This window comes from Micromonospora sp. C31 (assembly GCF_018070575.1).
Lineage (GTDB): Bacteria > Actinomycetota > Actinomycetes > Mycobacteriales > Micromonosporaceae > Micromonospora.
Genome location: NZ_JAGPXN010000005.1, coordinates 230247 through 283726, shown reverse-complemented (window position 1 = coordinate 283726; position 53480 = coordinate 230247). Strand labels below are relative to the sequence as shown.

General features: G+C 72.2%; 46 protein-coding genes, 1 tRNA gene and 3 pseudogenes (1 of these 50 only partly in view). 29 read left to right on the top strand and 21 right to left on the bottom strand.

Annotated elements, in window-relative coordinates; genetic code table 11:
• On the top strand, positions 1-1830 hold a 1830-nt coding region (locus tag KBX06_RS10095; RefSeq protein WP_305798282.1), incomplete at its 5' end, for a rhamnogalacturonan lyase.
• Positions 1831-2117: 287 nt separating this feature from the next.
• Here the strand turns inward: KBX06_RS10095 and KBX06_RS10090 are convergent.
• Both KBX06_RS10090 and KBX06_RS10085 read right to left on the bottom strand, forming a co-directional pair.
• Complete coding sequence (locus KBX06_RS10090) at positions 2118-3128, bottom strand: LLM class flavin-dependent oxidoreductase (protein ID WP_374225606.1); 1011 nt, start codon at positions 3126-3128, stop codon at positions 2118-2120.
• A 79-nt stretch (positions 3129-3207) separates the two neighbouring features.
• Positions 3208-3687, bottom strand: a complete 480-nt coding sequence (locus KBX06_RS10085; RefSeq protein ID WP_210834184.1) for an Lrp/AsnC family transcriptional regulator — start codon at positions 3685-3687, stop codon at positions 3208-3210.
• An 82-nt stretch (positions 3688-3769) separates the two neighbouring features.
• On the opposite strand from KBX06_RS10085, the gene KBX06_RS10080 reads away from it, so the two are divergent.
• Positions 3770-4948: a PLP-dependent aspartate aminotransferase family protein gene (locus KBX06_RS10080; protein ID WP_210834183.1), complete on the top strand. Its 1179-nt coding sequence runs from the start codon at positions 3770-3772 to the stop codon at positions 4946-4948.
• A gap of 37 nt (positions 4949-4985) precedes the next feature.
• Here the strand turns inward: KBX06_RS10080 and KBX06_RS28445 are convergent, their stop codons facing one another.
• From KBX06_RS28445 to KBX06_RS10070, 3 genes and pseudogenes are all read right to left on the bottom strand, one after another.
• Positions 4986-5615: a transcriptional regulator gene (locus tag KBX06_RS28445; protein WP_307854547.1), complete on the bottom strand. Its 630-nt coding sequence runs from the start codon at positions 5613-5615 to the stop codon at positions 4986-4988.
• A gap of 46 nt (positions 5616-5661) precedes the next feature.
• Positions 5662-5748: pseudogene (locus tag KBX06_RS28440) on the bottom strand (hypothetical protein); the annotation flags it as partial.
• A gap of 15 nt (positions 5749-5763) precedes the next feature.
• A tRNA-Leu gene (locus tag KBX06_RS10070) sits at positions 5764-5841 on the bottom strand.
• Positions 5842-5935: 94 nt separating this feature from the next.
• Between KBX06_RS10070 and KBX06_RS10065 the strand changes: the two genes are divergently transcribed.
• From KBX06_RS10065 to polA, 11 genes are all read left to right on the top strand, one after another.
• On the top strand, positions 5936-6556 hold the full coding sequence (locus tag KBX06_RS10065) for an ANTAR domain-containing response regulator (protein WP_210834182.1): 621 nt from the start codon (positions 5936-5938) through the stop codon (positions 6554-6556).
• 82 nt (positions 6557-6638) lie between these two features.
• Positions 6639-7805 (top strand): hypothetical protein, encoded by a 1167-nt coding sequence (locus KBX06_RS10060; protein WP_210834181.1) that lies wholly within the window; start codon positions 6639-6641, stop codon positions 7803-7805.
• Positions 7806-8064: 259 nt separating this feature from the next.
• Entirely contained in the window at positions 8065-9225 is a 1161-nt protein-coding gene (locus KBX06_RS10055) for a branched-chain amino acid ABC transporter substrate-binding protein (protein WP_210834180.1), read from the top strand.
• A 107-nt stretch (positions 9226-9332) separates the two neighbouring features.
• Positions 9333-10283: a branched-chain amino acid ABC transporter permease gene (locus KBX06_RS10050; RefSeq protein WP_210834179.1), complete on the top strand. Its 951-nt coding sequence runs from the start codon at positions 9333-9335 to the stop codon at positions 10281-10283.
• On the top strand, positions 10280-11389 hold the full coding sequence (locus tag KBX06_RS10045) for a branched-chain amino acid ABC transporter permease (RefSeq protein WP_210834178.1): 1110 nt from the start codon (positions 10280-10282) through the stop codon (positions 11387-11389). Before KBX06_RS10050 ends, KBX06_RS10045 begins: the two co-directional genes overlap by 4 nt.
• Positions 11382-12227 carry an ABC transporter ATP-binding protein gene (locus KBX06_RS10040; RefSeq protein ID WP_374225604.1) on the top strand — a complete coding sequence of 282 codons (846 nt, stop codon included), beginning with the start codon at positions 11382-11384 and terminating at the stop codon, positions 12225-12227. Before KBX06_RS10045 ends, KBX06_RS10040 begins: the two co-directional genes overlap by 8 nt.
• Positions 12217-12927 (top strand): ABC transporter ATP-binding protein, encoded by a 711-nt coding sequence (locus KBX06_RS10035; protein ID WP_101411744.1) that lies wholly within the window; start codon positions 12217-12219, stop codon positions 12925-12927. The genes KBX06_RS10040 and KBX06_RS10035 overlap by 11 nt, the downstream gene beginning before the upstream one ends.
• Before the next feature lie 33 nt (positions 12928-12960).
• Positions 12961-13872, top strand: coding sequence for an ABC transporter substrate-binding protein (locus tag KBX06_RS10030; RefSeq protein ID WP_210834177.1), 912 nt, complete (start codon positions 12961-12963; stop codon positions 13870-13872).
• A gap of 2 nt (positions 13873-13874) precedes the next feature.
• The gene (locus KBX06_RS10025) at positions 13875-14855 is read left to right on the top strand and encodes an amino acid ABC transporter permease (protein WP_210834176.1); all 981 of its coding nucleotides are present in this window, start codon (positions 13875-13877) and stop codon (positions 14853-14855) included.
• On the top strand, positions 14852-15661 hold the full coding sequence (locus KBX06_RS10020; protein WP_305798281.1) for an amino acid ABC transporter ATP-binding protein: 810 nt from the start codon (positions 14852-14854) through the stop codon (positions 15659-15661). Before KBX06_RS10025 ends, KBX06_RS10020 begins: the two co-directional genes overlap by 4 nt.
• An 88-nt stretch (positions 15662-15749) precedes the next feature.
• Positions 15750-18449, top strand: coding sequence for a DNA polymerase I (gene polA / locus KBX06_RS10015; protein WP_210834175.1), 2700 nt, complete (start codon positions 15750-15752; stop codon positions 18447-18449).
• Between the two features lie 186 nt (positions 18450-18635).
• Here the strand turns inward: polA and KBX06_RS10010 are convergent.
• From KBX06_RS10010 to KBX06_RS10000, 3 genes and pseudogenes are all read right to left on the bottom strand, one after another.
• Positions 18636-18980: pseudogene (locus tag KBX06_RS10010) on the bottom strand (DUF3140 domain-containing protein); the annotation flags it as partial.
• Complete coding sequence (locus tag KBX06_RS10005) at positions 18967-19188, bottom strand: DUF2945 domain-containing protein (protein ID WP_210834173.1); 222 nt, start codon at positions 19186-19188, stop codon at positions 18967-18969. The pseudogene KBX06_RS10010 and the gene KBX06_RS10005, both read right to left, overlap by 14 nt.
• Before the next feature lie 481 nt (positions 19189-19669).
• Complete coding sequence (locus tag KBX06_RS10000; RefSeq protein WP_210834172.1) at positions 19670-20533, bottom strand: class I SAM-dependent methyltransferase; 864 nt, start codon at positions 20531-20533, stop codon at positions 19670-19672.
• 296 nt (positions 20534-20829) lie between these two features.
• Here KBX06_RS10000 and rpsA point away from each other — a divergent pair, with 296 nt between their 5' ends.
• Entirely contained in the window at positions 20830-22425 is a 1596-nt protein-coding gene (gene rpsA / locus KBX06_RS09995) for a 30S ribosomal protein S1 (RefSeq protein WP_210834171.1), read from the top strand.
• A gap of 69 nt (positions 22426-22494) precedes the next feature.
• Here rpsA and KBX06_RS09990 read toward each other — a convergent pair whose 3' ends face one another.
• A complete protein-coding gene (locus KBX06_RS09990; RefSeq protein ID WP_210834170.1) occupies positions 22495-23127 on the bottom strand; it encodes a GyrI-like domain-containing protein in 633 nt (210 codons plus the stop codon).
• Positions 23111-23644 (bottom strand): PadR family transcriptional regulator, encoded by a 534-nt coding sequence (locus KBX06_RS09985; protein WP_210834169.1) that lies wholly within the window; start codon positions 23642-23644, stop codon positions 23111-23113. Before KBX06_RS09985 ends, KBX06_RS09990 begins: the two co-directional genes overlap by 17 nt.
• Before the next feature lie 118 nt (positions 23645-23762).
• Here KBX06_RS09985 and coaE point away from each other — a divergent pair, with 118 nt between their 5' ends.
• A complete protein-coding gene (gene coaE, locus KBX06_RS09980; protein WP_210834211.1) occupies positions 23763-24944 on the top strand; it encodes a dephospho-CoA kinase in 1182 nt (393 codons plus the stop codon).
• Positions 24945-24948: 4 nt separating this feature from the next.
• Here the strand turns inward: coaE and KBX06_RS09975 are convergent, their stop codons facing one another.
• Positions 24949-26319 carry a hypothetical protein gene (locus KBX06_RS09975; protein WP_247685555.1) on the bottom strand — a complete coding sequence of 457 codons (1371 nt, stop codon included), beginning with the start codon at positions 26317-26319 and terminating at the stop codon, positions 24949-24951.
• Between the two features lie 389 nt (positions 26320-26708).
• Here KBX06_RS09975 and uvrB point away from each other — a divergent pair, with 389 nt between their 5' ends.
• From uvrB to KBX06_RS09960, 3 genes are all read left to right on the top strand, one after another.
• On the top strand, positions 26709-28817 hold the full coding sequence (uvrB, locus tag KBX06_RS09970; RefSeq protein WP_210834168.1) for an excinuclease ABC subunit UvrB: 2109 nt from the start codon (positions 26709-26711) through the stop codon (positions 28815-28817).
• A gap of 117 nt (positions 28818-28934) precedes the next feature.
• Positions 28935-29846: a helix-turn-helix transcriptional regulator gene (locus KBX06_RS09965; RefSeq protein ID WP_210834167.1), complete on the top strand. Its 912-nt coding sequence runs from the start codon at positions 28935-28937 to the stop codon at positions 29844-29846.
• Positions 29847-30279: 433 nt separating this feature from the next.
• Positions 30280-30618 (top strand): SH3 domain-containing protein, encoded by a 339-nt coding sequence (locus tag KBX06_RS09960; protein WP_210834166.1) that lies wholly within the window; start codon positions 30280-30282, stop codon positions 30616-30618.
• A 196-nt stretch (positions 30619-30814) separates the two neighbouring features.
• On the opposite strand, the gene KBX06_RS09955 is transcribed toward KBX06_RS09960, so the two are convergent.
• Positions 30815-31075 carry a hypothetical protein gene (locus KBX06_RS09955; RefSeq protein WP_210834165.1) on the bottom strand — a complete coding sequence of 87 codons (261 nt, stop codon included), beginning with the start codon at positions 31073-31075 and terminating at the stop codon, positions 30815-30817.
• Between the two features lie 165 nt (positions 31076-31240).
• A complete protein-coding gene (locus KBX06_RS09950; protein WP_210834158.1) occupies positions 31241-31534 on the bottom strand; it encodes an antibiotic biosynthesis monooxygenase in 294 nt (97 codons plus the stop codon).
• A gap of 411 nt (positions 31535-31945) precedes the next feature.
• Here KBX06_RS09950 and KBX06_RS09945 point away from each other — a divergent pair, with 411 nt between their 5' ends.
• Positions 31946-32947: a TerC family protein gene (locus KBX06_RS09945; protein WP_210834156.1), complete on the top strand. Its 1002-nt coding sequence runs from the start codon at positions 31946-31948 to the stop codon at positions 32945-32947.
• A 101-nt stretch (positions 32948-33048) separates the two neighbouring features.
• Here the strand turns inward: KBX06_RS09945 and KBX06_RS09940 are convergent, their stop codons facing one another.
• Both KBX06_RS09940 and KBX06_RS09935 read right to left on the bottom strand, forming a co-directional pair.
• Complete coding sequence (locus tag KBX06_RS09940) at positions 33049-33966, bottom strand: NlpC/P60 family protein (protein ID WP_210834154.1); 918 nt, start codon at positions 33964-33966, stop codon at positions 33049-33051.
• Between the two features lie 58 nt (positions 33967-34024).
• The gene (locus tag KBX06_RS09935; RefSeq protein WP_210834152.1) at positions 34025-35122 is read right to left on the bottom strand and encodes a mandelate racemase/muconate lactonizing enzyme family protein; all 1098 of its coding nucleotides are present in this window, start codon (positions 35120-35122) and stop codon (positions 34025-34027) included.
• 124 nt (positions 35123-35246) lie between these two features.
• Between KBX06_RS09935 and KBX06_RS09930 the strand changes: the two genes are divergently transcribed.
• On the top strand, positions 35247-36053 hold the full coding sequence (locus KBX06_RS09930) for a tyrosine-protein phosphatase (protein WP_210834150.1): 807 nt from the start codon (positions 35247-35249) through the stop codon (positions 36051-36053).
• Between the two features lie 9 nt (positions 36054-36062).
• Here KBX06_RS09930 and KBX06_RS09925 read toward each other — a convergent pair whose 3' ends face one another.
• A complete protein-coding gene (locus KBX06_RS09925) occupies positions 36063-36920 on the bottom strand; it encodes a serine hydrolase (protein WP_210834148.1) in 858 nt (285 codons plus the stop codon).
• Positions 36921-36985: 65 nt separating this feature from the next.
• Here KBX06_RS09925 and KBX06_RS09920 point away from each other — a divergent pair, with 65 nt between their 5' ends.
• Positions 36986-37651 (top strand): class I SAM-dependent methyltransferase, encoded by a 666-nt coding sequence (locus tag KBX06_RS09920; protein ID WP_210834146.1) that lies wholly within the window; start codon positions 36986-36988, stop codon positions 37649-37651.
• Between the two features lie 172 nt (positions 37652-37823).
• Here the strand turns inward: KBX06_RS09920 and typA are convergent, their stop codons facing one another.
• Positions 37824-39692, bottom strand: coding sequence for a translational GTPase TypA (gene typA, locus KBX06_RS09915; protein WP_210834144.1), 1869 nt, complete (start codon positions 39690-39692; stop codon positions 37824-37826).
• A 134-nt stretch (positions 39693-39826) separates the two neighbouring features.
• Here typA and KBX06_RS09910 point away from each other — a divergent pair.
• A pseudogene (locus tag KBX06_RS09910) lies at positions 39827-40075 on the top strand (DedA family protein); the annotation flags it as partial.
• Positions 40076-40127: 52 nt separating this feature from the next.
• Here KBX06_RS09910 and KBX06_RS09905 read toward each other — a convergent pair.
• Complete coding sequence (locus KBX06_RS09905; protein WP_210834136.1) at positions 40128-42266, bottom strand: efflux RND transporter permease subunit; 2139 nt, start codon at positions 42264-42266, stop codon at positions 40128-40130.
• Positions 42267-42435: 169 nt separating this feature from the next.
• Here KBX06_RS09905 and KBX06_RS09900 point away from each other — a divergent pair, with 169 nt between their 5' ends.
• From KBX06_RS09900 to KBX06_RS09890, 3 genes are all read left to right on the top strand, one after another.
• Positions 42436-42951: a MarR family winged helix-turn-helix transcriptional regulator gene (locus KBX06_RS09900; RefSeq protein ID WP_210834209.1), complete on the top strand. Its 516-nt coding sequence runs from the start codon at positions 42436-42438 to the stop codon at positions 42949-42951.
• Between the two features lie 4 nt (positions 42952-42955).
• Positions 42956-44635: a CocE/NonD family hydrolase gene (locus tag KBX06_RS09895; protein ID WP_210834210.1), complete on the top strand. Its 1680-nt coding sequence runs from the start codon at positions 42956-42958 to the stop codon at positions 44633-44635.
• A gap of 162 nt (positions 44636-44797) precedes the next feature.
• The gene (locus KBX06_RS09890; protein ID WP_210834134.1) at positions 44798-45706 is read left to right on the top strand and encodes a hypothetical protein; all 909 of its coding nucleotides are present in this window, start codon (positions 44798-44800) and stop codon (positions 45704-45706) included.
• Positions 45707-46049: 343 nt separating this feature from the next.
• On the opposite strand, the gene KBX06_RS09885 is transcribed toward KBX06_RS09890, so the two are convergent.
• The gene (locus KBX06_RS09885) at positions 46050-46253 is read right to left on the bottom strand and encodes a cold-shock protein (RefSeq protein ID WP_088961229.1); all 204 of its coding nucleotides are present in this window, start codon (positions 46251-46253) and stop codon (positions 46050-46052) included.
• 185 nt (positions 46254-46438) lie between these two features.
• Between KBX06_RS09885 and KBX06_RS09880 the strand changes: the two genes are divergently transcribed.
• Positions 46439-47122, top strand: coding sequence for a methyltransferase (locus KBX06_RS09880; protein WP_374225600.1), 684 nt, complete (start codon positions 46439-46441; stop codon positions 47120-47122).
• A 96-nt stretch (positions 47123-47218) separates the two neighbouring features.
• Entirely contained in the window at positions 47219-47830 is a 612-nt protein-coding gene (locus KBX06_RS09875; protein ID WP_210834130.1) for a DedA family protein, read from the top strand.
• 124 nt (positions 47831-47954) lie between these two features.
• On the opposite strand, the gene KBX06_RS09870 is transcribed toward KBX06_RS09875, so the two are convergent.
• Together KBX06_RS09870 and KBX06_RS09865 are read right to left on the bottom strand one after the other, a co-directional pair.
• On the bottom strand, positions 47955-48608 hold the full coding sequence (locus KBX06_RS09870) for an MBL fold metallo-hydrolase (protein ID WP_210834128.1): 654 nt from the start codon (positions 48606-48608) through the stop codon (positions 47955-47957).
• Positions 48609-48616: 8 nt separating this feature from the next.
• Positions 48617-49333, bottom strand: a complete 717-nt coding sequence (locus tag KBX06_RS09865) for a maleylpyruvate isomerase family mycothiol-dependent enzyme (protein ID WP_210834126.1) — start codon at positions 49331-49333, stop codon at positions 48617-48619.
• 171 nt (positions 49334-49504) lie between these two features.
• On the opposite strand from KBX06_RS09865, the gene rsgA reads away from it, so the two are divergent.
• Positions 49505-50557, top strand: coding sequence for a ribosome small subunit-dependent GTPase A (gene rsgA / locus KBX06_RS09860; protein ID WP_210834124.1), 1053 nt, complete (start codon positions 49505-49507; stop codon positions 50555-50557).
• 278 nt (positions 50558-50835) lie between these two features.
• A protein-coding gene (gene uvrA, locus KBX06_RS09855) for an excinuclease ABC subunit UvrA (RefSeq protein WP_210834116.1) crosses the window boundary here: on the top strand, positions 50836-53480 show its 5' portion. The gene runs 295 nt beyond the window's last position; the window shows 2645 of its 2940 coding nt (coding positions 1-2645); the start codon lies at positions 50836-50838; its stop codon lies off the right edge, out of view.

Sequence of the window (53480 nt, the reverse complement as noted above, 5' to 3'; positions counted from 1 at the left end):
CCCACCACCCCGCCGCCGACCACCGCCCCGCCCCCCACCCCGCCGCCGACCACCGAACCCCCACCCGGGGCGGTGCAGATGGAGGACCTCGACCGGGGCCTGGTCAGCGTCCGCTCCGGCACCGGCAACCTGGTCTCCTGGCGGCTGCTCGGCACCGAGACCACCGGGGTGGCCTTCAACCTCTACCGCGGCGCGACCAGGGTCAACGGCAGCCCGATCACCGGGGCCACCAACTACCTCGACAGCGGCGCGGCGGCCGGCGCGACCTACACGGTGCGCGCCGTGGTCGGTGGTGTGGAACAGGCCGCCTCCGCGGTCGCGCTCCAGTTCCCCGCCGGGTACCTCGACGTGCCGTTGCAGGTGCCGCCGGGCGCGAGCACGCCGAGCGGCGAGAGCTACACGTACTCCGCCAACGACGCCTCCGTCGGCGACCTCGACGGCGACGGCGACTACGAGTTCGTGGTCAAGTGGGAGCCGTCCAACGCCAAGGACAACTCCCAGTCCGGCTACACCGGCAACGTGTACGTCGACGCGTACACCCTCACCGGCACCCGGCTGTGGCGCGTCGACCTGGGCCGCAACATCCGCGCCGGTGCCCACTACACCCAGTTCCAGGTGTACGACTACGACGGCGACGGCCGCGCCGAGGTGGCCATGAAGACGGCCGACGGCACCCGCTCCGGCACCGGCCAGGTGATCGGCTCCGCCACCGCCGACCACCGTAACTCCAGCGGGTACGTCCTCGCCGGCCCCGAGTACCTGACCATGTTCGACGGCCACACCGGCGCGGTCCTGTCCACCGTCAACTACGACCCGCCGCGCGGCACGGTCTCCTCCTGGGGTGACAACTACGGCAACCGGGTCGACCGGTTCCTCGCCGCCACCGCCTACCTCGACGGGCGACGGCCCTCACTGGTGATGGCCCGGGGCTACTACACCCGCGCGGTCGTGGCAGCCTGGGACTTCCGCGACGGCACCCTGCGCAAGCGGTGGACCTTCGACTCCAACGTCTCGGGCAACGGCGCCGCCCACGGCCAGGGCAACCACAACCTGTCCGTCGCCGACGTCGACGCCGACGGCCGGCAGGAGATCGTGTACGGGTCGGCCACCATCGACGACGACGGCCGTCTCATGTACGCCACCCGCTTCGGCCACGGCGACGCCCTGCACGTCGGCGACCTCGTCCCCGCCCGCGCCGGCCTGGAGGTCTTCACGATCCACGAGTCCGGCAACCAGCCGGCGGCCGACCTGCACGACGCCCGCACCGGTCAGGTCGTCTGGCAACGGCCGGACAACGGCGGAGCCGAGGGCCCGGGCCGGGGCGTCGCCGCCGACATCCACGCCGGCAACCCCGGCGCCGAGTTCTGGGGCGCCGGCACCCACATGGGTGACCTGTACGGCGCCAACGGTGCCGTGGTCGGACGCCGGCCGTCCTCGGCGAACTTCCTCGCCTGGTGGGACGGCGACCCCGTCAGGGAACTGCTCGACGGCACCCGGATCGACAAGTACGGCACCGGCGGCGACACCCGTCTGCTGACCGCCAGCGGCGTGGCGACGAACAACGGCACCAAGTCCAACCCGGCGCTCTCCGCCGACCTGTTCGGCGACTGGCGCGAGGAGGTCGTCTGGCGCACCACCGACAGCCGGGCCCTACGGATCTACAGCACGCCCTCGCCCACCGGCACCCGCATCCACACCCTCATGCACGACCCGCAGTACCGGGTCGCGGTCGCCTGGCAGAACACCGCCTACAACCAGCCCCCGCACCCGGGCTTCTTCATCGGCGACCGGATGGCCGCCCCGCCCAGGCCCGACATCCACCTCCGCTGAGCCGGTGCTCGGCCGGCGGCGGCGCCTCGCGGCGCTCCGTCGGCCGGCGACCGGTCACGGGGCCGAACGGGCGCCGGGCCACGGTCGCGAGGCAGATCGGGCGCCGGGCCACGGTCGCGAGGCAGATCGGGCACCGGACCGCAGCCGCGGAATCCGCACAGCTCCGGCCCGGTGCCCCACACCGCGGCACCCCCGACCCGTCCCGACCGGGAATGCCGTACCACCACCGAGGACAAAGCTAGACGGGCCACGCGTCGCCCCGGTGACGCCGACGTGAAGATCGTGTTTCAGCCCTCGCGGCGCAGGCCACCGGCCACCTGCCCGGCGATCAGCTCGTACGAGCGCACCCGGTCGGCCACGTCGTACACCAGCGTGGTCAGCATCAGCTCGTCGGCGCCGGTACGCGCCAGCAGCGCACCGAGCTGCCGCCGTACCGTCTCCGGGGAGCCCGTCGCCTGACTCTCCCGGCGCTGGCGCATGAACTCGCGCTCGGCCTCCGTGTACGGGTGGGCCGCCGCCTCGTCCGGCGTCGACAGGGGCTCCAGGCGACCCGAGCGCAGCCGCAGGAACGACAGCAACGCCGGCCCCGCCAGCCACTCCGCCCGCTCGTCGGTGTCCGCGCACACCGCGTTGACGGCCACCATCGCGTACGGCGCGTCCAGCCACTTCGACGGTCGGAAGTGCTGCCGGTACAGCGCCAGCGCCGGCACCGTGTGCTGCGCGCTGAAGTGGTGCGCGAAGGAGAACGGCAGGCCCAGCAGCCCGGCGAGCTGGGCGCTGAACCCGCTGGAGCCGAGCAGCCAGACCGCCGGCTGCTCGCCGAGGCCGGGGGTGGCCGTGATCGGCCCCGGCCGCTCGCCGCTGAAGTAGTTCATCAGGTCCGCCAGCTCCCGGGGGAAGCCCTCCGCCGACAGCCCGTCCGTCGTCCGGCGCAGCGCCAGCGCGGTCACCTGGTCGGTGCCCGGGGCGCGGCCGATGCCCAGGTCGATGCGGCCCGGGTGCAGCGCCTCCAGTGTGCCGAACTGCTCGGCCACGACCAGCGGCGCGTGGTTGGGCAGCATCACCCCGCCCGAGCCCAGCCGGATCGTCGACGTGTGCGCCGCCAGGTGTGCGAGCAGCACCGCCGGGGCGGAACTCGCGATCGCCGGCATGTTGTGATGCTCGGCCACCCAGAACCGGCGGTACCCGAGTTCCTCCGTGCGCCGGGCCAGCTCGGTGGTGTGCCGCAGCGCCGCGCCGGCGGTGGCGCCGGCCGCGACGGGAGCGAGATCGAGAACAGACAGCGGTACGTTGATCACACGCTTGGCCAACCCCGCCGACCTCGGGTTTATTCCCCGGAGCAACCGGGCTGATGGTGCCCGACGCGCCGACCGGGGCTCACCCCATGCCGCGCGCCTGCTCGAAGATCAGACTCGTCTGGGTGTGCAGCACCGCCGGGTCGACGGCCAGATGGTCCAGCACGAAGTCCCGCAGCGCGTCCGCCGAGGCCGCCCGCACGTGCAGCACGTAGTCCTCCGCGCCCGCCACGTGGAACACCGCCACCACCCCCGGCAGCCGTACGGACCGGGCCCGGAACGCGTCCACCGCCGCCCGCTCGTGCGCGGTCAGCCGCACCGACACCAGCGCCTGCAACGGCAGCCCCACCGCCGCCGGATCCACCTCCGCGTGGAACCCGCGGATCGCCCCGCACTCGCGCAGGGCCCGGGTGCGGGTCAGACACGTCGACGGGGCCACCCCGACCCGCTCGGCGAGGGCGTTGTTCGGCAGCCGGCCGTCGGCGGTCAGCTCCGACAGGATCGCCCGGTCGGTGTCGTCCAGGTCGGCGAACCGCCGCACATCATTCGTCGCAAGGGGCATGCGATCATCATCCATCGAATCCGCCCCGGTATCCAAGGCAATTACCGAATCATGTTCGGAACTATTGCCCTTGGTTGACGGCATGTTCGATCCTTCCGACATGACGACCGTGGACACCAGAGCCGTGCACGCCGGCCGCGACGACCTCGCCGCCCTCGGCGTCCACGTGCCGCCCATCGACTTCTCCACCACCAACCCGCTGCCGTCGGTCGACGCCGGCGGCGACGCGTACGAGACCCTCGCCACCGGAGGCACCCTCCCCGTCGGCGGCAGCGCCGTCTACCAGCGGCTGTGGAACCCCACCGTGGCCCGCTTCGAGACCGCCCTCGCCGACCTCGAGGGCACCACCGACGCCGTCGCCTTCGCCAGCGGCATGGCCGCCCTCACCGCCGCCCTGCTCGCCGCCACCAGGGACGGCAAGCGGCACCTCGTCGCCGTCCGCCCCCTCTACGGCGGCACCGACCACGTCCTCGCCACCGGCCTGCTCGGCACCACCGTCACCTGGGCCCGCCCCGACGAGGTCGCCGCCGCAGTCGGACCCGACACCGCCCTGGTGATCGCCGAGACCCCGGCCAACCCCACCCTCGACCTGGTCGACATCGCCGCCCTCGCCCGGGCCGCCGGCGACGTGCCGCTGCTCGTCGACAACACCGTCGCCACCCCCGTGCTCCAGCAACCCACCCGGCACGGCGCCACGCTCGTGCTGCACAGCGCCACCAAGAGCATCGGCGGGCACGGCGACGTCCTCGCCGGCGTGGTCGCCTGCGACGCCGACTGGGCCGCCCGGCTGCGCCAGGTCCGCGCGCTCACCGGCGCGATCCTGCACCCGCTCGGCGCGTACCTGCTGCACCGCGGCCTGCAGACCCTGCCGCTGCGGGTCCGCGCCCAGCAGGCCGGCGCCGAGAAGCTCGCCGCCTGGCTCGCCACCCACCCCGCCGTCGCGCAGGTGCACCACCCGTCGCTGCACGACCCCGCCGGGCTCGTCGGACGGCAGCTGAGCGGCCCCGGCAGCCTGCTCGCCTTCGAGGTACGCGGCGGCGCGTCCGCCGCGTCCGCCGTGGCGAACGCCTGCCGGCTGATCACCCACGCGGTGTCGCTGGGCGGCGTCGACACCCTCATCCAGCACCCGGCCTCGCTGACCCACCGACCCGTCGAGGGGGAGGCCAAGCCCTGCGGGGGCCTGCTGCGCATCTCGGTGGGCCTGGAGGACCCGGAGGACCTGCGCGCCGACCTGTCCCAGGCCCTCGCCGAACTCGGCTGATGCTCGGCCGTCGGCCGGGTGACGCTCGGCCGTCGGGTCAGGACTTCGGACCCACGTGGCGGTCGAGGGCGGCGACGGCCTCCCGGCGCGCAACGGAGAGGGAATTGCGGCGGTTCATCCGCCAGGCGATGCCGAGCAGGTCCAACGCCCACTGGCAGAGGCCCATGATGTCGGTCGACTCGTTGGTGAACATGTAGCGGGGGTAGACGTACTCTTTGCCCCGGACGGAGACCCGGTTGGCGAAGCGGCATCCGTCGGAGTGGAACAGGCCGCGCACGAAGTCACCCACGAACCTGGTGACGATCTCCTTCTGCCAGTCGACGAGGACGATCGGCCGTTCGTGCTTCTTGCCGGGCCCGTGCTGGGGCAGCAGACACAGCCAGTGTCGGCCGTAACTCTGTACGTCTACGCAGCCCTGCTTCTGCACCCGCTGCACGGCACCAGCCAGCACGTCTCGCGGGGCCTGCTCGCAGCGGGTGATCAGGTCGGGCCAGGCGTCCGAGCAGTAGATGCGTAGCACCGGGACGCGTGCGGTCGTGACGAGGTGGCCGTCGCCGAGGTAGAGGCCCAGGAGGTAGGCGTAGGCGGCCAGGTCTGTCGGATTGTCGGGGATCGGTCGGCAGCGGAAGCAGCGCAGTCGGCCGCATGAGCGGTTCTGGCCGCTCACGACACCAGTGCCACACGGTGCGGTAGGAGAGGCCGACACTGCGGGCGGTGTCGGCGATGCTCGCTCCGGAGAGGTACAACCGCCGGGCGCGAGCGCGGATCTCGGGTGGATGCACCTCACCACTGTCGAACATGCGTACGACAATTTCTGGTGCCCTCGGTGGGATTCGAACCCACACTGTATGGATTTTGAGTCCATTGCCTGCTGCCGGTTGGGCTACGAGGGCGTTCCACGATTCGGCCCTGACAGACTACCCACTACGCTAAGGGCGGCGACACCCGGCACCGCGGGTGTCGAGCACAGACTTGTGGGAGTTGCTCGTGGCCGAGACGCAGACGGACGTCGAGCGCAGGCGCGTTCTGATCGCCGAGGACGAGGCGCTGATCCGGCTGGACCTCGCCGAGATGCTGGTCGAGGAGGGGTACGAGGTCGTCGGTGAGGCCGGCGACGGGGAGACCGCCGTGCGGCTCGCCGAGGAGTTGAAGCCGGACCTGGTCATCCTCGACATCAAGATGCCGATCATGGACGGGCTGGCCGCCGCCGAGCGGATCGCGGGCGCGCGGATCGCCCCGGTGATCATCCTGACCGCGTTCAGCCAGCGTGACCTGGTGGAGCGGGCCCGGGCGGCCGGCGCGATGGCGTACCTCGTGAAGCCCTTTCAGAAGAGCGACCTGGTGCCGGCGGTGGAGATCGCGCTGTCGCGCTACTCGGAGATCGCCGCCCTGGAGGCGGAGGTCGCGGGCCTGACCGACCGGCTGGAGATCCGCAAGACGGTCGAGCGCGCCAAGGGCGCGCTCATGACGGCGTACGGGATGACCGAGCCGCAGGCGTTCAAGTGGATCCAGCGCACGGCGATGGACCACCGGATGACCATGAAGGAGGTCGCCGAGCGGATCCTCGCCGAGACCGCCGGCGGCGAGGTCGCCCAGCCCGCCTCCTGACCCGCCCTCCGGGGCGACGCGACACGCCGCAGAGCGCTCCGGGGACTCCTCGCGGGGCCGGTTGATCGATAGCATCTGATCCATGTGGACCCGGCGACTGGTGGCGGTGCTCGGTGTCCTCGCGTTGCTCCTGGTCGGCTGCGACCGGGCCCCGGCGGAGCCCGCCGACGAACCGCTGCGCCCGCGCTGGCAGCCCCTGACCCTGCCGGCGCCGCCGGGCGCTCCCGGCCGGCCGTTGCTGCGTGACGCCGTGGCCTGCGCCGGCCGGTGGTACGTGGTGGGCGGGTTGGCCGATGCGGCGGGGGAGACCCGGCCGGCGGCCTGGAGCAGCGCCGACGGCGTGTCGTGGACGCCGCTGTCGTTGTCGCCGTCGAGCCACTACGGCCGCCAGCACGTGCTCTACGCGGCGGCGTGCCGCGCGGGCCGGCTGGCGGCGCTCGGGGCCAAGAACGGCGGCGCGCACGGCAACCCGCGCACGGGCACCTGGTCGCAGTCGTCGGGCGGGCGGCTGCGGGAGGTGCCGGCGCCGTTCGAGCTGTACGCCGGCCCGCGCGCGGTGAGCGTGGCGCGGCTGGCGGCGGGCCCGGGCGGTTGGCTGATCGCGGGGGCGCGGGTCGACGGGGCGGCGGTCTGGACGTCGCCGGACGGCGAGCGGTTCACGATCCGGGAGGGCGTCGCGGAACTCGCCGGCGACGGGCGCGGCCGGACGGTCGCGTACGACGCGGTGGCCGTGCCGTCGGGTTGGTGGGTGGTGGGCGCGGTGCTGCCGTCCGGCGCGACGGCGCAGGCGCCCCTGGCCTGGAGTTCGGCCGACGGGCGGGCCTGGCGGCGGGTGGCGCTGCCGGTGCCGGACGGGCGTGGCCAGGCGCAGCGGGTGGCGTCGGTCGACGGCGCGGTGGTGGCCCTCGGCCCGGTACGCGACGGGTTCGGCGTGTGGCGGCTGGCGGGCGCCGAGTGGCGTCGGGTCGGCGGGTTCGGCGCGGCCGGCCCGGGGGTGTCCTCGGTCGACGCCCTGGTGCCGGCCGGGCGTGAGTTGGTCGCGGTGACCGGGGACGGCGGTGATCGCGGACTGTGGCTCTCCGTCGATATGGGCGACTCGTGGCGGGTGATGGCGATGCCTGTCGTGGTGTCGGATGGTGGGAACACTGCCGTCGCGGTGGCGTCGCAGGGCGATCGACTGCTGTTGGTGACCGATGACGGTGAGGGATCCCGTGCCTGGTCAGCGGGGTTGCCAGTCATCGATCGGTAGGGGGCGGAGGAAGGCTGGCCCGTTACCGACGAAACGAAGGTGAGAGCCTTTCGCGACCGACGGTTCTTACAGCGAACGCTTCGAATCCGCCACGCCGTGTAACGGTTCGGTCAACCCCCTCCCCTGGGGCTTTCGTCACAGCTGAAAGGTGGGATAGCGTCCGGCCCCAGACCGGCGACGACGGTCTGGTTCGTCCGCCCCCGCAAGGGCCAATCGGCAGCGGGTGGTTCGGACCATTGGACGGAGGAGGGTTCGGGCCTTGAGGCAGAAGCTCGCGCGCGTTATCGGTGGGGCCGCCATGCTGGCGCTCGTCGCCGGCGGCACCGCATGCTCCAGCGGTAGCGACGACACGGCGTCCGGTGGGGACGCCTGCGGCAACAAGATCGCGTTCTTCGGTGCACTGACCGGCCCCTCGGCCGCGCTGGGCATCAACGAGAACAACGGCGTCAAGCTGGCGGTCGACAAGTACAACAAGGAAAACGCCGACTGCAAGGTCGAGCTGGTCCCGCTGGACTCGCAGGGCAGCCCGGACCAGGCGCCGCAGTTGGCGCAGAAGGCCATCGACGACACCAAGATCCTTGGCATCGTCGGCCCGGCCTACTCGGGTGAGTCCGAGGCCGCCGGCCCGCTCTTCAACGAGGCCGGTCTGGTGACCATCACCCCGTCCGCGACGAACCCGACGCTGGCGAAGCAGGGCTGGAAGACCTTCTTCCGCGCGGTCGGCAACGACCTGAGCCAGGGCCCGGGGGCCGGCAACTACATCAAGAACGTGCTGAAGGCCGAGAAGGTCTACGTCATCGACGACCAGTCCGCGTACGGCGCCGGCCTGGCCGACGAGGTCAAGAAGCTGCTCGGCCCGGCGGTCGTCGGCTCGGACAAGGTCCAGGGCGACGGCAAGCAGGTCGAGTTCTCGGCCGTGGTCACCAAGGTCAAGGCCGCCAACGTCGACGCGGTCTTCTACGGCGGCTACTACCAGGAGGCCGGCCTGATCCGTAAGCAGCTCACCGCTGCCGGGATCACCGCCCCGATGGTCGCCGGCGACGGCGTGAACGACGCCGCGTACATCACCTCCGCTGGCGCGGCGGCGGCCGAGGGCACCATCCTCACCTGCCCGTGCCAGCCGGCCGCCGAGGCGCGTGGCACCTTCAAGGAGGAGTTCAAGGCGCTCAACGGCACCGAGCCGGGCACCTACAGCGACACGGCCTACGACGCGGCGAACATCCTGCTCGCCGGCATCAAGGCGGGCAAGACCACCCGCGAGGGCCTGCTGGAGTTCGTGAAGGGCTACAGCGGCGAGGGCGTCGCGGCGACCTACAAGTTCGTCGAGGGCGGCGAGCTCGACCCCGCGCAGGTGAAGGTCTGGGCCTTCAAGGTCGTCGGTGGCAAGGTCGTTCCGGACCAGGAGATCCCGAAGTCCTGATGCCGGTCGCTGCTACGGCGATTGAGTTGTGATCGCGGGTGCGGCCGGGAGCTCGCTCCCGGCCGCACCCCATTTTTCTCTCCAGACACTGATGGAGCGTCCCTCCCTTGAACTTCGACGGACTGTTCTCCAACTTCGGAGAACTCACCACGACCGGCCTGACGCAGGGCGCGATCTACGCCCTGGTCGCGCTGGGCTACACGCTGGTCTACGGCGTGTTGAAACTCATCAACTTCGCCCACTCCGAGGTCTTCATCGCCGGCGCGTTCTTCGCGATCTGGACCTGGAACTGGTTCGGCCTCGACCAGAACTCGCAGGTGAGCGGGGCCGGCTCGATCATCTTCTATCTTCTCGTGGCGATGGTTGTCGCGGCGATCGCCTCGGCGACCACCGCAACGGTCATCGAACGGGTGGCGTACCGGCCGCTGCGTAAGCGCAACGCCCCGCCACTGGCCTTCCTCATCACCGCGATCGGCGCGTCCATCGCCATCGCCGAGGCGTTCGGCATCTGGACCCGACGCCGTCCGGAGGGTGCCCCGATCCTGGTCGGCCAGGAACCGCTGTTCCGCATCTTCGGCGTGCCCATCGACGCCGTCCAACTGCTCACCATCGGCGCCGCGCTGGTGATGATGATCGCGCTGGACATGTTCATCAACCGCAGCCGGGTCGGTCGCGGCATCCGGGCGGTCGCCCAGGACGCCAACACCGCCGCGCTGATGGGCGTGAACAAGGACCGGATCATCATGATCGTCTTCATCGCCGGCGGCAGCATGGCCGGCGTCGCCGGCCTGCTCTACGACGTGCGGATCCAGACCCTCACCTACAGCGTCGGCTTCCTGCTCGGCCTCAAGGCGTTCACCGCGGCGGTGCTCGGCGGTATCGGCAACCTGCGCGGTGCGCTCGTCGGCGGTCTGCTGCTGGGCGTGGTGGAGAACTACGCCTCCGGCCTGTTCGGCACGCAGTGGAAGGACTTCGCCGCCTTCGCGCTGCTGGTGGTGCTGCTGATGTTCCGGCCGACCGGCCTGCTGGGTGAGTCGCTGGGGAGGGCACGGGCATGACGACCGTCTTGGACAAGGTGCGCTCCGGCCGCGAGGCGGTCGGCGACCGGTGGCACCACGCACCGCGCTGGGTGCGCTGGGCGCTGCTGGCCGCGGTGATCGCGTTCTTCTACGCGCTGCCGAACAGGGAGTTCTACCAGTACCTGGGGCCGATCCCGACCCCCGGCGCGAACTTCACCCAGGTGATGTTCACCGTCTCGATCTACGTGCTGCTGGCCGTCGGTCTGAACATCGTGGTCGGCTTCGCCGGCCTGCTCGACCTCGGCTACTTCGGGTTCTTCGCCGTCGGCGCGTACACCGTGGCGGTGCTGACCTCGCCGAGCAGCGACCTCAAGGCGATGTGGCCCTGGCTGCTGGCGGTGCCGGTGGCGATCGCCCTGACGATGGTCTCCGGCGTGATGCTCGGTACGCCGACCCTGCGACTGCGCGGCGACTACCTGGCGCTGGTGACGCTCGGCTTCGCCGAGATGATCCGGATCGGTGCGGTCAGCTCGGAGTTCCTCAAGGGCCAGCGCGGCTTCAACCAGATCCCGCACCCGCCGGGCGAGTTCGCCGACGGCAAGCCGGTCTTCGGCGTGCTCGACGCCCGGCCGTACTACTGGCTGGTGCTCACGCTGATCATCCTGGTGGTCATCGGGGTGCGGAACCTGACCCACAGTCGGGTCGGGCGGGCCTGGATCTCCATCCGCGAGGACGAGGACGCCGCGCAGCTCATGGGCGTGCCGACGTTCAAGTTCAAGCTGTGGGCGTTCGCCGCGGGTGCCGCGATCGCCGGTCTGGCCGGCGCGCTCTTCGCGGGCAAGCAGAACTTCGTCAACTCGCAGAACTTCGAGCTGCTGAACTCGATCATCATCCTGGCCGCGGTCATCTTCGGTGGCTCCGGCAACATCGTCGGCGCGATCGTCGGCGGTGGTCTGGTGGCGTACATGATCGAGCGGTTCCGCGGCATCGAGCTGTTCGGCGTCGAGCTGTACGAGTACCGGTTCCTGTTCTTCGGCCTGGTGCTGGTGATCATGATGATCTTCCGGCCGGAGGGTCTGATCCCCAACCGACGACGTGCGGCGGAGTTCAAGGATCGTCGCAAGGAGGTGACCGTCGGTGAGTGACACCGAGCAGACGCCGGTCGTTCCGGCGCAGGCCGGCGCGCCGGCAGTGGAGGCGGTGCCCGCCCGGGAGCCGCTGCTGGAGGTCGACAACGTCACGCTGCGCTTCGGCGGCGTGGTCGCCCTGAACGAGGTGGACTTCACCCTCTACAAGGGCGAGATCCTCGGTCTGATCGGCCCGAACGGCGCCGGCAAGACCACCTGCTTCAACGCCATGACCGGCATCTACCAGCCCACCGAGGGGCAGATCCGGTTCCGCGGTCAGAAGATCAGCGGTAAGAAGCGGCACCAGATCACTCAGATGGGCATGGCGCGGACGTTCCAGAACATCCGCCTCTTTCCCGAGATGACGGCGCTGGAGAACGTCCAGGTCGGCGCCGACGCGCACCACAAGACCAGTGTCGTCTCCGCGCTGTTCCGCCTGCCCCGGCACCGGAGGGAAGAGCGCGAGGGCCGGGAGAAGGCCGAGCGCCTGCTGGAGTTCGTCGGCATCCGCAAGCGGATGCACGAGTTCGCCCGCAACCTCTCCTACGGCGAGCAGCGGCGGCTGGAGATCGCCCGCGCGCTGGCCACCGACCCGGTGCTGCTCTGCCTGGACGAGCCGGCCGCCGGCTTCAACCCGGCGGAGAAGGAGGAACTGCTCCAGCTCATCCGGCAGATCCGCGACACCGGCGTGACCGTGCTGCTCATCGAGCACGACATGCGCCTGGTCATGGGGGTCACCGACCGGATCGTGGTGCTGGAGTTCGGGAAGAAGATCGCCGATGGGCTGCCCGCCGAGGTGCGGGAGAACCCGAAGGTGATCGCGGCGTACCTGGGGGTGCCGGACGATGCTGCTTGAGATCGACGATGTGAGCCTGCTCTACGGGCGGATCCAGGCGCTGCACGGCATCAGCCTGACGGTGGACGAGGGCGAGATCGTCGCCCTGATCGGCGCCAACGGCGCCGGCAAGTCGACCACGATGCGGGCGATCTCCGGGATCCGGCCGGTCGCCAGCGGCAGCATCCGGTTCGACGGTGAGGACATCACGAAGCTCCGGGCGGACCTGCGGGTCCGGCGGGGGCTGTGTCAGGCCCCCGAGGGCCGCGGGATCTTCCCGGGCATGACGGTGCTGGAGAACCTGGACATGGGGGCGTACACCCGGCGTGACCGCGCCGGCATCGCCCAGGACCTCGACCGGGTGCTGGGGCTCTTCCCGCGCCTGGCCGAGCGGCGCAGGCAGCAGGGCGGCACCCTCTCCGGCGGCGAGCAGCAGATGCTGGCCGTCGGGCGGGCGCTGATGAGCCGGCCGAAGCTGCTGCTGCTCGACGAGCCCTCGATGGGTCTGGCCCCGATGCTGATCCAGCAGATCTTCGACATCATCGTCGAGATCAACCAACAGGGCACCACCGTCCTGCTGGTGGAGCAGAACGCCCAGCAGGCGCTGGCCCGGGCCCACCGGGCGTACGTGCTGGAGACCGGCCGGATCGTCAAGAGCGGCACCGGCGCCGAGCTGCTGCACGACCCGGCGGTCAAAGAGGCCTACCTCGGCGTGGCCTGACCGACCGTCACCCCTCATCGCAAGGAGTACCCCATGTTCCTCATCAGTGGTGGCCGCCGGGCCGCCCTCGGCGTCACCGGCGCCGCGCTGCTCGCCCTCTCGCTGGCCGGCTGCGGCGAGAAGGAGAACACCGAGCAGCCCGGCGCCGGCCCGAGCGTCACCGCCGCCGCCGACTCGGCGCTGGCCGCGAAGGTGCCCGACGCCATCAAGGCCGACGGCGTGATCAAGGTCGGCACCGACTCGACGTACGCCCCGGCGGAGTTCCTCGACGCCGACGGCAAGACCATCGTCGGCTTCGACATCGAGCTGTTCAACGCGGTCGCGCAGAAGCTCGGCCTCAAGGCCGAGTACGAGTCGGCGCCGTTCGACGCGATCCTGCCCGGTGTCGACTCCGGCAAGTACGAGGTCGGCGTCTCCTCGTTCACCATCAACGCCGAGCGGATGAAGACCGTCAACATGGTCAGCTACTTCTCCGCCGGCACCCAGTGGGCGACCAAGGCCGGCAACCCGGCCAAGGTCGACCCCGAGAACGCCTGCGGCAAGAAGATCGCCGTGCAGGTCGGCACCGTGCAGCTCGATGACATCACCGCCCGGTCGAAGAAGTGCACCGACGCCGGCAAGCCGGCGATCACCATCGACCAGTACCAGGCGCAGAGCGACGCCACGGCCGCCGTGGTCAGCGGCAAGGACGACGCCATGCTGGCCGACTCCCCGGTCGGCGCGTACGCGGTGAAGCAGAGCAACGGCCAGCTCGAGGTGCTCGGTGACATCTACGAGTCGGCCCCGTACGGCTACGCGGTGAAGAAGGACCAGGCCGCGTTCGCCGAGGTGCTGAAGGAGGCCGTCACGGCGGTCATCGCCGACGGCTCGTACGAGGGCGCGCTGAAGAAGTGGGGCGTCGAGGGCGGCGCCATCACGACCCCGGCGCTGAACCCGACCAGCTGACCATGCCGGTCGAGACTGATTCACCCGAACGGGCACGGCCGGAACCCATCCGCGCCGTGCCCGTGCGGCATCCCGGGCGGTGGGTCGCCGTCGCCGTGATCGGGGTGCTGGTGGCCATGTTCGTGCACCTGCTGGTGACGAACAAGGCGTTCAACTGGTCGTTCATGGTCGACGAGATGTTCCGCCCGCCGATCATGGCGGGGGTACGCGGCAGCATCGCGCTGCTGCTGACCGCCATGCTGATCGGCATCGTGCTGGGCGTCGTCATCGCCGTCATGCGGCTTTCGGAGAACCCGATCCTGCGCGGCGTCGCCTGGGCGTACACCTGGTTCTTCCGGGCCGTGCCCCGGCTGGTGCTGGCGATCCTCTTCGGCAACCTGGGCATCCTCTGGGCGCGCATCGAGTTCGGGCTGCCCTTCGACCGCCAGATCGGCGCCCTGTTCGGGGTCGACGACTTCGAGGCGCGGCTGTTCGGCTTCTCTGCGGTGGACATCCTGACCGGCTTCGTAGCCGGCATGCTGGCGCTGGGCCTCTCGGAGGCCGCCTACATGGCGGAGATCGTCCGGGCCGGCATCCAGTCGGTCGACGAGGGGCAGACGGAGGCCGCGCAGGCGCTGGGCATGAAGCGGTCGCAGATCCTGCGCCGCATCGTGCTGCCGCAGGCCATGCGGGTGATCGTCCCGCCGACCGGCAACGAGACCATCGCCATGCTCAAGGACACCTCGCTGGTCGCCTTCGTGCCGGTCTCGATGGAGCTGTTCTTCCAGCTCAGGGCCGTCGGCAGCCGGACCTTCCAGGTCTTCCCGATGTTGGTGGCGGCGACCATCTGGTACCTGCTGCTGACCAGCGTGCTGCTGGTCGGGCAGTACTACCTGGAGCGGCACTTCTCCAAGGGCGTGCGGCGCAGCGGGCGGGCCAGGACCAGGCTGCGGGGGGTCGCGGCGGAGAGCGGCGGCACGACCGGGAAGGCGGGGGGCGCATGACCGAGCTGACGGTGCCGGCGCAGGCCGGCGAGCCCGCGGTGGAGTCCGGGCCGATGGTCCGGGCCGAGCAGGTGCACAAGTCGTTCGGGCCGATCGAGGTGCTCAAGGGCATCGACCTGGAGGTCCGCAGCGGCGAGGTGTGCTGCCTGCTGGGCCCCTCCGGCTCCGGCAAGTCGACGTTCCTGCGCTGCATCAACCACCTGGAGAAGATCAACGCCGGCCGCATCTGGGTGGACGGCGACCTGATCGGCTACCGCGAGCGCGGCGGCAAGCTGCACGAGATGCGGGAGTCCGACGTCGCCGCGCAGCGCCGGGCGATCGGCATGGTGTTCCAGCGGTTCAATCTCTTCCCGCACATGACCGCCCTGCAGAACGTCGCCGAGGCGCCGGTGCTGCTGGGCCGGGAGAAGAAGGCCACCGCCCGGGAGCGGGCCGCCGCGCTGCTGGAGCGGGTGGGGCTGGGCGACAAGATCGGCAACTACCCGAGCCAGCTCTCCGGCGGGCAGCAGCAGCGGGTGGCGATCGCCCGGGCGCTGGCGATGCAGCCGAAGCTGATGCTCTTCGACGAGCCGACCAGCGCGCTCGACCCCGAGCTGGTCGGCGAGGTGCTCGACGTGATGAAGGACCTGGCCCGCGACGGCATGACGATGATCGTGGTCACCCACGAGATCGGCTTCGCCCGCGAGGTCGGCGACTCGCTGGTCTTCATGGACGACGGCGTCGTGGTCGAGTCCGGGGTGCCCCGCGAGGTGATCGCCAACCCCCGGCACGACCGGACGAAGGCGTTCCTGGCCAAGGTCCTCTGAGCGGTACGCCGGCGCGGCCCCGTCCGGGCCGTGCCGGCGTCCGTGCCGGTGTCCGGGAGTGTCGGAGCGGGCGGCTAGAGTCGCTGCCGTGACAGCTACGACGCCGCGCCTGCTCCTCGTCGACGGACATTCCATGGCATACCGGGCGTTCTTCGCCCTGCCCGTGGAAAACTTCTCCACCACGACGGGGCAGCCGACCAACGCCGTCTACGGCTTCACGTCCATGCTGATCAACGTGCTGCGCGACGAGCAGCCGACGCACATCGTCGTCGCCTTCGACGTCTCCCGCCGCTCCTTCCGCACGGAGAAGTACGCGGAATACAAGGCCGGCCGCAGCGAGACCCCGACCGACTTCAAGGGCCAGGTGAGTCTGGTCAAGGAGGTCCTCGCGGCGCTGCGCATCCCGGTGGTGGAGAAGGAGGGTTTCGAGGCCGACGACATCATCGCCACCCTCGCCTGCCAGGCCCGCGACCAGGGCATGTCGGTGCTGATCAGCAGTGGCGACCGCGACGCCTTCCAGCTCGTCGGCGACCGGATCACGGTGCTCTACCCGCGCAAGGGCGTCTCCGACCTGGCCCGGATGGACCCGGCGGCGATCGAGGCGAAGTACGGCGTCGCCCCGCAGCGCTACCGCGACCTGGCCGCCCTGGTCGGCGAGACCAGCGACAACCTGCCGGGCGTCCCGGGCGTCGGCCCGAAGACGGCCGCCAAGTGGATCAACACCTACGGCGGGGTCGACGGGGTCGTCGCGCGGGCCGACGAGATCAAGGGCAAGGCCGGCGACAGCCTGCGCGAGCGGCTCGCCGACGTGATCCGCAACTACGAGATCAACTGTCTCGTCTCCGACCTGGAACTGCCGCTGCGCCCCGAGGACGCGCGCTGGGAGGGGTGGGACCGCGAGGCCGTCCACCAGGTCTTCGACACCCTCGAGTTCCGCATCCTGCGCGACCGGCTCTACCAGTACCTGGAGGCGGTGGAGCCGGAGGCCGAGTCCGGCTTCGACCTGACCGGCGAGGTGCTCACCGAGCCCGGGGCGCTCGCCGGGTGGCTGGAGACGCACGCGCCGGCCGACATCCCGGTGGGCGTGGCGGCGAAGCTCGACACGGGCCCCAACCGCCGGCACACCGCCTCGGTGACCGGGCTGGCGCTGGCCACCGCCGGCGGCGCGGCGGCCTGGGTCGATCCCGCCACGCTGGAGCCGACCGACGAGGCGGCCCTGGCGGCCTGGCTGGCCGACGCCGGGCGGCCCAAGGTGCTGCACGACAGCAAGCCGGCGGTGCTGGCGTTCGCCGCGCACGGCTGGCGCCTGGAGGGCATCCTGCGCGACACCCAGATCGCCGCCTACCTGGCCCGCCCCGACCAGCGCTCCTACGACCTGACCGACCTGGCCCTGCGCTACCTGCACCGCGAGCTGCGGGTCGACGCCCCGGAGACCGGCCAGCTCACCCTGGAGGGGCTCGGCAACGAGGGCGAGGCGGAGCAGAACCTCATGCTCCAGGCCCGTGCCACCCTCGACCTGGCCGACGCGATCGACGCCGAGCTGTCCCGCGACGGCGAGCAGTCGGCGCGGCTGATGGCCGGGGTGGAGCTGCCGCTGATGCGGGTGCTAGCCGGCATGGAGCGCACCGGCATCGCCGCCGACACGCACTACCTCTCCGAGCTGGAGGCACACTTCGCCGCCGAGGTGAAGGCCGCCGCCCAGAGGGCGTACGAGTCGGTCAATCGGGAGTTCAACCTCGGCTCGCCGAAGCAGTTGCAGGAGATCCTCTTCGGCGAGCTGGGCCTGCCAAAGACCAAGAAGATCAAGACCGGCTACACCACCGACGCCGACGCCCTGCAGTGGCTGCACGCGCAGAACCCGCACCCGGTGCTGGCCCACCTGCTGCGCCACCGCGACGTGGCGAAGCTGAAGACGACCGTCGACGGGCTGCTCAAGTCGGTCTCCGACGACGGCCGCATCCACACCACGTTCAACCAGACGGTGGCGGCCACCGGTCGGCTCTCCTCGACCGAGCCCAACCTGCAGAACATCCCGATCCGCACCGAGGAGGGTCGCCGCATCCGGCGGGCCTTCGTGGTGGGGGAGGGCTACGACTGCCTGCTGACCGCCGACTACAGCCAGATCGAGATGCGGATCATGGCGCACCTGTCGTCGGACGAGGCGCTCATCGAGGCGTTCAACTCCGGCGCCGACTTCCACGCCGCCACCGCCTCGTCGGTCTTCGGGGTGCCGGTGGGCGAGGTCACCGCCGACCAGCGGCGCAAGATCAAGGCGATGAACTACGGCCTGGCGTACGGGCTGAGCGCGTTCGGCCTCTCCCAGCAGCTCGGGATCACCGCCGAGGAGGCGCGCGGGCTGATGGAGAACTACTTCGCCGGTTTCGGCGGGGTACGCGACTACCTCCAGGAGGTCGTCGCCCGCGCCCGGCACGACGGCTACACCTCGACCATCCTGGGCCGCCGCCGCTACCTGCCCGACCTGGTCAGCGACAACCGGCAGCGCCGCGAGATGGCCGAGCGGATGGCGCTCAACGCTCCCATCCAGGGCTCGGCGGCCGACATCATCAAGGTCGCCATGCTGCACGTCGACACCGCCCTGCGGGAGGCGGGCCTGCGCTCGCGGATGCTGCTCCAGGTGCACGACGAGCTGGTCTTCGAGGTCGCCCCCGGCGAACGGGAGACCCTGGAGGCGCTGGTCCGGCGGGAGATGGGCGCGGCGCATCCGCTCTCGGTGCCGTTGGAGGTCTCCGTCGGCGAGGGCCGGGACTGGAACAGCGCCGACCACTGATTTCTCCAGGTGGCGTTTCCGGGGCGGCCCGACCCGCTCCGGGCGGTCAGGCTTGATCCCTGCGCGGGTCGGGCTGCCCCGGAAACCCTGCCGTGTCCGTGGTGGTCTGCGCTGCTGCGGCCGTTGATCAGGGGCTGGTCGGATCGGTGTTCCGCCGCCAGGTGATCGCGGCCCCGGTCCTCATCACTTGAGCGGGTCGTGGCCCCAGTTCATCAGCGACCAGCGCCACTTCGTGTCGCGCACGTCGCCGGAGGGGCGCTGCGCCATGTGCCGGCGGACGTAGCCGACGACCTTGCGCATGTGCCGGTAGTCGCCCTCGGAGAGTTCGTCGCGTTTGCGTCGCAGCAGGCTGATGATCTTCCGGCCGGACTCGTGGCCGACCGACTCGCCGCCGCCGGAGCGTCCGCCCTTGTGCCAGCCGACCTGCTTCGACTCGTCGGTCTCCAGCCAGGTCGACAGCTCGGCCGGCTTCATGTTCACCGCCTCGGTGAACTCCCGGTAGGTGTCCGGGTCCTTCTCACCCCTGCTCATGGCGCAACACCTCCGGTCGGTGCGCGACGTCGCGCCCCGGGTCGTCGTTGCGGATCCGGTACTGCGGGTCGTCCGGGGACGCGTCCACGGTGTGCCCGCGTACGTGCGTCCGTTCGGTGATCTTCTCCCTCACCACGCCGTACGCCCGGCCGCTGTGGCTGGCCCAGGAGACGTGGTCGCCCTCGCGGAACTCGCTCTGCTCCGCCATGCGGCGCGGTTACCCGGGGTCGCGCGGTGAAAACGACGGCGTCGGGTTACGGGGCGATCTCGGCGACCGGGAGTTTGATCTCGAACGGCTCGGTCAGCTCGATCAGCTCAGGGCTGTCGGCGACGAGTTCGTACTGCCGCTCGCCGCCCGGTCCGATCCGCTCGCTCCGCCGGACGGCACCTCGGCCTTTCGCAGCAACACGTCCGGCTGGCTGCTGGTGTTCGTGTTCAGCGCGACGCCGACCGCCTGGGCGACCCGGAGGTGCCCGGGCGTGTGCTGCAGCAGCCAGTGCGCGAGCAGCAGAGAGATGCCCTGGTGGCCCAGGGTGGGGAGGGTGTCACCTGGACGACTCCGTCGACGAGTTCGACGCGGGGGGCGTCGTCCGGCAGGTCGAGCAGGTCCTCCAGCGTGTGGTCGGCACGCTGCTGCCGGATCGGGTCCGGACACCAGGGGCCAGGTGGTGTCGCGATCGGCTCGGCGCTCACCGGCTCAGCGTAACCCCGCGGTCCGCCTCGGACGTCGCACCGACTGTCCGGCTCGCTCGGGCGGGCTTCTCCGCGACGAAGATGGCGGTGCCGGGGAAGAGCCGGCCGCGCAGCGGGCTCCACTGCCCCCAGATCCCCTCGTGCCCCTCGGGCCACTCCGGCTCCACCAGGTCGACCAGGCGGAACCCGGCGCCCACGATCTCGCGGATCCGGTCGCCGAGCGTGCGGTGCTGCTCGACGTAGGTGGCGTCGCCGGCCTCGTCCTGCTCCACGTAGGGGGAGCGGTCGAAGTACGAGTGCACCGCGGTCAGCCCGCCCTCGCCGGGATCGTCGAGGAAGATCCACCGCATCGGGTGGGTCACCGAGAAGACCCACCGGCCGCCGGGGCGCAGCACCCGGAAGACCTCGCGCATGACCGCCGCCGAGTCGGCCACGAACGGGACCGCCCCGAACGCCGTGCAGGCCGTGTCGAACGCGGCGTCGGGGAAGGGCAGCGCCAGCGCGTCGGCCTGCACCAGCGGCACGCGTACGCCGGTGCGCGCGGCGGCGAGCGCGGCGTGCCGCAACATCCCGGCGGACAGGTCCAGGGCGACCGGCCGGGCACCTTGGGTGGCGAGCCACCGTGCGGCGGCGGCGGCCCCGCAGCCGAGTTCCAGCACCCGCCGCCCGGCGAGGTCGCCCAGCAGCCGTACGTCGGCCTCCCGCACGCCCTCGGGGCACCAGACGAAGTCCAGGTCGCCGAGGAAGCGGCCGTGCTCCGCCTGGTAGTCGTCGGCGTCGGTGTCCCACCAGCGGCGGCTCGCCCGGCGGGCCTCGGCGTCGCCGACCCGGCGCCGGGTCACCCGGCTGTCGTCATCCACCCGCTCACGCTAGTCCCGGCGGCGCCGCCTGCCGGGCGACCCCCGCGGTGCGTGGCGCGGCGTCCGGCGCTACCGTTCACGGTGATGCCCCTGTGACGGACGCGACACCTGCGACGGCTTCCTGCCGATATCTCCGCTTTCGCAGCGGACGAGGCGGCGACAGGACGGGAGGCCTTGCACGCTGTGGTAATGCAGCGGGTAGGCTAGACGATGCGCTCGCGGATCGTGTGCCTCGGCAGGGAGCAGGTGCGCGGTCTCCGGGACCACTGGCGGAGCCACATCCATGATCTCACGCGATGATCTTTCGGTGTGCCCGGCGACGGATCCGCTGGCGCGAACAGGTCACCGCGACACACCAGCCTGCTGTGACACACCATCCGACCGGAGCAACCGCCCACATGACGAGCAGCATCGAGGCCCCCTCGAGCGCCACCCGGGTCACCCACGACGATCTCGGTTCCGAGGAGGCTTTCCTCGCCGCGATCGACGAGACCATCAAGTACTTCAATGACGGCGACATTGTCGAAGGCACCGTCGTCAAGGTCGATCGGGACGAGGTCCTGCTCGACATCGGCTACAAGACCGAGGGCGTCATCCCCTCTCGGGAGTTGTCGATCAAGCACGACGTGGACCCGGCCGAGGTCGTTTCGGTTGGTGACCACATCGAGGCCCTGGTCCTCCAGAAGGAGGACAAGGAGGGTCGTCTGATCCTCTCCAAGAAGCGGGCGCAGTACGAGCGGGCCTGGGGCACCATCGAGAAGATCAAGGACGAGGACGGCGTCGTCCGCGGCTCGGTCATCGAAGTGGTCAAGGGTGGCCTCATCCTCGACATCGGGCTGCGCGGCTTCCTGCCCGCCTCCCTGGTCGAGATGCGTCGGGTGCGCGACCTGCAGCCGTACGTCGGCCGCGAGCTCGAAGCCAAGATCATCGAGCTGGACAAGAACCGCAACAACGTGGTCCTGTCCCGCCGGGCCTGGCTGGAGCAGACGCAGTCCGAGGTGCGCACCGAGTTCCTCAACAAGCTGCAGAAGGGCCAGGTCCGCAAGGGCGTCGTGTCCTCGATCGTCAACTTCGGCGCGTTCGTCGACCTGGGCGGCGTGGACGGCCTGGTGCACGTCTCCGAGCTGTCCTGGAAGCACATCGACCACCCGTCCGAGGTCGTCGAGGTCGGCCAGGAGGTCGAGGTCGAGGTCCTGGACGTCGACCTGGACCGCGAGCGGGTCTCGCTGTCGCTGAAGGCGACCCAGGAGGACCCGTGGCGTCAGTTCGCCCGCACCCACGCGATCCAGCAGATCGTGCCGGGTAAGGTCACCAAGCTGGTGCCGTTCGGCGCCTTCGTCCGGGTGGACGACGGCATCGAGGGCCTGGTCCACATCTCCGAGCTGGCCGAGCGTCACGTGGAGATCCCGGAGCAGGTCGTCCAGGTCGGCTCCGAGGTCATGGTCAAGGTCATCGACATCGACCTGGAGCGTCGCCGGATCTCGCTGTCGCTCAAGCAGGCCAACGAGGGCTTCGTCGAGGGCGAGGAGCACTTCGACCCGACCCTCTACGGCATGGCCGCGACCTACGACACCGAGGGCAACTACATCTACCCGGAGGGCTTCGACCCGGAGACGGGCGAGTGGCTCGAGGGGTACGACAAGCAGCGCGAGACCTGGGAGAACCAGTACGCCGAGGCGCGTCAGCGTTGGGAGGCCCACACCAAGCAGGTGCAGACCTCCCGGGCCGCCGACGCCGAGGCCGCTGCCAACCCGGCCCCGCCCGTTGCCACGGGTGGCACCACCACCTCGACCAGCGCGGCCCCGAGCCGTCAGGCCGAGGAGCCGGCCGGCACCCTGGCCACCGACGAGGCGCTCGCCGCTCTGCGGGAGAAGCTCGCCGGCGGCAAGTGACCCGCTGAACGACGACGGGCCCCGTCCCCGCGATCGCGAGATCGCCGGGGGCGGGGCTCCCGTCTCTGCTCACGCAGCCGGTGCCGCGTCGTCGGCGACCGGTTGCCGCAGGATGGTGCGGCGCCTCTCGGGTGCGACCCTGCGGAAGTCGCTGAGGTAGATCTCGTGGTGTCTGCCGACCATCCGCAGCCCGTTGCCCGGCACGAACCCACCGTGCAGTCGCGCCAGCACCTCGGCCTCGTCGTCGAAGGAACCGACGTGCAGCGTCTGCACGCACCGCCCCTCGGAGAGGGTCTCCAGCCGGACGTCGTCGAGACGCGTCGGGCGGTTGCGGGCCCCGGCCCGCGCCACGGCGGCGGTGAACATGTCCCGGCCGATCCAGCCCGGAGTCATGATCATCAGTGTCCAGCTCCAGCGTGACTTGTCGCGTCGGGTGGTGAAGGAATCCATCTCCTCGGCCCACCACAGGCCCTCCAGGGGCGGTACGACGTAGTCGCGGCCGAGGTCGCGACCGCTGGCGAACTTCAGCTTGTAGGCCACGGGGTAGAGGGCCTGCACGGCGTCGGCGAACGCCGGCGAGGTGTTCGGGTCGCCGTCGCCGTCGATCATCAGGTACTGCGTGTCGGGCACGTCCACGATCCGGAACCGGCCGCGTTCGGCCTGGTAGGCGTCGGACTTCTTGAAGTCAGTCTTGTCCGTCATCAGGAACCTGGGCCCGGGTGGCGAGCCACTGCCTCTCTGCCTCCAGGAGGCTCAGTGAGTACGAGAACACCTCGCGCGCCGGTCGCGGGAGGGGGGACTGCGCCTGTTGTGCCGCCCGGACCGACTCGATGCGGGCCTCGACCCGGGCCAGCCGGGCGCGCAGCGCCGCCGCGTACTCCCGGTCGGTGAGCAGGGGCAGGTTGGCGATGCCGACGAGAAGCGGGTGCCGGACCGGCCGCGGCTGCTCGATGAGGGCCAGCACGGTGCGCCCCGCAACCTGCCGGCCCTCTGCGGTGGCGTGGAACACGCGGCGGGACCTGGCGCTGGCGGGCGCCTCGGGAGCGTGGACCAGACCGCGCTTCTCCAGCTTGGCCAGCAGATAGTAGATCGAGGAGAACCCGACGTCGGACCACTGCCGGATGCCGCGCTGCTCGATCACCCGCTCCAGGTCGTAGCCGTGGCGGGCGCGTTCGATGATCAGACCCAGCACGGTCAGCTCGGCGGGGGTCAGGTCCACGCTTCTATTCTATTACTGGAATAGGCCGTGGTGGGCCCCCCGTGAAGGAGGCGCGGTGAGCGCCCGGACGAGGTGCCCCGGTGCCGGCGGCGTGGTGGTGATCGGGTTGACTGGTGCCGTGCTGAAGGTGGGACTGACCGGGGGAATCGGGTCGGGCAAGAGCGCCGTGGCGAGGCGGCTGGCCGAGTGCGGCGCGGTGGTGATCGACTCCGACCGCCTGGCCCGGGAGGTGGTCGCGCCGGGCACCGAGGGGCTGGCCGAGATCGTCGCGGAGTTCTCCGACCGGATCCTGGCCGCGGACGGCGCCCTCGACCGGGCGGCGCTGGGCGCGCTGGTGTTCGCCGACGAGACGGCGCGCCGCCGCCTGGAGGCGATCACGCATCCCCGCGTCCGGGCCCGCTCCGCCGACCTGGCCGCCGCGGCGGGACCCGACGCGATCGTGGTCAACGACGTGCCGCTGCTGGTGGAGGTGGGGCTCGCGCCCACGTACCACCTGGTGGTCGTGGTGCAGACGGAGGTGGCCACCCGGCTGGAGCGGCTGGCCCGCGACCGGGGGATGGACCGGGCGGAGGCCGAGCGGCGCATCGCCGCGCAGGCCGACGACGCCCGGCGGCGGGCCGCGGCGGACGTGCTGCTGACCAACGACGGCAGCGTCGCCGACCTGCACGCGGCCGTCGACGCGCTGTGGCGCGAGCGGCTGCGGCCCTTCGAAGCGAACCTGCGCGAGCGGCGGCCGGTCCGGCCGGACCGGGTCGGCCTGGCGGAGGCCGACCCGACCTGGCCGCAGCAGTACGCGCGGCTGGCCGCCCGGATCCGGCACGCGCTCGCCCCCGCCGACCTGCGCGTCGACCACATCGGCTCGACCGCGGTCCCGGGGCTCGCGGCCAAGGACGTGATCGACATCCAGCTCACCGTCCCGACCCTCGCCGACGCGGACGGGCCGCTGGCCGAACGGCTCGCGGCGGCGGGTTTCCCGCGCCTGCCCGGCGACTGGTGGGACCACCCCCGCCCGCCCGGCAGCGCCCGGTGGGAGAAGCGGCTGCACGGCAGCGCCGACCCCGGTCGCCCCGTGCACCTGCACGTCCGCCCGGTCGACTCGCCCGGCTGGCGGTACGCGCTGCTGATGCGCGACCACCTGCGTGCCGACCCGGACCAGCGGGCTGCCTACCTGGTGCTGAAGCGGGAGCTGGCGACCTCCGCCCCGGACAGCGCCGCCTGGACGACCGCGAAGGACCCGTGGTTCGACGAGGAGCACCTGCGCGCCGAGCAGTGGGCGGCGCAGACGGGCTGGCGGCCCTGACCGGTCAGCGTCCCCGCGCCGAGGGCCGGGGCGCGGGGGTGAGCCGGGGCACCGTGTCGGGCGCCAGGTCGAGCTGGGCCCAGGCGCCGGCGCTGGTGCGCAGCTCCAGGCGGCGCAGCGCGCCGGAGCGGTCGATCCAGTAGCGCAGCGGCCCCCGCGCCGTACGCAGCTCGACGACGTCGACGGTCCTCCCGGCGACGGCGTCGCCGCGTACCCGTACGGCGGCGCCCCGCCCGCCCGAGCCGGCGGCCCGCAGCGCCGTGTCGAGCAGCAGTCCCAGCTCACCCGCCCGCCGCGCGTCGGCCCGCCAGCCCCGGGCGGGCGGCGGCAACGGCGGCCGGCCGGGCGACTCCACGCTGCCCGGAACCACCGCGGCCGGCACCTCCGCCCGGCTCACTCCGGCGCCGTCGACGCGCAGCAGCGTCCGGCGCTGCGGCACGCCGAGGTCGGCGACGGCCACGTACGCGGCCCGCTGGCTCCAGCTCACCCAGCCCGAGCCGCGCAGGTTGGTGGCGGCGGCCACGGGCGCGGTCAGCGTCACGGCGGCGCCACCACGGGCGCGCAGCCGGGCGGGCAGCCGGTCCAACCGATCCCGTTCGGCCGTGGTCAGGGCCCGGGGCTGCCCGGCCCGCCCGCCGAGGGCGTTGACCGGCCGCAGCGTCGGCCGGTCGGTCCGGTTGAGCTGTACGGTCACCGGTCCGACGCCGGCCAGCCCGGTCTCCAGCCGGTGCAGCCGGGCGTCGTGGTCGAGCCAGTAGCGCGGGTGCCCGTCCGGCGACGAGGGCGGGACCGACGTGCCGGGACCGGGCGGCGGCGCCTGGAGGATGTCGACCGGAGCCGCCCCGACCGTGGCGCCACCGACCCGGCGCGCGGCGTCGGCCGGCGGATCCGGGCGGTCCGTGGCGAGGCCGAAGATCAGTTGCAGCACGGCGGCCAGCCCCTGCCCGGCGGGCGGGTCGTGCAGCCGCCAGCGGTCCGTCGGCGGCACCAGCGGGGGCGGTGCGGGGGTCGGCACGGCCGTCGGGTCGGGGCGCAGCAGGACCACGGTGGGGGTGGCCTGGAGCAGCCCGCGCCCGGCGCCCGCGCCGGGCCCGCCGACGTCGAGGTAGACCAGCGGCCGGGACCAGTCGACCCAGCCGACCAGTTCGGTACGCGCCGCGCCGGTGCCCGCCGTCACGCGTACCGCGGCCCGCAGGTCCCGGTAGTTGGTGACCCGCATCGCGGCCAGTCGCTCGCGCTCGTCGCCCGTCAGCGCCCTCGGCTGTTCCGGCCGCTCGGGCGCCCAGCTCGCCAGCCCCACGACCAGCGCGGCGGCCGAGAGCACGGCCACGGCCGCGAGCGCCAGCAGGACGGTGCGCCGACGGCCGGTCACCACCCGTGGGACGCCCCCGGTGTGGGCGTCGCCGGGCGGCGGGGGGTCCTGCGGCGGGTGTGTCGGGCCGGAACGGGCGGCGGAGGTCTCCACGGGAGGTTGAACGGGGCTCGCCCCGGTGGGGTGACGAGCAGGGGCGCTCGCGGCGGCCGGTCAGCGCCTCACGCGCGACCACGTCGGGTGCGCACGCCGGGCATACCGGGTGCTGCGACCCCTGTGCCGGGGGCGGGCCGGCCGTGACGGCCTGGCCACCTGCCCGGTCGGCCGCCGCGAGCGGCCTACACGGAGAGCGTAGTCCGGTGAGATGCGCCACACAATGCGAATATTGAAGCCGATCACGGACCGGACGTAGTCGCGCCGCGGTGTCGGACCCCCGGCGTACCGTTGGGGTCATGGCGCTCGACATTCCCCGGCTCGACGGTCGTTTCCAGGTCGTCAGCGAGTTCCAGCCGGCCGGCGACCAGCCGACGGCCATCGACGACCTGGAGCGTCGGGTCCGACGCGGTGACCGCAACACGGTGCTGCTCGGCGCGACCGGCACCGGCAAGAGCGCCACCACCGCGTGGCTGATCGAGCGGTTGCAGCGCCCGACGCTGGTGCTCGCGCCCAACAAGACGCTCTGTGCGCAGCTGGCCAAGGAGTTCAGCGAGCTGCTGCCGCACAACGCCGTCGAATACTTCGTCTCCTACTACGACTACTACCAGCCCGAGGCCTACATCCCGCAGACCGACACCTACATCGAGAAGGACTCCTCGATCAACGAGGAGGTCGAACGGCTGCGGCACTCGGCGACGATGTCGCTGCTCACCCGGCGCGACGTGATCGTGGTGGCCACCGTCTCGGCGATCTACGGGCTGGGCACGCCGGAGGAGTACCTCGACCGCGCGGTGCGGGTCGCGGTCGGGCAGGAACTGGACCGTGACCAACTGCTGCGCCGGCTGGTCGACATCCAGTACACGCGCAACGACATGGCCTTCAACCGGGGCACCTTCCGGGTCCGCGGCGACACGCTGGAGATCATCCCGGCCTACGAGGAGCTGGCCGTCCGGATCGAGCTCTTCGGCGACGAGGTGGAGAAGCTCTACTACCTCAACCCGCTGACCGGCGACGTGGTCAAGGAGGTCGACGGGTTGGTGATCTTCCCAGCCACCCACTACGCGGCCGGGCCGGAGCGGATGGAGCGGGCGATCCGCGACATCGAGGCCGAGCTGGCCGAGCGACTGGCCGAGCTGGAGCGGCAGGGCAAGCTGCTGGAGGCGCAGCGGCTGCGGATGCGCACCACCTACGACATCGAGATGATGCGCCAGGTCGGGTTCTGCTCCGGCATCGAGAACTACTCGATGCACATGGACGGCCGACTGCCGGGCAGCCCGCCGCACTGTCTGCTCGACTACTTCCCGGACGACTTCCTCACGGTCGTCGACGAGTCGCACGTGACCATCCCGCAGATCGGCGGCATGTACGAGGGCGACGCGTCGCGCAAGCGGATGCTGATCGACCACGGCTTCCGGCTGCCCAGCGCGGCCGACAACCGGCCGCTGCGCTTCGACGAGTTCCTGGAGCGGGTCGGCCAGATGGTCTTCCTCTCCGCCACGCCGGGGCCGTGGGAGCTGGAGCAGTCCCAGGGCGAGTTCGTCGAGCAGGTGATCCGGCCGACCGGGCTGATCGACCCACAGGTGGTCATCAAACCCACCAAGGGTCAGATCGACGACCTCATGCACGAGATCAAGCTGCGCACCGAGCGCGACGAGCGGGTGCTGGTCACCACGCTGACCAAGAAGATGGCCGAGGACCTGTCCGACTACCTCCTGGAGAACGGCATCCGGGTGCGCTACCTGCACTCCGAGGTCGACACGCTGCGCCGGGTGGAGCTGCTGCGGGAGCTGCGCAAGGGCGACTACGACGTACTGGTCGGCATCAATCTGCTCCGGGAGGGGCTCGATCTGCCCGAGGTGTCGCTGGTCGCCATCCTCGACGCCGACAAGGAGGGCTTCCTGCGCAGCGGCCGATCGCTGATCCAGACCATCGGCCGAGCGGCCCGCAACGTCTCCGGCCAGGTCCACATGTACGCCGACAAGATCACCCCGTCGATGGCCCAGGCGATCGAGGAGACCAACCGGCGGCGCGACAAGCAGATCGCGCACAACGAGGCGCACGGCATCAGCCCCGAGCCGCTGCGCAAGAAGATCCACGACATTCTCGACGACATCTACCGCGAGGCGGAGGACACCGAGAACAGCCGGGTCGGCGGGGCCGTACGGCAGCTCTCCCGGGGCAAGGCGCCGGTCAAGGAGACCCGCAGCCGCAGCCGGGCCGGCGGGGCCGGGCCCGCGCGGGAGGGGATGGCCCGCGCCGAACTGGCCCAGCTCATCCAGGAGCTCAACGACCAGATGCTGGCCGCCGCCCGGGAGCTCCAGTTCGAGCTGGCCGCCCGGATCCGCGACGAGGTCGCCGACCTCAAGAAGGAGCTGCGCGGGATGGACGCGGCCGGGGTGAAGTGATCCCCGGCGCGGGCCCGGGCGACGCGTCGGGGCGACCGGGGACCAGTTGCGGTGTGCGAGCGGGCTATTGCGCTCAGTGATCGTCCTGCGTACTCTCCCTCGGTGGGGAGGCTGGGGATGCCGTTGCCAACGAGTCCGGTCATTCGTCGCGCCCGGTTGGGCGCCGAGCTGCGCCAGCTGCGGCGGCGGGAGGCGCTGACCCTGGAGCAGGTCTGCGACCGGCTGGGGTGGGCCTCCACCTCGAAGCTGTCCCGCATCGAGCTGGGGCAGAGCCGGCCGGACCTGGCCGACGTGCTCGACCTGCTCGACGTCTACGAGGTGCCGTCGCCGCAGCGTGACGCGCTCATCGTCATCGCCCGCGACGCCGCCACCAGCCGGGGCTGGTGGAAGGCGCTGGGGGAGATGGGCGAGCGGCAGCGCACCTACGCCGAGCTGGAGACGGGGGCGGCGAGCATCGTGGAGTACCAGCCGGCCGTCGTGCCCGGCCTGCTCCAGTCGCCCGGGTACGCCCGCCAGCGCATCGAGGCCGGCCGGCTGCTGTACCCCGAGGTCAACGTCGAGGCCGACATCCGGGCCCGGCGGATGCGTCAGGACGTGCTGCGCCGCGCCGACCCGCCCCGCTACACCGCGCTGCTGGACGAGCGGGTCTGTGGCCAGGCGGACGTGTCGCCGGAGGTGTGGCGGGAACAGGTGGCGCACCTGGTCGCGTTGGCGGACCTGCCGCACGTGACGGTCCGGGTGGTGCCCTGTGCCGCCGCGCCGCGCGCCGGGCTGCATCCGCTGACGGGCTACTCCAGCTACGTGTTCCCCGACCCGGCTGATCCGCGTACGGTCATGCTGGAGACGCTGACCGCCGACCTGCGGTTGGTCTCCGAGGCCGATGTCGCCCGCTACGAGCGGATGAGCGACTGGCTGGCGTCGGTGGCCCTCGACGGTGACGAGACGCTGGCGCTGCTGCGAGACCGCGCGGCCGAGTCGGCCAACGGTCGCCACGAGCCAGACCGGGCTGTCTCCCCGCAGGGCGGCTGAGATGACTCCCGGAGAACGCCCGTTGAGGCCTGGCGTGAGCAGTTGATTCGGTGGAATGGGCCGTGGTCGCGCCGACCGGTGGAGTCGGAACTGCAGATTGTTTCGGTTCGCCTGACGCTTGCCAAATGGCGGGATGGTGTTATCGGCTGGCTTCACCAGCGCCCGGTTCGACATGGCATTGAGGCTTCTTGCTGATTCCCGGCAAGAGGGGCCTGCGATAGCGGGAATGCCGGTGGATCTGTGGCCGGGGCGAGGAGCCATCCTTTCTGGCGTCGCCAGCGACCCATACCGCATCAATCGGTCAAAATCAATATTGACCTGATCCTGTGGAGGCCATAGGTTTCTTGTGTCCGGAAACACCGGCGCACCCACAGGAAGCGGGGGCTAGATGAGGTCTGTAATCAGCAGGGCAACCCTGGCGAAGGTCGCGGTCGTGGTCACTGCCGCCACCAGCATCGCCGTGGTGAGCGGTGGACCGGCGTCCGCCAGTTGCAACCACGGTTACGTGGACAAGGAGCTTACGAGCGGGCAGGTGATCGGCGCTGGTACGACCGGCCTGGCGGTGCGTACCGGCCCGCACCTCTCCTGCGGCTTGGTGGGGCGGGTTCCCACCGGCCACTGGGTCACCTATCTGTGCCACGTCTATGGCGATGTCGTGAATTCCACCAACCATTGGGTTCGGATCCACTACAACAACGGCGGGCCCACTTCCATCGACGGCTGGGCGGCGGAGGATTACCTCAGCGACGCGTCGGTTGCCGGCTGCGGCTAGGAATGCCGCCCGGACAGTCGATGGGCTCGAATGACGCCACGGCTTGAGATCGCGGAATGACGAAGGCCTCCGGTTGTGGAGTGGTTTCGACAAGGATCCGCTCCCAGCAATCCGTAGGCCTTCGTCATGCAACGCCTACGCCAGGCGATGGGCTGTGCCGAATTGTCGCGGGTGCTCGCCGCAGGCTGAGCCAGGCTCACAGGTGGGGTGCCTTGTCGAGCCGGCCGTACCAGCGCAGCGCCTCGCCGACCAGGTCGGCGGGTGCCGCCGGGTCGAGCAGGTCGGCGCGGACGTGTGCGGGGTCGCCCAACTCGCCCAGCAGGGCCGGCACGCCCTCGGGATCACCGCCGTAGGGCTGGGCGCCGTCGAACTCCGGCAGCCCGGTCAGCAACAGCCGCCAGCCGTCCGCGGCGAGGGTGCGGGCGACCGCCGCGCCGATGCCGATACGCCGACTCACGCCCTCACGAGGGCCACCCGTTGAGTCATGGGGGCCAGTCAACCGGGCCTCTTGCCCGGCTGCCAGCGGTCATCGCCGCGCGGCAGCCGGGCCCGGCGCCCCCGAGCCCGCCGGGACCGGCGGCCGACGCGTGCACGGCGCACCCTAGGGCAGGGGTACGACAGCTCAGGCCGGCACGTCCAGGAAGTGCTCGACCAGCGGCGGGTTGGCGAAGTGCGGGCCGATCAGCGCCCGCCACTGGGCGAAGCGCTCGGTGGCGCGGAAGTTGTCGTTGTGCGCCTCGACCGAGTCCCACTCGACCAGCAGCACGAACCGGCTCGGGGACTCGACGCCCCGGGTCATCCGCACCGACCGGCAGCCGGGCGTGCCGGCGAGCACCGGATGCCCCTTGGCGTACGCGGCGGCGAACTCGTCCTCGTGGCCCGGTAGTACGTCGATGAGCGCGACCTCAAGCACCATGCCGGAAGCCTTTCACGCCGCCGCCCGGGCGGAGCGTCGCGGGGGTCTGTTCCCGCCGCGCCGACTCCGGAACACTAGCCTCCTAGGACGCCTTACGCGGGGTGTGTCCCCGCACACAGTTCGCGATCGATGCTCACGAGTGGGGAAGGACACCGGCTGCCCGGGCTGCGGCCACTGGCGGCGGTGGGCAAGAATGACGGGCGAGGAGGGGAGTATTCCCCCGCGACGGAGTCGTCAGCACGGTCGAGCGCCCATCTCGGATGCGCGACCCGGCCCGTCGGTCGCCGCCCCCTCGGGGACGGCGACGGAAGAGACCTCCGACAGTCACCAGTGTCAGCGCCGTCGGCACACCGAGCCCGGACAGGGGCGTACGGTGTGCCCGTCGTTGCGTGTCTGCCGGAGGAATGAACCTTGGACGTGTCCGGACTTGTCTGGGCTGGGACGCTCGTCGTCCTGACCGGGATCCTGCTCGTGGATCTGCTGATCGTCGGTCGGCGGCCGCACGAGCCCAGTGTGCGTGAGTCGAGCCTCTGGGTCGGCTTCTACGTCGCCCTGGCCCTGATCTTCGGCGCCGGCCTCTGGCTGACCTCCGGAGCGAGCGCGGCCGGGCAGTTCTACACCGGCTGGCTGACCGAGTACAGCCTCTCGGTCGACAACCTGTTCGTCTTCGTGATCATCATGGCCCGGTTCGGGGTGCCCCGGCAGTACCAGCAGAAGGTGCTGCTCATCGGCATCGTGCTGGCGCTGGTCATGCGCGGCGGCTTCATCGCGGCCGGCGCGGCGCTGATCTCGCAGTTCTCCTTCGTGTTCTACATCTTCGGCGCGTTCCTGATCTACACGGCGGTCAACCTCGCCCGGCAGGGCGAGCCCGACGAGGACGAGTTCTCCGAGAACGTGCTGATCCGGTGGAGCCGCCGGGCCCTGCCGATCTCCCGGGAGTACGACGGTGCCAGGCTGACGACCCACACGACGAAGGGCAGGCGGATCTTCACCCCGATGCTGATCGTCATGATCGCCATCGGCACCACCGACCTGATCTTCGCGCTCGACTCGATTCCGGCGATCTTCGGCATCACGCAGGAGCCGTACCTGGTCTTCACCGCCAACGTCTTCGCGCTGATGGGCCTGCGGCAGCTCTACTTCCTGCTCGGCGGGCTGCTCAGCCGCCTGATCTACCTCAGCTACGGCCTGGCCGTGGTGCTCGGCTTCATCGGTGTCAAGCTGGTGCTGGAGGCCCTCGCCGACAACAAGCTGCCGTTCATCAACGACGGCGAGCACGTCTCGTGGGCCCCGCACATCCCGATCTGGCTCTCGTTGACGATCATCCTCGGCACTCTCGCGGTCGCCACCGCGGCCAGCCTGGTCAAGTCCTCCCGCGACCGGCGGCGGATCCTGGTCGACGCCCGCCGCTGAGGCGTACGCGAAACGACGAGGAGGGGCGCTCCCGGCCGGGGGCGCCCCTCCTCGTGTCGCGCGCGGCCGGCACGTGCGACCGCGCCGTCGAACGGTCCCGGTCAGACCCGGTGCACACCGACCAGGGTGGCGGTGCGGTCGTCGGGCAGCCGCTCCTCCAGCACCCGGCGCCGCAGGTAGCAGGCGTGCAGCATCCGCCGGTCGTCACCCGGGCGTGGGTCGGCGGTGACGATGCCGATGTGGTGGATCCCGCGCCCCGGCCGGGCGAAGAAGTAGAGGTCACCGGGGCGTTCCGCGCCCAGCGGCACCGGGCTGGTCGCCGTGGCCTGGTCGCTGGCGTCGCGCGGCAGCAGCACGCCGAGCCGCCGCCAGGCCAGGTGGACCAGGCCGGAGCAGTCGATGCCGTACGCCGACACCCCACCCCAGATGTAGACGACGTGGACCAGCCGCTGGGCGACGGCCAGCACCTCCTCGGCGGACGGGGGTGTGGTGGGCACCGGCACCGCGTCGCCGTCGGGCAGCCAGAGCGGTGCGGCGTGCCCCGGGGCGTGCACGGGTTGCCAGCCGTCGACGGCCGGCCCGGCCGGGGACAGTCGGGTGCCCAGCACCACTCCGGGAAGCACCTCGGCGCCGCCGGGTGCGTCGCGCAGCGCGGTGACGGTCGCGTCGACGACGAGCGGGGCGGCGTCGGTGTCGGCGGCCACGGGGGTGAGCTGCTCGGTGGGCAGCCAGCCGGGATAGCCGCGCGGGTGCAGCCGGGGAGCCGGCTGCTCGACCGCCACCACGTGGGCCCAGCCGTCCGGACGCAGTTCGGTGACCAGCACCCGCTCGCCGAGCAGCAGTTGGCTCAGGACACAGTCGCCGACCTGCTGGTCGGTGTCCATGCCGGAGATCCAGGCCGCGATGTCGGTGCGCCCGGCCAGGGCGGGAGCGTCGACGGCTCGTACCGCCTCGGGGCAGCTCCAGAGGGTCGCGACCGCGACCCGGACCACGGCCTCCCGGCCCGGTTGCAGCTCCACGTCCACCCCCAGCTCGCGCCGAATGTTCCCGCGACCATATGAAAGTTTTCGACAACCATCAACTACGAGTTTGCATGTTTACTTCAGTCACGGAGCTGATGCCGAGACCGGGCGCGTCCGGCAGCACGACGGTCGCGCCGTCGTACCGCAGGCCGCCGCGCACCGGCGACCAGGCCAGCCACCAGGCGGCGTCCAGGTCTGCCACGGCGGTCGTGCCGTAGGCGCCGGCCAGGCTCGCGGCGGCGCCGATACCGACCTGGGTCTCCATCATCGAGCCGACGACGGTGCCGAGGCCGTGCGCGGCGGCCAGGTCGAGCAGGGTCCGGGCCGGGTACAGGCCGCCACACTTGGCGAGCTTGACGTTGACCATGTCGGCGGCCCGGCGGCGGATCACCTCGATCAGGTCGCGGACGCCGAAGACCGACTCGTCGGCGAGGATCGGCACGTTCACCCGGTCGCTGACCCAGGCCAGCCCGTCCAGATCCCAGCGGGGGACCGGCTGCTCGACCAGCTCGACGTCCAGCCCGGCGTCCTCGATGCCACGGATGACCCGGACCGCCTCGCGCGGGGTCCAGCCCTGGTTGGCGTCGAGCCGGATGCGGACCCCGTCGCCGACGGCGGAGCGCACCGCGCGGACCCGTTCCAGGTCGCCCGCCGCGTCGGTGCCCACCTTCAGCTTGAGCACGCCGAAGCCCTCCGTCCGCCGCTGCCGGGCCGCCGCCGCCAGGTCCACTGCGTCGCCCGCGGCGAGCGTGACGTCCGTGGGCACCCGCAGGGCGGTGCCCCCGAGCAGCCGCACCAGCGGTACGCCGAGCCGCCGCGCCGCCAGGTCGTGCAGCGCGACGTCGACGGCAGCCTTGGCCGCCTCGTTGCCGACGACCGCCCGTTGCACCTGCGTGCAGCGGGCCACCAGGTCGTCGGCCCCGCGCCCGGTGAGCGCCGGGCCGATCAGATCGCGGACGCACGCCTCGGAACCGGCGACCGACGCCCCGGTCACCTGCCACACCTGCGGAGCCTCGCCGTAGCCGGACCGGCCGTCGGCGTCGATCACCTCCACCACCAGGGTCTCCACCGTGGTGGTGCGGCGCAGCGCGGTGACGAACGGCGTGTGTAAGGGGGCCGAGAGCCGATGGGTGCGTACCGCGGCGATCGTCATTGCGGCACCCTATACGGACACGGGCAGGCGAAGGGGAGGCCGGCATGAGCGAGCGGAGTGGGCGAATCATCGGGTGCAGGGCGGTGGTGCCTCATGGCGGCACGGAGCGCAGCGGAGGGCCGGCATGAGCGAGCGGCTCGGACGGGACTGGAAACTGGTGGGCGCGCCGAACGCGCGCGATCTCGGCGGCCTGGTCGGCGCCCACGGCCGTAGGGTGCGTACCGGAGCGCTGATCCGCACCCCGGCGCTGGGTCGGCTGACCGACGAGGACCTGCCGGTGCTGGCCAAGCTCGGCCCGGCCTGCGTGGTCGACCTGCGTGACCACTCGGAGACGGCGGTCGCCCCGCCGGATCGACTGACCGGCGAACCGCGGGTGGTGCACCTGCCGGTGCACGACGCCGAGCACCCCGTCTTCACGTACGTCTCGGCGGTGCTGCTCGGGCACGACCTGGACGCGTACGCGGCGCTGGCGCAGCAGGGCACACCGGCGGCGATGGCGGCGATCTACCGCTGGTTCGTCAGCGGGGAGTCGGCGCGGGCGAGCTTCGGTGCGGCGGTGCGGCTGGCGGCGCAGGCGGAGAACCTGCCGCTGGTCTACCACTGCTCGGCGGGCAAGGACCGGACCGGCTGGTTGACGGTGTTGCTGCTCAGCGCGCTCGGCGTGGACGAGGGTGCGATCCGGGCGGACTACCTGGCGAACAACCGGCTGACCGAGAGCCTGCGGGAGGTGCTCCTGGAGGCGATGCGGCGCCGGATGCCGGGGCTGGACGTCGAGGCGGTGCGCCCCGTGCTGGAGGTGCGCGAGGAGTACCTGGACGCCGCGTACGCGGAGGTGCGTCGCGTGCACGGGTCGTTCGGGGCGTACCTGCGCGACGGGCTCGGGGTGACCGACGACGTGGTGGAGGCGCTGCGGGCGCAGTTGCTGGACTGAGCCGTCAGCTCACAGGTCGCGGCGGGCGTCCCAGGCCACGGCGGACACCCGGGCGATCAGCCGGCAGGCGTCGTCGTCCTCCTCGCCGGTGGGGTTGCCGTCGGCGAGGTCGGCGGTGGTGCAGACGACGACGGCGTACGGCGGCGCGTCGTCGGGGAAGACCACCCCGGCGCCGTGCCGCACGCCGCGCACCCAGCCGTTCTTGTGCGCGATGCGGGTGCCTTCGGGCAGCCCGGCGGCCAGGTCGTCGCGGTGTTCCTGGGCGCACAGCACGTCGAGCATGGCGGCGCAGCCGGCGGGCGAGGCGAGCGCGCCCGGGGTGTCCACGCCGGCGGCCAGCGCACCGAGCAGCGCGGCCAGGTCGGCGGCGGTGACCAGGTTGGTGACGCCCGCCTCGCGGGCCGCGAAGTCCTCGATGCCCCGGCCGGTGACGCTGTGCCGGGCCCCGGTGAGGTCCCACACCCGCGCCACGGCCGGCAGTCCGACGTGGTCGATGACGAGGTTGGTGGCGAGGTTGCTGGAGCGGACGATCATCCGGTGGGCGAGCCAGCGCAGCGGCTCGCCGGCGCCGATGCGCCCCCAGACGGCCTCGTCGTTGTCGTAGTGCCGGGCGCAGGAGAACCGGGGCACGCCGGGCAGCGCCGAGTCGAACTCGTTGCGCACCGGTACGGGGACGTCGAGGTCGAGGGTGCCGGCCTCGGCGGCGCGGTGCAGCGCGACGAGCACGGCCGCCTTCATGGTGCTGGCGGCGTAGTGGGTCGCGTCGGCGTGCCGGGTCCAGGTGGGGGCGGCGCCGACCCGGCCCACGTACGCCGACACGGTGCCGGGCACCTCGTCCAGGTGGGCGTCGAGCTCGTCCCAGGTCATGCGGCTGACCGTAGCGGATCGCCGACGGGGCGGCGGGCCGGGGCGATCGGTCGTACCGTGCGGGGATGACGGTTGCCGCCTACGACGCGCACGCCGACTGGTACGAGGCGTTCGCCACCGACACCTCCAGCGACTACATGACCCGGGTCCGCGCCCGGCTCGGCGACCTGCTCGGCCCCGGCCCCGGCCGCTGCCTCGACCTGTGCTGCGGCACCGGGCTCCAGGCGGCGGAGCTGCGCCGGCTGGGCTGGGAGCCGGTCGGGGTCGACCTGTCCGCCGGGCAGCTGCGGCACGCCGGGCCGCGACTGCCGGTGGCCCGCGCCGACGCGGCGGCGCTGCCGGTGGCCGACGCCTCGGTGCCGGCGGTGGCGTGCGTGCTGGCCCATACCGACGTGCCCGACTACGCGGCGGTGATCGCCGAGGTCGCGCGGGTGCTCGCGCCCGGTGGGCGGTTCGTGCACGTGGGAGTCCACCCGTGCTTCGTCGGGGCGTTCGCCGACCGCTCGGCCCCGGATCGGATCGTGGTCGACGGCGGCTACGCCGAGCGGGAGCGCAGCTTCCGGGCCTGGGCGCCGCACGGGGTGCGGGTGCGCGTCGGCGCGTGGCACGTCCCGCTGGCCGACCTGCTCAACGCGGTCACCGACGCCGGTCTGACCCTGGTCCGCACGGCCGAGGCCGGTTCCGGTCCGGTGCCCGACCTGTTCGCCTTCCTCGCCACCCGCCCCGCCTGACGCCCGCGCCGGCTGCCTGACGCCCGCGCTCCCGGCCTGACGCCCGCGCCGCCCCGCCTGACGTGGTCCGGGGCGGCGACGGTGCAGCGCCCACCCCACCGGGCGGGGCCGTGACGGGCGGAGCCCGGACCGCGCGGGGCGGTCCGGGCTCCGGGGCGGCTGCCGTCGTACGTCAGCCGGCGTGCTTGCGGCGGGCGGCGGCCCGGCCACGGGTGGTCTGGTCGAGCACCACCTTGCGGATCCGGACGGCGGCCGGGGTCACCTCGACGCACTCGTCCTCGCGGCAGAACTCGAGCGCCTGCTCCAGCGACAGCTTGCGCGGCGGGATCAGCTTCTCGGTCTCGTCGGAGGTCGACGCGCGCATGTTGGTGAGCTTCTTCTCCTTGGTGATGTTGACGTCCATGTCGTCGGAACGGGAGTTCTCCCCGACGATCATGCCCTCGTACACCTCGGTGGTCGGCTCGACGAAGAGCTGGCCGCGCTCCTGAAGGTTGATCATCGCGAACGACGTGACGGCGCCGGCCCGGTCGGCGACGAGGGAACCGTTGTTGCGGGTGCGCAGCTCACCGAACCACGGCTCGTACGACTCGAAGACGTGGTGCAGGATGCCGGTGCCCCGGGTGTCGGTGAGGAACTCGGTGCGGAAGCCGATCAGGCCCCGGGCCGGGACCAGCCACTCCATCCGGATCCAGCCGGTGCCGTGGTTGACCAGTTGCTCCATCCGGCCCTTGCGGGTCGCCAGCAGCTGGGTGATCGCGCCGAGGTACTCCTCCGGGGCGTCGATGGTGAGCCGCTCGACCGGCTCGCAGGTCTTGCCGTCGATCTCCTTGGTGACGACCTGCGGCTTGCCGACGGTCAGCTCGAAGGACTCGCGGCGCATCTGCTCGACCAGGATGGCCAGCGCCAGCTCGCCGCGGCCCTGCACCTCCCACGCGTCGGGGCGCTCGGTGGGCAGCACCCGCAGCGACACGTTGCCGACCAGTTCCTTGTCGAGCCGGTCCTTGACCATCCGGGCGGTGACCTTGGCGCCCTTGACCCGGCCGACCAGCGGCGAGGTGTTGGTGCCGATGGTCATCGAGATGGCCGGCTCGTCGACGGTGATCAGCGGCAGGGGGCGCGGGTCCTCCGCGTCGGCCAGGGTCTCACCGATCATGATCTCGGGGATGCCGGCGACGGCGATGATGTCGCCGGGGCCCGCCGAGTCCGCCGGCTTTCGCTCCAGGCCCTCGGTCATCAGCAGCTCGGAGATGCGGACCCGCTGGGTGCTGCCGTCGGTGCGGCACCAGGCCACCGTCTGGCCTTTGTTGATGGTGCCCTGCCGCACCCGGCACAGCGCCAGCCGGCCGAGGAACGGGGAGGCGTCGAGGTTGGTGACGTGCGCCTGCAGCGGCGCCTCCTCCTCGTACGCGGGCGGCGGGATGGTGTCCAGCAGGGTGCGGAACAGGGGCTCCAGGCTGGTGCTGTCGTCGGGGACCGCGCCGTCGGCGGGCTGGGTCAGCGAGGCGATGCCGTCGCGGGCGCAGGCGTAGACGATCGGGAAGTCGATCTGCTCCTCGTCGGCGTCCAGGTCGAGGAAGAGTTCGTAGGTGTCGTCCACGACCTCCTTGATCCGGGCGTCGGGACGGTCCACCTTGTTGATCACCAGGATGATCGGCATGCGTGCCTTGAGCGCCTTGCGGAGCACGAACCGGGTCTGCGGCAGGGGGCCCTCGCTGGCGTCCACCAGCAGCACCACACCGTCGACCATGGTCAGGCCGCGTTCGACCTCGCCGCCGAAGTCGGCGTGGCCGGGGGTGTCGATGATGTTGATGGTCACCGGGTCGGAGCCGTCAGCCGGCAGGTACCGCACGCCGGTGTTCTTGGCCAGGATGGTGATGCCCTTTTCCCGTTCGAGGTCCATCGAGTCCATGACCCGCTCGGTGTCCTCGCCGCGGGCGCCGTAGGCGCCGGCCTGCCGCAACATGGCGTCGACCAGGGTCGTCTTGCCGTGGTCGACGTGGGCGATGATGGCGACGTTGCGGAGGTCGGTGCGAAGCTGCATACCCTCCATACTCCTGTCTGCGGTTGCCGGGGCACGCGTCGGGGTCTCCCCGCGAATGACCCGGATCTCTGCCGAAACTGATGTTCCGACCGTTTCAGCGCCTGGCATGCGGACCCCGTGGGAACGGGAGCCCGATGCACGACCTGCTGACCTCGCCGCAGGGCCTGCCGCCCCTGCTGATCCAGGTGATCGCCGCGATGATCGTCGCGGGGGAGACCGCAGTGATCTTCGGTCTGCTGGTGCCGGGCGAGGCGACCCTGCTGCTGGTCGGCTTCCTAGCGTACGCGGGGACGCCGCGGCTCGTACCGGCGCTGCTGGTGATGATCGTTGCAGCGGTGATCGGCGACACACTGGCGTACCGGGTGGGCCGGCGGCACGGGCCCGGCGGGGGCCGTGGCTGCGACGCCACCGCCCCCGCCGCCGGCGAGGGGTCGGTCAGTCCCGGGTGGTGACCGGCTCGCGTCCCGGCGGCGCATCGTCGTCCCCGTCCCCGGCGGGCTCGCGTTTCACCCGCCCCGGCCACCAGAAGCGGTCGCCGAGCGTGAACGTCAGCGCCGGCACCAGGACCGTCCGGACGAGCAGGGTGTCCAGCAGGACGCCGAGGCAGACGATGACCCCGATCTGGGTCAGCAGGATCAGCGGCAGGACGCCGAGGACGGCGAAGACCGCGGCGAGCAGGATGCCGGCGCTGGTGATGACGCCGCCGGTGACCCGTAGGGCCGAGAGCATGCCGGCGCGGGTGCCGCTGCGCCGGGCGTCCTCCCGGGCCCGGGTGACGAGGAAGATGTTGTAGTCCACACCGAGCGCCACCAGGAACACGAAGGCCAGCAGCAGGACACCGCTGTCGAGCGCCGGCATGTCGAGCACGTGGTCGAAGAGCAGCCACGACGCGCCGATGCTGGCGAAGAACGACGCGATCACCGTGAGCACCAGCAGCACGGGAGCGACCAGGCCGCGCAGGAGCAGCACCAGCACCGCGCCGACGAGCAGCAGGATGATCGGCAGGATCAGTCGCAGGTCCCGGCCGTTGGCCTCGTTCTCGTCGTAGGTGGCGGCGACGGCGCCGCCCACCACCGCGCCGTCGGACGCGGGTGCGCCCTCGACCGCGGGCGGGGCGGAGTCGGGGACCGCCGCGAGGGCGTCCCGCAGCGCCTCGACGGCCCGGTTCGCGGCTTCGGTGCCGGGCTCGGCCTCCAGCACGACGTCGACCTGGGCGACCTGGGCGCCCGCCTCGCCGGGCCGCGCGGAGGCGACACCGGGGATCCCGGCGGCGGTGTCCGTGACGGCCCGTACCGCCGATGGGGTGGTGAGCACGGCGACCGGCTGGGTCGTGCCGGCGGGGAAGGACCGCGCGAGGGTCTCCGCGCCGGCGACGGCCTCCGGTTTGATCCGGAACTGCTCGGTCTCCGACAGCCCGGTGCGGATGCCGAGCCCGCCGAGGGCGAGCCCGGCGAGCAGCAGCGTCGCGAGCAGCGCGACCGGCGCGGGACGGCGCTCGACGGCGGCACCGAGCCGGCCCCACAGCCGGCCCTCGCGGATCTCTCCGCCGACGCGGGGCACGAACGGCCAGAACAGGCCGCGCCCGAAGATCAGCAGAGCCGCCGGGAGGACGAACAGCGCCGAGAGCATGGCGAGTACGACGCCCGTCGCGCAGGCCACGGCGAGGGCGCGGTTGAGCTCCTGCTCCGACAGCAGCAGGGTGAGTACGCCGAGCACGACGGTGGATCCGCTGGCGAGGATGGGCTCGGCGACGCGACGCAGGGCGGCGCGCATGGCCACGAATCGGTCCTCCTCGCGGCGCAGCTCCTCGCGGTAGCGGGCGATGAGCAGCAGCGCGTAGTTGGTGGCGGCGCCGAAGACGAGGACGCTGGCGATGCCGGTGACGGCGCCGCCGGGCAGGTTGATGCCGAAGGCCGGGACGACCGTGTCGAGGGCGCGCAGCGTGAGCTGCTCCGTCGCCGCGACGACGACGAGCGGCACGATCCACAGGAACGGGCTGCGGTAGGTGATGAGCAGCAGCAGCGCCACGACGCCGGCGGTGACGGCGAGCAGCGTGGTGTCGGCGCCGGCGAAGACCTTCGTCAGGTCGGTGGCGAACGCGGGCCCGCCGGTCACCTCCACGTTCAGCCCGTCCGGGGCGTCGTCCAGGGACGCGCGGAGCTGGTCGATCCGGCTGGCGACCGCCTCCTGCCCGCCGGCGGTCGACAGCGGCACGGCGACGAGCGCGACGGTGCCGTCGGGGGAGACCCGCGGCGGGCTGACGCGTCCGCCGACGGCGAACTGGCCGAGGTCACCCGACTGGTCGGTGAGGGCCGCGCGGTCGGCTTCGGTGAGGGCCGCCCGGTCGGCGCGGCTGACGACGACGATCGCCGGCTGGACGTCGCGGGAGGGTAGCTGGTCCTGGAGGCGCTCGACCTGGGTCGACTGCCACTGGACGGAGAGGCCGGTGGACGAGACGGGCGCCGGGTTGTCGGGCTTTGGCAGTGCGAAGACGACCGCCCCGAAGACGATCGCGGCGACCACGGTGAGCCACGCGGCGAGCCGTCCGCGCGCCGCGCGGGTGAACACTGACATCGGATGCCCTTCACGGTCTCGACGGATCTGCTTCGACGCTCAGGACCCTCGCGGACGACGCAAAGTGCCGAACGCCAAGTATCTTGACAAACGAGATTAACGACTCCTGAGTTATGCTGCAACCGGAAGCGGACGGCAGGAGGCGGCGACCGACGTGGCAGGTCACGGCATGTACCGGCGGCGCGACACGCGCCGCGAACGGCTGGTCGCCGAGATCGGCACGGAGCTCCGGCGCTACTCGGTCGACGCGCAGCACATCGGGCACGCCTTCGCCAACCTGCACGGGCTCAACGCCACCGACCTCCAGGCGCTCATCGCGGTGATGGACGCCGAACTGATCGGCCGGCCGATCACCCCCGGCCGCCTCGGCGAGCAGCTCAACCTGTCGTCCGGCTCGGTCACCGCGCTGATCGACCGGTTGGAGCGCGCGGGACACATCCGCCGCGACCGCGACACCGCCGACCGCCGCAAGGTCTTCCTGCACTACGCCGAGCGGGGCGCCGCGCTCGCCATGGACTTCTTCCGACCCCTCGGCCGGCGTACCGACGACGTGATGGCCGGCTTCAGCGACGACGAACTGGAGGTGGTGCACCGGTTCATGACCGCGATGACCACCTCGATGGCGGAGCACCGCGACGCGGTACGTGCCGCCCGTGACGAGCCGGCCCGGCGCGCGAACGGCTGACGTCGTGCTCGACCGGCTGGCGACCCGCCTCGCGACCGCCGCGTTGCGGTTGCCGCCGGCGCGCACCCGTCGGGTCACCCTCACCCGGGGCATCCCGGTGCGGGTCCGCGACGGCGTGCCGCTGCGCACCGACCACTACGCCCCGGAGCTGCCCGGCGTGCCGACCGTGCTGATCCGCACCCCGTACGGGCGGGGCGGTCCCATGCGACTGCTCGGGCGGCTCGCCGCCGAACGCGGCTTCCACGTGGTGATCCAGTCCTGCCGCGGCACGTTCGGCTCCGGCGGCACCTTCGCCCCGCTCGTGCACGAACGCGAGGACGGCCTCGACACCCTCGACTGGCTGCGCCGCCAGCCCTGGTGGTCCGGCGCGTTCGGCATGTTCGGCGCCAGCTACCAGGGTTTCGTGCAGTGGGCCCTCGCCGCCGACGCCGGCGAGGAACTGCGCGCGATGGTCGCGGTGGTGACCGCCTCGGGCACCCGCGACTCGACGTACGCCGGGGAGTCCTTCGCCCTGGACACCGTGCTCACCTGGGCCGAGCTGCTCCAGGCGCAGACCGTGCCGTGGTTGGCCCGGCAGTGGGAACTCAAGCGTGGCCAGCCCCGGCTGGTCGCGGCCCTGGCCCACCTGCCGCTGGCCGAGGCGGACCGGGTGGCCACCGGTGTCACCGTGCCGTTCTTCCAGGAGTGGCTGCGCCACCACACCCCGGACGCCGACTACTGGCGGGCGCGGGTCTTCGGCGACCGGATCGCCGAGGTGCACGCGCCGGTGGCGATGGTCAGCGGCTGGCACGACATCTTCCTGCCGGCCCAGCTGCGCGACTTCGCGGCGCTGCGCGCGGCCGGCGCCCGTCCCCGGCTGACGGTCGGGCCGTGGACCCACGGCAGCCCCGGGCTCTTCGTCGCCGCGCTGCGCCACGGGTTGGACCACCTCGACGCCTACCTGGCCGGGCGGAACCCGCCGACGCCGGCCGGGGCCGGTGCGACCGCGCCCGTCCGGGTGCACGTCGGCGGCGCCGGTGGCGGCTGGCGGGACCTGCCCGACTGGCCGCCCCCGGCGGTGCCGACCCGGTGGCACCTGCACCCGGCGGGCGGGCTGAGCACCGCCGGGTCGGTGCCGTCGGAGCCGGACCGCTTCCACTACGACCCGGCCGACCCGACGCCCTCGCTCGGCGGCCCGCTGCTCGTCGCCCAGCGCGCGGGCCCCGTGGACAACCGCCCGGTCGAGGCCCGCCCCGACGTGCTCACCTTCACCAGCGCCCCGCTCGACGCGCCCGTCGAGGTGATCGGCCCGGTACGCGCCGAGATCCACCTGCGTAGTGAGCTGTCCCACGTGGACGTCTTCGTGCGACTGTGCGACGTGGACCGACGGGGCCGGTCCTGGAACGTCTGCGACGGGCTGGTCCGGGTCGCGCCCGGCCGGTTCACCGCCGACGCGACGGGCGTGGTGCGCGTACCCGTGGAACTCTGGCCCACCGCGCACCGGTTCGCGCCGGGGCACCGGCTGCGGGTGCAGGTCTCCGGCGGCGCCCATCCCCGCTACGCGCGCAACCCCGGCACCGGCGAACCTCTCGGTTCGGCGGTCACCCTGCGTGCCGGGTGGCGGGAGATCCTGCACGACCCACTGTGTCCGTCCGCAGTGGTCCTGCCGACCATGCCGCCCGCGTCGCGGCTTTCTCCCTGCTGAAAAAACCTGCTCTGAGCTGGGCGTTCATCAATCGATGGGGCTATGGTTGGGCCAATGCCCGACGCTGTGCAGCACTCGGCCGGGCCTGCGTGTGAGGCTTCCACACCGCCTACGCGGTGTCACTGGCGTGCCCGGCCTCGACCACCCGTAAAGGGGAGCCCCATGACGAGGGCACCGCAAAACCTGTTGGCGGTCCGCCGCCTGCTGCTCGATCACCTCGACACCGACCCCGACAACTCCCGCGACCAGGACCTCGAACCCGCCGAGGTCGGCATCGTCGGCGACCCGGCCCACCGGGGCGGCTACCACTGCGGCTCCGACCGGGTGGTGATCCGGGACTACTCCGTCGTCGAGTCGGTCCGGGACTCGTCCGGCCTCACGCTCGATGCCTCCGCACTCGACGTCGGCTGGTTCACGGTCAGCGTCGGAGGACGGGCGCACGATCTTCGTAGCTTCTCCACCTGGTTCGCCGGGCAGTGCGCCGCGGGCAGCTCGGACAGCCGCGACATCCGGGAGATCATCTACTCCCCGGACGGCAGGGTCGTCCGTCGGTGGGACCGCCTGGGCAGGCGGACCACCGGCGACAACTCCCACCTGTGGCACACCCACTTCAGCTTCTTCCGCGACTCGACCAAGGCCAACCGGGACCAGACCCCGCTGTTCCGCCGCTACCTGACCACCATCGGACTGATCGCCACACCCCCAGAGGAGTCCACCATGGAACAGACCGACCAACTCGTCTACAAGACCGACGTGACCACCCGTACCGTCGGCCAGGTCCTCGCCGACCTGGCGAACCTGCGCAACTGGCTGATCTCGCCCGTGGGGACGCCGGGGCTGGTCAGCCCTCCGTTGGAGCAGTCGCCGTTGACACTCATACTCGCGATGGCGCGAAGTTACCCGGCCCTGGTCAACCAGGTCACGGCCCTGGCCGACGGCGACTTCAGCGACGAGCAGGCTATCGTCGCCGGCGTGCTCGCCGGCCTGACGCCGGAGCAGATCGCGCAGGCCATCCCGCCCACCATCGCCCAGCAGGTCACCGACGAACTGGCCCGCCGCCTGGCGGCCTGACCCCGCGTCCGCCGGGCCGGCGCGCACGGTCACGCCCGGGCCGGGTGCGCGGCGACCCCGAAGCTAAGCGACGGTGGTCGCGCGACAATCGTTGCGCGACCACCGTCGCCCGGGACCGCGGTGGCGCCCGGTCATCCGCGGCGTCCGCTGGTCGCAGTTGGCCTTCGACGCCCGGACGTCGCCCCCCCGGGCGGCCCACAACGTCGGGCTGGTCGCGCCCACTTCGGTGATTGTGCTGATCGGGCCGCCACGGCGGCGACGGGACATGCCCGTCGCGCCGGAGCGGCCCTGAAAACGCGCTGCGGCGGCGGCCGGCTGCCGGCCGCCGCCACCGGCACGGGATCTACAGCGGACGGACGTTGTCCGCCTGCGGACCCTTCTGACCCTGGGTCACCTCGAACTCGACCTTCTGGCCCTCGTTCAGCTCCCGGTAACCGCTCGACGCGATGGCCGAGTAGTGGACGAACACGTCCGGCCCTCCGCCATCCTGCTCGATGAAGCCGAAGCCCTTTTCCGAGTTGAACCACTTAACCGTGCCGGTTGCCATGCATCTCTCCCTGTTCCAAAGCGGGTGAACCTCGGTCTTCGACCGATGATCGCCCGGTACTCCCCCGAGAGTAACTGGCCGCGCCGGGATTTGCTGGCCGAAGTGCCGCAGGCGGTGTGGTGAACTCTCGGCGCGGCGACGTGAAAGCCGGGCGACGCCCGGTCGGCTGGGGCATGCTTGCCCCGATGAGGGGTACCACAGCCGACGCGCTGACCGAGCTGGAGCAGGAGATCGACGCTTCCGGCGACGGGCTGGACCGGCTCCGGCTGGTGCGGATCCCGTTCGTCCCGGAGGTCCGGCTGCACCTGGCCGAGGACGCCATCGTCTGGTGGGCCCGGATGGAGGCGCACGCGGGGCACGCCCTGCCCCCGCCGTACTGGGCCTCGGTCTGGGCCGGGGGGCAGGCCCTCGCCCGTCACCTGCTGGACCATCCGGACCTCGCCGCCGGCCGCCGGGTGCTCGACCTCGCCGCCGGCTCCGGCCTGGTGGCGATCGCCGCCGCGCTCGCCGGCGCCGAGCGGGTGGTCGCCAACGACATCGACCCCTACGCGGTCGCGGCGGTCACCGTCAACGCCCGCGCCAACCACGTGACGGTCGTGGCCACCGGCGGCGACCTGCTCGACTCCGACCCCGACGGGACCGACCTGCTGCTGGCCGGGGACGTGCTCTACGACGCGACGATGGCGGCGCGGGTGCTGCCCTTCCTGCGGCGGGCCGCCGCCGCGGGTGCCGAGGTGCTGGTCGGCGACCCCGGGCGGGGCCACCTGCCACCGGGTCTGCTGACGGCGGTGGCGAGCTACCCCGTGCCGACGACCGAGCCCTCGGTGGACTCGCCCGTGCGCCGGGTGCAGGTGCTGCGCCCCCGGTGACCCGGTTCTCAGGGTCGACCCCGAGCCCGACACCAGGGGGCGTTGGGGGATCAGGCCCGATGCCGCGGGTGGCCGGGCGGTCATAGCGTACGGGGCATGGCGGATTGGCTGACCCAGCTCGGAGAGCTCCCCACCACCCTGCTCATGGGGGTGCTCGGGGTGGTGATGTTCTTCGACGCCGTACCGCTGTTCGGGGTGCTGGTTCCCGGCGACGTGGCGATCCTCGCCGCGACGGGGGTCGGCGGACCTGCCACCGGGGTCGCCACGTTCACCGTGGTGGTGGCCGGCTGCCTGGCCGGCTGGTCGCTGAGCTTCCTGGCCGGCCGTCGGTACGGCGACCGGCTGCGGCGCAGCCGCGTCGGCGACTGGATCGGCGAGGCGCGCTGGGCGGCGGCGGAGGGGATCCTCGAGCGTGGGGGCGGCCGGATGGTGCTGGTCGCGCCCTTCCTGCCGGTGTTCAACGCGCTACTGCCGCTGGCCGCGGGCGGGCTGCGGATGTCGTACCCGCGCTTCCTCGGCTGCGCGACGCTCGGCGCGGCGGCCTGGGCCGGTCTCTACCTGGTGCTGGGCACCGCCTCGCGGTCGTTGGCCGGGCTGCTGCCGGGGGAGTCCAGCCCGATGCTGGTCACCATGGTGGTCGGCCTGCTGCTGGCGGGCGCGGTGCTGATGGGCACGCGGCGCCGGCTGCGGGTCGTCACCGGAGCCTGATCCGGCGCCCGGCGCGGGCCGGCGGGGGGGCGGTCACCGCCGGAGGCCGCGGGAGCCGACGGGGGAGCGGGAGCCGACGGGGGGAGCGGGGCCGGGCGCGATCAGCGCCCGGCCCCGCTGAGGTTCACCAGCCCCGGGCCCGCCACTGGGGCAGTGCGGGGCGTTCCGCGCCGAGCGTGCCGTCCTTGCCGTGACCCGGGTAGAACCAGGTCTCGTCGGGCAGCCGGTCGAAGAGCTTGTGCTCGACGTCGTCGATGAGCGCGGAGAACCGTGCCGGATCCTCGTCGGTGTTGCCGACCCCGCCCGGAAACAGACTGTCGCCGGTGAACAGGTGCGGCGTCCCCGCCGGGTCGCGGTAGAGCAGCACGATCGAGCCGGGGGTGTGGCCCTTGACGTGGATCACCTCCAGCGCGCACTCGCCCACCGGCACGGTGTCGCCCTCGGCGAGCGTCTCGGCCTCGATCGGCAGCCCGGCGGCGTCGTCGGTGTGCACCAGCGGGCGGGCGCCCGTCTTGGCGACCACCTCCTCGAGCGCCACCCAGTGGTCCATGTGCTGGTGGGTGGTCACCACCGTGGCCAGCCCGGCGTCGCCCACCAGCTCGAGCAGCCGGGGCGCCTCGTTGGCGGCGTCGATCAGCACCTGCTCGCCGGTCGCCCGACAGCGCAGCAGGTAGGCGTTGTTGTCCATCGGGCCCACCGACACCTTGGTGATGATGAGCCGGTCGAGCTCGCGTACGGCCGGCGTGCCGCCGGGCGTGACGTCTCCGCTGTAGGTCATGAGGTCGTCTATATCCATTCCGGTGGTTGCGGCAGGGGGCCGTCGGGGGTGACGGTCAGCACGGTGCCGGGGCTGCGGCCGATCAGCCACGCGGCGAGTTCGGGGGCCGCGCCGGTGACCGTGGGGGCGGTGGCCCGGTCGCCGACGACAAGTTCGTGTCGGCTGCCGTCGAAGCGCAACACCATCGGCGGTACGTCCGCCCGGCCCGTGAGGTCGCCGGCCACCTCGTGCAGCAGCCGGTGGCCGAACGCCTCGGGCCAGTCGGCCGGCCGGTAGCCGGCGTCGAGGTCCACGTGGTGCACCTCGATCTCGCGCAGCCGGCCCCAGACCAGCATGGCCGCCGGCCAGGGGCCGCGCCGCGTCTGGACGGTGGCCGCCCACGCCTCGACCGGCATCGCGGCGACGGCCTCGGCGAACCGGTCGGCCGAGCGGCGCAGGTCGTCGAGGTGGGCGTCGGGCGGGCGGGGCGCACCGGCCTCGATGTCGGCGTCGCGGACCGCCGCGGAGGCGTACATCGGGATCGGCTCGCCGGTGCGCGCCGCGGCGAGCAGGTTGACGAAGCCGTCGGCGTTGCGGGCCAGATGGGCCAGGACGTGCCCCCGGCTCCAGCCCGGCAGCAGCGACGTGGCGGCGAGGTCGGCGCCGTCGAAGGCGGCCGCGGTCCGCAGCAGGCGGCCCGTGGCCACGTCCACCTCGCCCGTCAGCAGAAGCGGATCCATGGTCACCCACCGACCCTATCGGCCGGGCGGCCGCGCGTCGCCGGGGAAATCGCTTTCGGCGCGTCGCGGGGCGTCCTACCGTCGGCGTGGAACGCGGCACCGGGACGGCGGGGGAGGTGGTGACCATGCCGGTAGCAGCACGCGTGCGTCAACCGCTCCGACACCGATGAGGATGCCATGACCATCGACCTGACCGCCCTCGGCTGGGACACCGACCGGGCGGCACTCGTACCACGACGTGGCGGTCGCCGGCCGGGCCGGGTGGCCCGGGTGGACCGCGGGGTCTGCACCGTGCTCTGCGCGGACGGCCCGGTCCGCGCCACCCTGGGCGGGGCGGTCCTGGCCGCCGCCGCCCGCGACCTGACCCGGCTGCCCTGCGCGGGCGACTGGGTGCTGCTGGGCACCTGGCCCGACCGCAACGTCACGGTGGAGGCGGTGCTGCCGAGGCGTACCGCCCTCGTCCGGCGGACCGCCGGCAAGGACGCCAGTGGGCAGGTGCTGGCCGCCAACCTCGACGCCGCCGCCGTGGTGGAGCCCGTGCACCCCGAGCCGGACGTCGGCCGGATCGAACGGCTGCTCTCCCTGGCGCACGAGTCCGGCGCCCGGCCGCTGGTCGTGCTCACCAAGGCCGACCTGGCGGCCGACCCGCAGGCCGTCGCGCGCCAGCTCGCCGGGGTCGCCCCGGGGGTGCCGGTGCTGGCCGTCAGCGCCGAGCACGGCACCGGGCTCGACCCGCTGCGCGCCGAGGTGGCCCCCGGCCGCACGCTCGGCCTGCTCGGGCCGTCCGGGGCCGGCAAGTCGAGCCTGGTCAACGCGCTGGCCGGGGCGGCGCTGATGCCGACCCAGACGATCCGGCGCGTCGACGGCAAGGGCCGGCACACCACCACCTGGCGGGCGCTGCTGCCGGTGCCGGGCGGCGGTGCCGTGCTGGACACCCCGGGGGTGCGGGCGGTCGGTCTGCTGGACGGTTCGGCGGGGCTGGACCGGGCGTTCGCGGACATCGCCGAGCTGGCCACGGGCTGCCGGTACGCCGACTGCGGGCACGACGGGGAGCCCGCCTGCGCGGTGCGCGAGGCGCTGGAGAACGGCGAGCTGCCGACGCGGCGCTGGGAGAGCTGGCGCAGGCTCCAGCGGGAGGTGGCGTACGAGAGCCGCCGGCGGGAGGTCCGGCTCGCCGCGCAGCGGCGCGGTGGCTGGCGCGCGGGCCGGCGGCGGGCCGCCCGCCCCTGACGGGCGTACGGACGGGCGGGACCGGTCGACGACCGGTCCCGCCCGTTTCCTCGGGCGCGACGGCCCGGCTTCCTCGGCGCTGCGTCCCGCCTCGTCTCTCCGGGCTCGGCGGACCGGGCTGAGCTGGGGGAACGTGCCGGCGAGGGAAGTTGTCGTACCTCGGGGCTAGAGTTGCCGAGGCGCCTTTCTGCGCGCCCACAACCATTCAGACAACCGCTCAGACCAGCCTTGGAGCGGACAATTCCTCCTCATCTTCTTCACCCGGGAGTACACGGACAGTGGCCGACCGACTGATCATCCGTGGCGCGCGCGAGCACAACCTGCGTGACGTCAGTCTCGACCTGCCCCGGGACGCCCTGATCGTGTTCACCGGGCTCTCGGGGTCGGGCAAGTCGAGCCTGGCCTTCGACACGATCTTCGCCGAGGGGCAGCGCCGCTACGTCGAGTCGCTGTCGTCGTACGCGCGACAGTTCCTCGGCCAGATGGACAAGCCGGACGTCGACTTCATCGAGGGCCTGAGCCCGGCGGTCTCCATCGACCAGAAGTCCACCTCGCGCAACCCGCGCTCGACGGTGGGCACCATCACCGAGGTCTACGACTACCTCCGGCTGCTCTTCGCCCGCATCGGCGAGCCGCACTGCCCGGTCTGCGGCGAGCGGATCTCCCGGCAGACCCCGCAGCAGATCGTCGACCGGGTCCTCGCGATGGCCGAGGGCACCAAGTTCATGGTGCTCTCGCCGGTGGTGCGCGGCCGTAAGGGCGAATACGTCGACCTCTTCGCCGAGCTGCAGGCCAAGGGCTACGCCCGGGCGCGGGTCGACGGCGTGGTGCACCCGCTGACCGAGCCGCCGAAGCTCAAGAAGCAGGAGAAGCACACGATCGAGGTGGTGATCGACCGCCTCACGGTCAAGCCGAGCGCCAAGCAGCGGCTGACCGACTCGGTCGAGGCCGCCCTGGGCCTGTCCAACGGCCTGGTCCTGCTCGACTTCGTCGACCTGCCCGAGGACGACCCGGAGCGCGAGCGGCGCTACTCCGAGCACCTGGCGTGCCCCAACGACCACCCGCTCGCGATCGAGGACCTGGAGCCCCGGGTCTTCTCCTTCAACGCGCCCTACGGCGCGTGCACCGAGTGCACCGGCCTCGGCACGAAGAAGGAGGTCGACCCGGAGCTGGTCGTCCCCGACCCGGAGCGCACCCTGCGCGACGGCGCGGTCCAGCCCTGGTCGACCGGGCACAACCTGGAATACTTCCTGCGCCTGCTGGAGGCCCTCGGCGCCGCCGAGCACTTCGACGTCGACACACCGTGGCGGGCCCTGCCGTCGCGGGCGCAGAAGACGATCCTGCACGGCTCCGACGACCAGGTGCACGTGCGCTACCGCAACAAGTTCGGCCGCGAGCGCTCCTACTACACCGGCTTCGAGGGCGTGGTGCAGTGGATCGAGCGCCGGCACACCGACACCGAGTCGGAGTGGTCGCGGGAGAAGTACGAGGGCTACATGCGCGACGTGCCCTGCGCGGCCTGCGGTGGCGCCCGACTCAAGCCGGAGGTGCTCGCGGTCACCCTGGCCGGCCGGAGCATCGCCGAGGTCTGCAACCTGTCCGTCGGCGAGGCCGCGGACCTGCTCGCCGGCATCGAGCTGACCGACCGGCAGAAGTTGATCGCAGAACGGGTGCTCAAGGAGATCAACGCCCGGTTGAAGTTCCTGCTCGACGTCGGTCTCGACTACCTCTCCCTGGACCGCCCGGCCGGCACCCTCTCCGGCGGCGAGGCGCAGCGCATCCGGCTGGCCACCCAGATCGGCTCCGGCCTGGTCGGGGTGCTCTACGTCCTCGACGAGCCGTCGATCGGGCTGCACCAGCGCGACAACCACCGCCTGATCGAGACCCTGATCCGGCTGCGCGGCCTGGGCAACACGCTGATCGTGGTCGAGCACGACGAGGACACGATCCGTACCGCCGACTGGATCGTCGACATCGGCCCGGGCGCGGGCGAGCACGGCGGCAAGATCGTGCACAGCGGCTCCGTGCCGGCGCTGCTGGAGAACCCGGAGTCGGTGACCGGGGCCTACCTGTCGGGCCGCCGGTCGATCCCGACGCCGCAGGAGCGCCGCCCGCAGACCCCGGACCGGGAACTGGTGGTGCACGGCGCGCGCGAGCACAACCTGCGCAACCTGACCGTGGCGTTCCCGCTGGGCCAGCTCATCGCCGTCACCGGGGTCAGCGGCTCCGGCAAGTCGACGCTGGTCAACGACATCCTCTACGCGGTGCTGGCCAACCAGATCAACGGGGCCCGGCTGGTCCCCGGCCGGCACACCCGGGTCTCGGGGCTGGAGCACGTCGACAAGGTGGTCGGCGTCGACCAGTCGCCGATCGGCCGCACGCCGCGGTCCAACCCGGCCACCTACACGGGGGTCTGGGACCACGTCCGCAAGCTCTTCGCCGAGACCACCGAGGCCAAGGTCCGGGGGTACGGCCCCGGCCGGTTCTCGTTCAACGTCAAGGGCGGTCGCTGCGAGGCGTGCTCCGGCGACGGCACGATCAAGATCGAGATGAACTTCCTGCCCGACGTGTACGTCCCGTGCGAGGTCTGCAAGGGCGCCCGCTACAACCGGGAGACCCTGGAGGTGCACTACAAGGGCAAGACCGTCTCCGACGTGCTGGAGATGCCGATCGAGGAGGCGGCCGAGTTCTTCTCCGCCATCCCCGCCATCCACCGGCACCTCAGGACGCTGGTCGACGTCGGCCTCGGCTACGTACGGCTCGGCCAGCCCGCGCCCACGCTCTCCGGCGGCGAGGCGCAGCGGGTCAAGCTCGCCTCCGAGTTGCAGAAGCGCTCGACCGGGCGGACGGTCTACGTCCTCGACGAGCCGACCACCGGCCTGCACTTCGAGGACATCCGCAAGCTGCTGATGGTGCTCGAAGG

Excerpts from the sequence above, each read along its gene's own strand:
- KBX06_RS10085 (WP_210834184.1), bottom strand. The coding sequence starts at position 3,687 with ATGCCCCTTGCGACGAATGATGTGCGGCGGTTCGCCGACCTGGACGAC.
- KBX06_RS10080 (WP_210834183.1), top strand. The coding sequence starts at position 3,770 with ATGTTCGATCCTTCCGACATGACGACCGTGGACACCAGAGCCGTGCAC.
- KBX06_RS10060 (WP_210834181.1), top strand. The coding sequence starts at position 6,639 with ATGTGGACCCGGCGACTGGTGGCGGTGCTCGGTGTCCTCGCGTTGCTC.
- KBX06_RS10045 (WP_210834178.1), top strand. The coding sequence starts at position 10,280 with ATGACGACCGTCTTGGACAAGGTGCGCTCCGGCCGCGAGGCGGTCGGC.
- KBX06_RS10035 (WP_101411744.1), top strand. The coding sequence starts at position 12,217 with ATGCTGCTTGAGATCGACGATGTGAGCCTGCTCTACGGGCGGATCCAG.
- KBX06_RS10030 (WP_210834177.1), top strand. The coding sequence starts at position 12,961 with ATGTTCCTCATCAGTGGTGGCCGCCGGGCCGCCCTCGGCGTCACCGGC.
- KBX06_RS10025 (WP_210834176.1), top strand. The coding sequence starts at position 13,875 with ATGCCGGTCGAGACTGATTCACCCGAACGGGCACGGCCGGAACCCATC.
- KBX06_RS10020 (WP_305798281.1), top strand. The coding sequence starts at position 14,852 with ATGACCGAGCTGACGGTGCCGGCGCAGGCCGGCGAGCCCGCGGTGGAG.
- KBX06_RS10005 (WP_210834173.1), bottom strand. The coding sequence starts at position 19,188 with ATGGCGGAGCAGAGCGAGTTCCGCGAGGGCGACCACGTCTCCTGGGCC.
- rpsA (WP_210834171.1), top strand. The coding sequence starts at position 20,830 with ATGATCTTTCGGTGTGCCCGGCGACGGATCCGCTGGCGCGAACAGGTC.
- KBX06_RS09990 (WP_210834170.1), bottom strand. The coding sequence starts at position 23,127 with ATGACGGACAAGACTGACTTCAAGAAGTCCGACGCCTACCAGGCCGAA.
- uvrB (WP_210834168.1), top strand. The coding sequence starts at position 26,709 with ATGGCGCTCGACATTCCCCGGCTCGACGGTCGTTTCCAGGTCGTCAGC.
- KBX06_RS09965 (WP_210834167.1), top strand. The coding sequence starts at position 28,935 with ATGCCGTTGCCAACGAGTCCGGTCATTCGTCGCGCCCGGTTGGGCGCC.
- KBX06_RS09950 (WP_210834158.1), bottom strand. The coding sequence starts at position 31,534 with ATGGTGCTTGAGGTCGCGCTCATCGACGTACTACCGGGCCACGAGGAC.
- KBX06_RS09935 (WP_210834152.1), bottom strand. The coding sequence starts at position 35,122 with ATGACGATCGCCGCGGTACGCACCCATCGGCTCTCGGCCCCCTTACAC.
- KBX06_RS09930 (WP_210834150.1), top strand. The coding sequence starts at position 35,247 with ATGAGCGAGCGGCTCGGACGGGACTGGAAACTGGTGGGCGCGCCGAAC.
- KBX06_RS09925 (WP_210834148.1), bottom strand. The coding sequence starts at position 36,920 with ATGACCTGGGACGAGCTCGACGCCCACCTGGACGAGGTGCCCGGCACC.
- KBX06_RS09920 (WP_210834146.1), top strand. The coding sequence starts at position 36,986 with ATGACGGTTGCCGCCTACGACGCGCACGCCGACTGGTACGAGGCGTTC.
- typA (WP_210834144.1), bottom strand. The coding sequence starts at position 39,692 with ATGCAGCTTCGCACCGACCTCCGCAACGTCGCCATCATCGCCCACGTC.
- KBX06_RS09905 (WP_210834136.1), bottom strand. The coding sequence starts at position 42,266 with ATGTCAGTGTTCACCCGCGCGGCGCGCGGACGGCTCGCCGCGTGGCTC.
- KBX06_RS09900 (WP_210834209.1), top strand. The coding sequence starts at position 42,436 with ATGTACCGGCGGCGCGACACGCGCCGCGAACGGCTGGTCGCCGAGATC.
- KBX06_RS09890 (WP_210834134.1), top strand. The coding sequence starts at position 44,798 with ATGACGAGGGCACCGCAAAACCTGTTGGCGGTCCGCCGCCTGCTGCTC.
- KBX06_RS09885 (WP_088961229.1), bottom strand. The coding sequence starts at position 46,253 with ATGGCAACCGGCACGGTTAAGTGGTTCAACTCGGAAAAGGGCTTCGGC.
- KBX06_RS09880 (WP_374225600.1), top strand. The coding sequence starts at position 46,439 with ATGAGGGGTACCACAGCCGACGCGCTGACCGAGCTGGAGCAGGAGATC.
- KBX06_RS09875 (WP_210834130.1), top strand. The coding sequence starts at position 47,219 with ATGGCGGATTGGCTGACCCAGCTCGGAGAGCTCCCCACCACCCTGCTC.
- KBX06_RS09870 (WP_210834128.1), bottom strand. The coding sequence starts at position 48,608 with ATGACCTACAGCGGAGACGTCACGCCCGGCGGCACGCCGGCCGTACGC.
- rsgA (WP_210834124.1), top strand. The coding sequence starts at position 49,505 with ATGACCATCGACCTGACCGCCCTCGGCTGGGACACCGACCGGGCGGCA.